This is a genomic window from Aliiroseovarius sediminis, from assembly GCF_022678485.1.
Lineage (GTDB): Bacteria > Pseudomonadota > Alphaproteobacteria > Rhodobacterales > Rhodobacteraceae > Aliiroseovarius > Aliiroseovarius sediminis.
Window position 1 is genome coordinate 56470 of record NZ_JALBYP010000023.1, and the last position, 54070, is coordinate 110539.

52 protein-coding genes (1 of these 52 cut by a window edge) are annotated in these 54070 nt (G+C 59.1%); 32 read left to right on the forward strand and 20 right to left on the reverse strand.

Annotated features, from left to right (window positions below; genetic code table 11):
• The 3 genes in view from MN186_RS05205 to MN186_RS05215 are tightly spaced (each overlapping or abutting the next) and all read right to left on the reverse strand, a layout consistent with a single transcriptional unit that may run on beyond the window.
• On the reverse strand, window positions 1-200 hold the 5' portion of the coding sequence (locus tag MN186_RS05205) for a ketopantoate reductase family protein (RefSeq protein ID WP_242113239.1). It extends 820 nt beyond the left edge of the window; 200 of the gene's 1020 nt are visible here — the first part of the coding sequence; its start codon is at window positions 198-200; the stop codon falls past the left edge of the window.
• A complete protein-coding gene (locus MN186_RS05210; RefSeq protein WP_242113240.1) occupies window positions 197-898 on the reverse strand; it encodes a creatininase family protein in 702 nt (233 codons plus the stop codon). The genes MN186_RS05205 and MN186_RS05210 overlap by 4 nt, the downstream gene beginning before the upstream one ends.
• Window positions 885-1901, reverse strand: coding sequence for a GntR family transcriptional regulator (locus MN186_RS05215; RefSeq protein ID WP_242113242.1), 1017 nt, complete (start codon window positions 1899-1901; stop codon window positions 885-887). Before MN186_RS05215 ends, MN186_RS05210 begins: the two co-directional genes overlap by 14 nt.
• Before the next feature lie 180 nt (window positions 1902-2081).
• Here MN186_RS05215 and MN186_RS05220 point away from each other — a divergent pair, with 180 nt between their 5' ends.
• The 9 genes from MN186_RS05220 to dctP all read left to right on the forward strand — a co-directional run bounded on the left by MN186_RS05220 (window position 2082) and on the right by dctP (window position 12256).
• Window positions 2082-3650, forward strand: coding sequence for an ABC transporter substrate-binding protein (locus MN186_RS05220; protein ID WP_242113243.1), 1569 nt, complete (start codon window positions 2082-2084; stop codon window positions 3648-3650).
• Window positions 3651-3740: 90 nt separating this feature from the next.
• Window positions 3741-4715: an ABC transporter permease gene (locus tag MN186_RS05225; RefSeq protein WP_242113244.1), complete on the forward strand. Its 975-nt coding sequence runs from the start codon at window positions 3741-3743 to the stop codon at window positions 4713-4715.
• The gene (locus MN186_RS05230; RefSeq protein WP_242113246.1) at window positions 4715-5653 is read left to right on the forward strand and encodes an ABC transporter permease; all 939 of its coding nucleotides are present in this window, start codon (window positions 4715-4717) and stop codon (window positions 5651-5653) included. Before MN186_RS05225 ends, MN186_RS05230 begins: the two co-directional genes overlap by 1 nt.
• On the forward strand, window positions 5650-6609 hold the full coding sequence (locus MN186_RS05235) for an ABC transporter ATP-binding protein (protein ID WP_242113248.1): 960 nt from the start codon (window positions 5650-5652) through the stop codon (window positions 6607-6609). The genes MN186_RS05230 and MN186_RS05235 overlap by 4 nt, the downstream gene beginning before the upstream one ends.
• 2 nt (window positions 6610-6611) lie before the next feature.
• Complete coding sequence (locus MN186_RS05240) at window positions 6612-7637, forward strand: ABC transporter ATP-binding protein (protein WP_242113249.1); 1026 nt, start codon at window positions 6612-6614, stop codon at window positions 7635-7637.
• A complete protein-coding gene (locus MN186_RS05245) occupies window positions 7634-9109 on the forward strand; it encodes a carboxypeptidase M32 (protein WP_242113250.1) in 1476 nt (491 codons plus the stop codon). Before MN186_RS05240 ends, MN186_RS05245 begins: the two co-directional genes overlap by 4 nt.
• 221 nt (window positions 9110-9330) lie before the next feature.
• Window positions 9331-9834: a TRAP transporter small permease subunit gene (locus tag MN186_RS05250; RefSeq protein WP_242113253.1), complete on the forward strand. Its 504-nt coding sequence runs from the start codon at window positions 9331-9333 to the stop codon at window positions 9832-9834.
• Between the two features lie 16 nt (window positions 9835-9850).
• Complete coding sequence (locus MN186_RS05255) at window positions 9851-11146, forward strand: TRAP transporter large permease (RefSeq protein WP_255743835.1); 1296 nt, start codon at window positions 9851-9853, stop codon at window positions 11144-11146.
• A gap of 18 nt (window positions 11147-11164) precedes the next feature.
• On the forward strand, window positions 11165-12256 hold the full coding sequence (gene dctP, locus MN186_RS05260) for a TRAP transporter substrate-binding protein DctP (protein WP_242113255.1): 1092 nt from the start codon (window positions 11165-11167) through the stop codon (window positions 12254-12256).
• Window positions 12257-12354: 98 nt separating this feature from the next.
• Here dctP and MN186_RS05265 read toward each other — a convergent pair whose 3' ends face one another.
• The 6 genes from MN186_RS05265 to MN186_RS05290 form a co-directional block, all read right to left on the reverse strand.
• Window positions 12355-13434, reverse strand: coding sequence for a quaternary amine ABC transporter ATP-binding protein (locus tag MN186_RS05265; RefSeq protein ID WP_242113256.1), 1080 nt, complete (start codon window positions 13432-13434; stop codon window positions 12355-12357).
• Between the two features lie 12 nt (window positions 13435-13446).
• A complete protein-coding gene (locus tag MN186_RS05270; RefSeq protein WP_242113257.1) occupies window positions 13447-14478 on the reverse strand; it encodes an ABC transporter permease in 1032 nt (343 codons plus the stop codon).
• Between the two features lie 100 nt (window positions 14479-14578).
• Entirely contained in the window at window positions 14579-15550 is a 972-nt protein-coding gene (locus MN186_RS05275) for a glycine betaine ABC transporter substrate-binding protein (RefSeq protein ID WP_242113259.1), read from the reverse strand.
• Window positions 15551-15637: 87 nt separating this feature from the next.
• The gene (locus MN186_RS05280) at window positions 15638-16609 is read right to left on the reverse strand and encodes an ABC transporter substrate-binding protein (RefSeq protein ID WP_242113260.1); all 972 of its coding nucleotides are present in this window, start codon (window positions 16607-16609) and stop codon (window positions 15638-15640) included.
• A gap of 398 nt (window positions 16610-17007) precedes the next feature.
• Window positions 17008-18618, reverse strand: coding sequence for an ArnT family glycosyltransferase (locus tag MN186_RS05285; protein ID WP_242113262.1), 1611 nt, complete (start codon window positions 18616-18618; stop codon window positions 17008-17010).
• A gap of 112 nt (window positions 18619-18730) precedes the next feature.
• On the reverse strand, window positions 18731-19051 hold the full coding sequence (locus MN186_RS05290; RefSeq protein ID WP_242113265.1) for an ArsR/SmtB family transcription factor: 321 nt from the start codon (window positions 19049-19051) through the stop codon (window positions 18731-18733).
• Window positions 19052-19207: 156 nt separating this feature from the next.
• Here MN186_RS05290 and MN186_RS05295 point away from each other — a divergent pair, with 156 nt between their 5' ends.
• From MN186_RS05295 to MN186_RS05315, 5 genes are all read left to right on the forward strand, one after another.
• Entirely contained in the window at window positions 19208-20167 is a 960-nt protein-coding gene (locus tag MN186_RS05295; protein WP_242113266.1) for an efflux RND transporter periplasmic adaptor subunit, read from the forward strand.
• Window positions 20164-23400 carry an efflux RND transporter permease subunit gene (locus MN186_RS05300; RefSeq protein ID WP_242113267.1) on the forward strand — a complete coding sequence of 1079 codons (3237 nt, stop codon included), beginning with the start codon at window positions 20164-20166 and terminating at the stop codon, window positions 23398-23400. Before MN186_RS05295 ends, MN186_RS05300 begins: the two co-directional genes overlap by 4 nt.
• Before the next feature lie 107 nt (window positions 23401-23507).
• Window positions 23508-25355 carry an ATP-dependent zinc metalloprotease FtsH gene (gene ftsH / locus MN186_RS05305; protein ID WP_242113268.1) on the forward strand — a complete coding sequence of 616 codons (1848 nt, stop codon included), beginning with the start codon at window positions 23508-23510 and terminating at the stop codon, window positions 25353-25355.
• Window positions 25348-26280, forward strand: a complete 933-nt coding sequence (locus MN186_RS05310) for a DnaJ C-terminal domain-containing protein (RefSeq protein ID WP_242113269.1) — start codon at window positions 25348-25350, stop codon at window positions 26278-26280. The genes ftsH and MN186_RS05310 overlap by 8 nt, the downstream gene beginning before the upstream one ends.
• Complete coding sequence (locus tag MN186_RS05315; RefSeq protein WP_242113272.1) at window positions 26280-26615, forward strand: chaperone modulator CbpM; 336 nt, start codon at window positions 26280-26282, stop codon at window positions 26613-26615. The genes MN186_RS05310 and MN186_RS05315 overlap by 1 nt, the downstream gene beginning before the upstream one ends.
• Window positions 26616-26632: 17 nt before the next feature.
• Here MN186_RS05315 and MN186_RS05320 read toward each other — a convergent pair whose 3' ends face one another.
• The gene (locus MN186_RS05320) at window positions 26633-27370 is read right to left on the reverse strand and encodes an SDR family NAD(P)-dependent oxidoreductase (protein ID WP_242113274.1); all 738 of its coding nucleotides are present in this window, start codon (window positions 27368-27370) and stop codon (window positions 26633-26635) included.
• Between the two features lie 242 nt (window positions 27371-27612).
• On the opposite strand from MN186_RS05320, the gene MN186_RS05325 reads away from it, so the two are divergent.
• The 4 genes from MN186_RS05325 to MN186_RS05340 all read left to right on the forward strand — a co-directional run bounded on the left by MN186_RS05325 (window position 27613) and on the right by MN186_RS05340 (window position 32029).
• Window positions 27613-29487 (forward strand): PHA/PHB synthase family protein, encoded by a 1875-nt coding sequence (locus tag MN186_RS05325; RefSeq protein ID WP_242113276.1) that lies wholly within the window; start codon window positions 27613-27615, stop codon window positions 29485-29487.
• Between the two features lie 29 nt (window positions 29488-29516).
• Window positions 29517-30521, forward strand: coding sequence for a bifunctional enoyl-CoA hydratase/phosphate acetyltransferase (locus MN186_RS05330; RefSeq protein WP_242113277.1), 1005 nt, complete (start codon window positions 29517-29519; stop codon window positions 30519-30521).
• Window positions 30518-31714: an acetate/propionate family kinase gene (locus MN186_RS05335; RefSeq protein WP_242113278.1), complete on the forward strand. Its 1197-nt coding sequence runs from the start codon at window positions 30518-30520 to the stop codon at window positions 31712-31714. The genes MN186_RS05330 and MN186_RS05335 overlap by 4 nt, the downstream gene beginning before the upstream one ends.
• Window positions 31715-31822: 108 nt before the next feature.
• On the forward strand, window positions 31823-32029 hold the full coding sequence (locus tag MN186_RS05340; RefSeq protein WP_242113280.1) for an ABC-2 transporter permease: 207 nt from the start codon (window positions 31823-31825) through the stop codon (window positions 32027-32029).
• Between the two features lie 131 nt (window positions 32030-32160).
• Here the strand turns inward: MN186_RS05340 and MN186_RS05345 are convergent, their stop codons facing one another.
• The 3 genes from MN186_RS05345 to MN186_RS05355 form a co-directional block, all read right to left on the reverse strand.
• Window positions 32161-33246 carry a hypothetical protein gene (locus MN186_RS05345; RefSeq protein WP_242113281.1) on the reverse strand — a complete coding sequence of 362 codons (1086 nt, stop codon included), beginning with the start codon at window positions 33244-33246 and terminating at the stop codon, window positions 32161-32163.
• Window positions 33247-33380: 134 nt separating this feature from the next.
• The gene (locus MN186_RS05350; protein ID WP_242113282.1) at window positions 33381-33668 is read right to left on the reverse strand and encodes a sll1863 family stress response protein; all 288 of its coding nucleotides are present in this window, start codon (window positions 33666-33668) and stop codon (window positions 33381-33383) included.
• Window positions 33669-33701: 33 nt separating this feature from the next.
• A complete protein-coding gene (locus MN186_RS05355; protein WP_242113283.1) occupies window positions 33702-34121 on the reverse strand; it encodes a hypothetical protein in 420 nt (139 codons plus the stop codon).
• 207 nt (window positions 34122-34328) lie between these two features.
• Between MN186_RS05355 and MN186_RS05360 the strand changes: the two genes are divergently transcribed.
• From MN186_RS05360 to MN186_RS05415, 12 genes are all read left to right on the forward strand, one after another.
• Window positions 34329-34892 carry an HdeD family acid-resistance protein gene (locus MN186_RS05360; RefSeq protein ID WP_242113284.1) on the forward strand — a complete coding sequence of 188 codons (564 nt, stop codon included), beginning with the start codon at window positions 34329-34331 and terminating at the stop codon, window positions 34890-34892.
• A 21-nt stretch (window positions 34893-34913) separates the two neighbouring features.
• Entirely contained in the window at window positions 34914-35684 is a 771-nt protein-coding gene (locus tag MN186_RS05365; protein WP_242113285.1) for an SDR family NAD(P)-dependent oxidoreductase, read from the forward strand.
• Window positions 35685-35693: 9 nt separating this feature from the next.
• Window positions 35694-37067 carry a F0F1 ATP synthase subunit beta gene (atpD, locus tag MN186_RS05370; protein WP_242113286.1) on the forward strand — a complete coding sequence of 458 codons (1374 nt, stop codon included), beginning with the start codon at window positions 35694-35696 and terminating at the stop codon, window positions 37065-37067.
• On the forward strand, window positions 37064-37474 hold the full coding sequence (locus MN186_RS05375; protein WP_242113289.1) for an ATPase: 411 nt from the start codon (window positions 37064-37066) through the stop codon (window positions 37472-37474). Before atpD ends, MN186_RS05375 begins: the two co-directional genes overlap by 4 nt.
• The gene (locus MN186_RS05380; RefSeq protein ID WP_242113292.1) at window positions 37471-37758 is read left to right on the forward strand and encodes an AtpZ/AtpI family protein; all 288 of its coding nucleotides are present in this window, start codon (window positions 37471-37473) and stop codon (window positions 37756-37758) included. The genes MN186_RS05375 and MN186_RS05380 overlap by 4 nt, the downstream gene beginning before the upstream one ends.
• Window positions 37755-38057 carry an ATP synthase subunit I gene (locus MN186_RS05385; protein ID WP_242113293.1) on the forward strand — a complete coding sequence of 101 codons (303 nt, stop codon included), beginning with the start codon at window positions 37755-37757 and terminating at the stop codon, window positions 38055-38057. Before MN186_RS05380 ends, MN186_RS05385 begins: the two co-directional genes overlap by 4 nt.
• On the forward strand, window positions 38048-38752 hold the full coding sequence (locus tag MN186_RS05390; protein ID WP_242113294.1) for a F0F1 ATP synthase subunit A: 705 nt from the start codon (window positions 38048-38050) through the stop codon (window positions 38750-38752). Before MN186_RS05385 ends, MN186_RS05390 begins: the two co-directional genes overlap by 10 nt.
• On the forward strand, window positions 38749-39039 hold the full coding sequence (locus MN186_RS05395) for a F0F1 ATP synthase subunit C (protein ID WP_242113295.1): 291 nt from the start codon (window positions 38749-38751) through the stop codon (window positions 39037-39039). Before MN186_RS05390 ends, MN186_RS05395 begins: the two co-directional genes overlap by 4 nt.
• 4 nt (window positions 39040-39043) lie before the next feature.
• A complete protein-coding gene (locus tag MN186_RS05400) occupies window positions 39044-39811 on the forward strand; it encodes a F0F1 ATP synthase subunit B family protein (RefSeq protein WP_242113296.1) in 768 nt (255 codons plus the stop codon).
• A complete protein-coding gene (locus MN186_RS05405; RefSeq protein ID WP_242113297.1) occupies window positions 39801-41330 on the forward strand; it encodes a F0F1 ATP synthase subunit alpha in 1530 nt (509 codons plus the stop codon). The genes MN186_RS05400 and MN186_RS05405 overlap by 11 nt, the downstream gene beginning before the upstream one ends.
• The gene (locus MN186_RS05410; protein WP_242113300.1) at window positions 41314-42252 is read left to right on the forward strand and encodes a F0F1 ATP synthase subunit gamma; all 939 of its coding nucleotides are present in this window, start codon (window positions 41314-41316) and stop codon (window positions 42250-42252) included. Before MN186_RS05405 ends, MN186_RS05410 begins: the two co-directional genes overlap by 17 nt.
• Window positions 42253-42387: 135 nt before the next feature.
• Window positions 42388-42798 carry a CBS domain-containing protein gene (locus tag MN186_RS05415; RefSeq protein WP_242113303.1) on the forward strand — a complete coding sequence of 137 codons (411 nt, stop codon included), beginning with the start codon at window positions 42388-42390 and terminating at the stop codon, window positions 42796-42798.
• A gap of 2 nt (window positions 42799-42800) precedes the next feature.
• On the opposite strand, the gene MN186_RS05420 is transcribed toward MN186_RS05415, so the two are convergent.
• The 7 genes from MN186_RS05420 to xdhA form a co-directional block, all read right to left on the reverse strand.
• Window positions 42801-43538: a Crp/Fnr family transcriptional regulator gene (locus tag MN186_RS05420; protein ID WP_242113304.1), complete on the reverse strand. Its 738-nt coding sequence runs from the start codon at window positions 43536-43538 to the stop codon at window positions 42801-42803.
• A 125-nt stretch (window positions 43539-43663) separates the two neighbouring features.
• Entirely contained in the window at window positions 43664-44050 is a 387-nt protein-coding gene (locus MN186_RS05425) for a phasin family protein (RefSeq protein WP_242113306.1), read from the reverse strand.
• 112 nt (window positions 44051-44162) lie between these two features.
• Window positions 44163-45464 (reverse strand): guanine deaminase, encoded by a 1302-nt coding sequence (gene guaD, locus MN186_RS05430; protein WP_242113307.1) that lies wholly within the window; start codon window positions 45462-45464, stop codon window positions 44163-44165.
• A 72-nt stretch (window positions 45465-45536) separates the two neighbouring features.
• On the reverse strand, window positions 45537-47120 hold the full coding sequence (locus tag MN186_RS05435; RefSeq protein WP_242113309.1) for a permease family protein: 1584 nt from the start codon (window positions 47118-47120) through the stop codon (window positions 45537-45539).
• Between the two features lie 27 nt (window positions 47121-47147).
• Window positions 47148-48044: a xanthine dehydrogenase accessory protein XdhC gene (gene xdhC, locus MN186_RS05440; RefSeq protein ID WP_242113310.1), complete on the reverse strand. Its 897-nt coding sequence runs from the start codon at window positions 48042-48044 to the stop codon at window positions 47148-47150.
• A 3-nt stretch (window positions 48045-48047) separates the two neighbouring features.
• The gene (xdhB, locus tag MN186_RS05445; protein WP_242113311.1) at window positions 48048-50366 is read right to left on the reverse strand and encodes a xanthine dehydrogenase molybdopterin binding subunit; all 2319 of its coding nucleotides are present in this window, start codon (window positions 50364-50366) and stop codon (window positions 48048-48050) included.
• 12 nt (window positions 50367-50378) lie between these two features.
• Complete coding sequence (gene xdhA, locus MN186_RS05450; protein ID WP_242113312.1) at window positions 50379-51842, reverse strand: xanthine dehydrogenase small subunit; 1464 nt, start codon at window positions 51840-51842, stop codon at window positions 50379-50381.
• A 169-nt stretch (window positions 51843-52011) separates the two neighbouring features.
• Here xdhA and MN186_RS05455 point away from each other — a divergent pair, with 169 nt between their 5' ends.
• Together MN186_RS05455 and MN186_RS05460 are read left to right on the forward strand one after the other, a co-directional pair.
• Complete coding sequence (locus MN186_RS05455) at window positions 52012-52914, forward strand: LysR family transcriptional regulator (protein WP_242113314.1); 903 nt, start codon at window positions 52012-52014, stop codon at window positions 52912-52914.
• 106 nt (window positions 52915-53020) lie between these two features.
• Window positions 53021-54031 carry an IS30 family transposase gene (locus MN186_RS05460; protein ID WP_242111182.1) on the forward strand — a complete coding sequence of 337 codons (1011 nt, stop codon included), beginning with the start codon at window positions 53021-53023 and terminating at the stop codon, window positions 54029-54031.
• Window positions 54032-54070 lie beyond the last annotated feature (39 nt).

Sequence of the window (54070 nt, forward strand, 5' to 3'; positions counted from 1 at the left end):
GTAGTGGGCGTGTCGGCGCGAAGGGCTTGGGTGAAGGTTTCGACCGGGCCTTCGATATGCAAGCCGGGCGCGCGTATTGCGGTCACGTGATCTTCAACAATATCGACCATATGAACCGCGTGACCGGCACGTGCCAGATAAGCACCAAGGATTCCGCCGATGGCACCGGCGCCCCAGATCAGGATCGGGTCGTCGCTCACGCCCAATCCCCTTCAAGCAGCGCGCGGGTTTCGGTCACAGCGACCTCCCATATGTGGTGCATGTCGGTGTCTGGCTTTTGGTAATGGCCGCCGTAATTGCCGTCGCCAATCAACTGGCGCACACCCGCAGCGTTACGGTCGCGCAGGCGGTCGAAATCGACGTAAGGTTTCTGTTCGGGTGGAACAGGGCGGCCATCAAGCCGAGTCCAGGGAAAATTCTCCATCCATGAGGCGTGCGACGCGATAGGGTCAACCTTCTGAACCGCCGCCCATGTCTGCGGTGCGCGCCACCAGTCGTGAAACCGGCATCGCGCGCCGTCGCGGTCCTGCATCCATTCGGCGCATACCGGCTGCACCGGGCTGTTGCCACCGTGGCCGTTGACGATCAGCACACGTCGGAAGCCCGTGTCATACAAGCTGTCCAGAATATCGCGCACCAGCGCGGCATAGGTGCGCAACCGCAGCGTCACCGTGCCCGGAAACCCCATGAAATAGGGGGTCAAACCGTATGGCACGGCAGGAAATACGGGGATACCCAGCGGTTCGGCGGCGTCGGCTGCTATTTTGCCCGACAAGATGCTGTCAACCGACAAGCTAAGATGGGCGTGTTGTTCGGTGCTGCCCAAAGGCAAGACGCAGCGGTCATCGGTCCTCAGGTATTCCTCGATTTCGAACCAATTGCTGTCACATATTTTCATCTCGGACTTCCTTTTTCCCTTTCTTGGCCCGGACGGTTTCGATAACGGGTCGCAGGTCGGATTCGACCGAAAGACCGTCTGGCGTATGGCGATATTCGATGGCAGTCTGATCGGTGCGTAAGGTTTGCGTCAGATACCCCGCACCTGTGGCATAGATCAGCACATCAATGCGGGTCAGTAGATCATCAAGGCCATCATGGTCCCGTGGCACTGCCGTTACGCGGCGCAGGTGTGGTGCAAACCGGTTGATCCCACTTTTCAGCGTCGGCAGAAAATCGTCGAAATAGGACACGGCGACCGCTGTCGCCTCGGGCGAGATACCGGCAAGGGCGATGCGTGTTCGTTCGTTTGGAATCAGGGTCAGGCCAACCACCGGCTGCTCCGGAAACAGCCGTTGCGCATCGGAGGTCAGTGTGTGTGGGCAAATGACCAGATCGCAGGCCGGATGCGGGGTATCCTGCGCCTGCTCCAAGCTGATCGCAGTGACGGTGTCAGTCTTGCTCAGATAGGGGCGAAGGTCGTCGGCATAGGCCTTTGTTGCGTCTAGAAATGTGCCAAGCAGAAGGATGTGGATCGGTTGCGCGGTCTTATGTGGCGCGACCGAGACACGAAAGGCGATGTCTTGTCGTGACAACCCCAGTTCGCGGCCTGTCTTTACCAGATCAGCGATCTGCCGTTCGAAAGCGGCCAGTCGCCGCGTGTCCGACTCGGATGGTGGTGCGCGGTCGGTTACAAATGTCCCCGATCCTTTACGTCCTGTGACATGCCCGCGATCCTGTAGTGTAGCGTAAACATTGCTGACGGTGACGGGCGACAGTTTCAGCGTAGCGGCAAGTTTGCGGACGGACGGCAAACGCGTGTTTGCCGCAATCTCGCCGGTGGCAATGCCGTATTCCAGCGCCCCGCGCAGTTGCACGGACACGGGAATCGACGATTGTGGGTCAATCGCCGCCGCGACACGATCCAATGCCACCGAAATGTCGTCTTCGTCATCATCCAACATAGTGTATCATTGTGACATAACGATCTGGTTTGCAAGTCTGAATAAAGGTCATTGGCGCAGTAATATTACAGTTAAGGCATGTGTGGCGGAATTTAATTGCACCAAATCTGCCATATTTCCTTGACGCGAAAATTGTTCGGGGCCTAGTGTTACAGAACAGCATAACAGATGGAGGGTGATATGTTGAAATCGACACTGAGGTCCGGCATCGCCGCGATAGCGTTATTCGCGGCTGCGCCTACGGCAATGGCGCAGGAACTGATGATTGGTTTGCGCGCCGGACCGGATAGCATTGACCCGCACTGGTCCACGCTTGGCAGTCAGGCCGAGGCACTGCGACACGTATTCGACACGCTGGTCGATGTTGACGAAAAGCTACAACTCAAGCCGGGTTTGGCCGTCAGCTGGGAGCCTATCGACGACACCACGTGGGAATTCAAGATGCGCGAAGGCGTGAAGTTCCACGACGGCACCGACTTCACCGCTGAGGACGTGAAATTCTCGATCGAGCGCATCCCCCAGGTGACCGGCCCAATGCCCATGACGCTTTACACCAAGTACGTCGATTCAGTCGAAGTGGTCGATGATCTGACCTTGCGCGTGTCGACCAAGGGTATGGCGCCGTCGCTGCCCAACGACTTTACCCGCTTGTTCGTCGTACCCAGTGAAACCGGCATGGAGGCCGGCAACGAAGAGTTCAACTCGGGTGAGAAGGCCATCGGCACTGGCCCGTTTACCTTTGTCAGCTGGGAGCCCAAGGGCGACCTGGTGGTCGAGAAGTTCGATGGATACTGGGGCGAAGAAGTTGCCTGGGACAAGGTTACGCGCCGTGAAATTCCCGACGATGCCGCCCGTGTGGCCGCATTGAAATCCGGCCAGGTGGATCTGATCAACTATGTGCCCGCCACCGACTATCTGTCGATGCAGAACGATGACAGCGTCGAAACCTTCGTTTCGGATTCGGTCTATATTCTGAATATCGCGCCGGTGGTGAAGGACGAGGAACCACAGCCGATCAAGGTTGACGGCAAAGAGGTCGAGGGAAATCCGCTTCAGGATCTGCGTGTGCGCAAGGCGCTGGACCTGGCGATCAACCGCGACGTGCTTGTAAATGTCGTTCTTGAGGGACTGGGCACGCCCGCCAACCAGTTAATGCCCGAAGGCTTCTTCGGCTATTCTGACAAGCTGCCGAAACGCGAATACAACGTGGAAAAAGCCAAGGAACTGCTGGCCGAGGCGGGGTATCCCGACGGGTTCGAGATGGATTTCACCTGCACCAACAACCGCGTTCCCGGCGATGCCGTGGTGTGCGAAGCGCTGGCGCAGATGTGGTCGCGCGCGGGCCTGAAGGTCAACGCCCAAGCCCTGAATGGCACCGTGTTCTTCCCCGCCGCCCAGCGTGAGGAATACACCATGACCATGTCGGCATGGGGCACCCTGACGGGTGAGGCCGCCTATACCTATGGCGCGCTGGTTCACACCAAGGACCCCGAAAAGGGTTTCGGAAACTTCAACCGTGCCGGGTATTCCAACCCCGAGTTTGACAAGGTATTCCAGGAAGGCGCGCAGACACTGGATGCCGAGGCACGCCGGGAGCTTTATGAAGAAGCGTCCTATATCGCGATGGAAGACCGCGCGCTGATTCCGACAGTGATCTTGCAAAGTGTGTGGGCCGCCCAGGCCGACAAGTTAGACTTCACGCCGCGGATCGATCAGGAAACCCGCGCCTATGCGATAACGCCGGAATAATCCGGCCACTCCGGGCGGCGCATCCAACCGGATGCGCCGCCTGCCCCATTTCAGCCAAGCCCCTGACGGGGGCAAAACACGAGGTTGCGGATGTTCGGTTATCTGGTCGGAAGACTCTCACAGGCGGTCGTCGTCGTTTTCGTGATGTCGGTGATCGTGTTTGTCGGAGTTTATGCCATCGGCAACCCGATTGACGTGATGATCGACCCCGGCGCCACCGCCGAGATCCGCGAGAACCTGATCCGCAAGTACGGGTTGGACCAACCGCTCTGGCGGCAATACTTTACTTTTGTCGGCAATGTGTTTCAGGGCGACCTGGGCAATTCGATGGTCTACAACATCCCGGTAACATCTCTCGTGTTTTCGCGCCTGCCCGCGACAATCGAGCTGGTCATGGTGTCGGTCACCATCGCGGCCGTGATCGGAATTCCTGCCGGGCTTTACGCGGGTTATCGTCCGAACAGCTTGGGGGCCAAGCTGATTATGGCCTTGTCGGTGTTGGGCTTTTCGGTCCCAACCTTCTGGATCGGAATGCTCTTGATCATGGCCTTTGCGGTCGAGCTGGGCTGGCTGCCGTCCGGTGGACGCGGCGAGGTGGCCGAGTTTTTGTGGTTCAAAACCTCGCTGGCCACCACGAATGGCTGGTCGCATGTCATTATGCCCGCGATTAACCTTTCGCTGTTCAAAATGGGGTTGCTGATCCGGCTGACCCGCGCGGGCATGGTCGAGGCGATGGGCGCGGAGTACGTTCGTTTTGCCCGTGCGCAGGGTTTGGCCGACCGTCAGATCGTATTCAGCCACATCCTGCGTAACATTTCCATCCCCGTCATAACTGTGTTCGGGCTTGAGCTGGGGTCGACCCTTGCCTTCGCGGTGGTGACCGAGACCGTGTTCAACTGGCCGGGTGTCGGCAAGCTGATTATCGACAGCATTCTGCAACTGGATCGGCCGGTTATGGTGTCATATCTTGTGATGGTGGTGATCCTGTTCGTCGCAATTAACCTGATCGTCGATTTAATCTATGCCCGGCTGGACCCACGGGTTCGCCTGAAAGGGGGCTCGTGATGCCTGACACTTTGACGCCGGACAGCGAGGTTATCGCCACCCCATCCGCCCCGCCCGCCGAAACCCGCGCCATGCGCCTTCGCAACTTCTGGTTCGACTATCGCCAGTCCTGGGTTGCGATGGTTGCGTTGACTGTGATTGGTGTCTTGTTGGTCGGGTCATTTGGCGCACCTTATCTGGTGCCGCAAGATCCGTATGACCTTGCCAATCTGGATTGGATGGATGCGTTCCTGCCGCCCGGATCGGTCGGGTCTGGCGAATATACGCATCTGCTGGGCACAGATAATGCGGGCCGCGATATGCTGTCGGCAATCCTCTACGGGCTGCGCACGAGTTTCATGATCGGTATCTCGGCCGGCGTGTTGGCCTTGGCGGTCGGCATCACGGTTGGGCTGACGGCGGCCTATTTTGGTGGACGCATCGAAGCCCTTCTGATGCGCATCGTCGATTTGCAGCTGTCCATGCCTGCAATCCTTTTGGCGCTGGTGATGGTGGCCATGCTGGGGCAGGGCGTGCCGCAGATTGTTTTTGCATTGGTGGTGGCGCAGTATGCTTATTTCGCGCGCACCACTCACGGGGCTGCATCGGTCGAGCGGCGCAAGGACTATATCGAAGCCGCGCGATCAACCCCGCTGCCCACTTGGCGCATTATGTTCAGACACCTGTTGCCCAACGTGTTGCCACCGCTGATTGTCGTGGCGACCGTGCAGGTGGCCAGTGCCATATCGTTAGAGGCAACCCTGTCCTTCCTTGGCGTGGGCCTGCCGCTGACCGAGCCGTCACTTGGGTCGTTGATCTCGAACGGGTTCAAATACATTCACGCGGGGCGCTACTGGTTGTCCATCTATCCGGGAGTTTTTCTGATGATTACCGTTGTTGCAATCAATCTTGTGGGCGATCAGGTGCGCACGGTTATTGATCCAAGGAACAGCCGATGAATGCCGCTCTGGATGTTCAAGGCCTGACCACCCGGTTTGCAACGCGCGGTGATGCCGTTACGGCGGTGAACGATGTCAGCTTCACGGTGCAGAAGGGCCGCATTCTTGGCCTTGTTGGTGAAAGCGGATCGGGCAAAAGCGTAACAGGCTTTTCAATCATGGGATTGATAGACGCGCCGGGTGAGGTCGCCGCCGGGAAAGTCATGGTAGATGGTCAAGATCTGCGCGCACTGTCGGACGAGGATATGCGCAAGATGCGCGGTAACAGGGTCGCGATGGTGTTCCAGGATCCGATGATGACCCTGAACCCAGTATTGCGGGTTGGTGACCAAATGGCGATGGCCGTGCGTGTGCATCGCAAGATGTCGAAGGCTGCGGCGTTGAAGGAAGCGCAGCGCGCGCTTGAAACCGTTGGCATTCCGTCGCCCGAGGAACGGTTGCGTGCCTATCCACATCAGTTGTCGGGGGGGATGCGTCAGCGGGTTGCCATAGCGATGGCACTGCTGCATCGCCCCTCGGTCATCATTGCCGACGAGGCGACGACGGCGCTGGATGTTTCGATCCAAGGGCAAATCCTGGCCGAGGTCCGCGATCTGGCGGATCAGACCGGCGCAGCGATCGTCTGGATCACTCACGATCTTGGTGTTGTGTCCAGTTTGGCTGACGATATCTGTGTGATGTATGCAGGGCGGATTGTCGAACGCGGTACGGCGCAGCAAGTGATTGACCATCCGCGCCACCCTTACACCCAGGGGCTTTTGGATTCGATCCCCGCGCTGCACGAACCGGGCAAGCATTTGCCGCAAATTCCCGGTTCGACCCCGCAATTGTCTCGTTTGCCGCAGGGCTGCCCGTTTCGCCCGCGCTGTCCGCGCGCCACTGAGATTTGCGCGACCGTCCCGCCAGCCGACACCAAGGACGGCCAGACCGTCTTGTGCCATCATCCGTTGGAGTGACCATGACCGACCCTATTTTGAAGATCGAAAATGTCTCGAAACGATTCACACGGTGGCCGGGAATGGCCGAACGGCTGGTGGGCAAAATCACTGGTGGCGGCAAGCCGGTGACTGTTCACGCACTGTCTGATGTTACGTTGCACGTGTCGCAGGGCGAGGTGCTGGGTATCGTGGGGGAATCTGGCTGCGGCAAGTCCACATTGGGCCGTGTTGTGGCCGGCATCTATGCCCCAAGTGATGGCAGTGTGACGCTGAAGGGTGACCCTATCGTGCGCGAACATGGCAATAGGATTGATAAGTTGACGACGCAGGTTCAGATGATCCATCAGGATCCTTTCGCGTCGCTAAACCCGCGTATGAAGGTGGGTGAGACATTGGCCGAAGGGCCGCGCTATCACCGGATTATCCCGTCCGGCAAGGTGCGCGAAGGAATGCGCGAGCTGCTTGAGAAGGTCGGGCTTGAAGGCGCCTATGCCGACCGGCTTCCGCACCAGTTTTCCGGGGGGCAACGTCAGCGTGTCGCGATTGCCCGCGCGCTAGCGATGAAGCCCGAGGTTTTGGTGTTGGACGAGGCGGTTGCGTCGCTTGACGTGTCAATACAGGCACAGGTGTTGAACCTGTTTATGGACCTGCGCCGCGATCTTGGCCTGACCGCGCTGTTTATCAGCCATGATTTGTCAGTCGTGCGTCACGTTTGTGATCGTGTGGCAATCATGTATCTGGGCCGCCTTGTCGAACTTGCCCCCGCGGATGAATTGTATGCTGACCCGAAACACCCTTACACGGCGGCGCTTTTTGCCTCTGTTCCGACGGTGGGCACCGGAAAACGGAAGTTCGAAGCGATCAAAGGTGAAATTCCGTCCCCGATCAACCCGCCCCCGGGTTGCGCGTTTCATCCCCGCTGTCCACTGGCTGGCCCCCGTTGCCGGGTCGAGGCACCGCGTTTGACAGGCGCGGGCCCCGCGCGCACGGTCGCCTGTCATTTGAATGATGGCGGCGTGGACACCAAAGCAGAGACTGCCGCATGAAAAATGATTTGAGTATCCGCGTTGGGCGGTTGAATGATGTGCTGTGCACGGTGAATCTTTTGAACTGGGATGCGCGCACGCAAATGCCGTCGGACGGAGCCGAAACGCGAGGGCATCAGGTTGCAACCCTGATGGGTGTCGCGCGCGAGATGCTGTTGGACCCTGCGATGCAGGACGCGGTCGCGGGTGCCGGAGATGACCCAGCTGCCTGCGCCGTGCAGAACGCGATTGACCACCACGCGCGTCTGCCTGCCGAATTGCTACAGGCGCAGGCCGAACACGCAACCATTGCTGGCGCGGCGTGGGCAAAGGCGCGTGAGGCGTCGGATTTTTCCGTGTTTCAGCCCCATCTTGAAAAGATCGTATCCCTCGCCCGCGACAGCGCACAGGCGTTGGGTTATGATGACCATCCCTACGATCCGATGGTCCAGATATTTGAACCGGGCGAGACGGCACAAAGCCTTGCCACCTTCTTCGACGCCCTGCGCGCTGGCTTGCTGCCGGTGCTTAACGCCGCCCGCAATCGGCCCGCTCCGCGTACCGACTTTCTATATCGCGACTATCCACCCGAATTGCAGCACCGCTTCGCCGCCGACACGGCGCGGGCGCTTGGCTATGATTTCGACCGGGGGCGACTGGACACCGCGGTTCATCCGTTCGAGGTGAGTTGCACCCGCAACGACGTGCGTATTACCGCGCGCTGGCCACGAAATTATCTGCCCATGTCGATTTTCGGCAGCATTCACGAAGTCGGCCATGCATTGTACGAACAAGGTATTGATCCGGCGCATACGCGCAGTGCATTTGCAACCGATATGATTGGGCTTTATGCAGTCGGCGGCACCAGTTTTGGGATGCATGAAAGTCAATCGCGCCTGTTGGAAAATCACGTGGGCCGTAGTCCAGCATTCTGGGCCGCGCACTACGCCCGCCTGCGCGACACCTTTCCCGAGCAGCTGGCCGACGTCACCGAGGCTGAATTCGTTGCTGCCATCAACCGGGTCGAGCCGGGCCCGATCCGCGTCGAGGCCGATGAACTAAGCTATGATCTGCATATCATGTTGCGCGTTCGGATCGAGATGGCGCTGATGGATGGATCACTGGCGGTGCGCGACATTCCCGATGTCTGGAACGCCGCGATGCGCGATGATCTGGGGTTGGACGTTGCGGACGACGCTTTGGGTTGTCTTCAGGATGTGCACTGGTCGTCTGGCTACATCGGATCGTTTCCGACTTATACGATTGGCAATGCGACCGCTGCCGCGCTTATGGCGCATTTCGATGCAACCCAACCCGGTATCCGCCGCGCGCTGGACCACGCCGATACCGGACCGTTGCGCGCGGCGCTGTCGGATGTGGTATGGCGGCATGGCCGGTCGCGCAGTCGTGCGCAGTTAATGTCTGCATTGGGAATAAAGGCAAATGATCCGCAGCCATATCTGACCTATCTCGCCAACAAATTCTCTGGTTGATCGGCGCACGTGAAGTCGCTTGACGCTTCGTCATGGTAGCCTTGGTGCATATACTTCGGGTGCCGCGCTGCGGCTTGCTGTATGCTTCGGCGCAGAAAGAAGGGCCTAAGCATTTGGAATGTGGCGCTTAACTGGTCTGCAATCCTTAGGGTAGTAATACCTAAACCCCTTGTATCAGATCAAATCACCGATAGGATGCTCCAGCGGAGGAGGAAACCAGCATGATATTTCGTTTCATCGACGGCCTGAACGAGGCTGTCGGACGGGTCGTTTCCGTCGTTGCAGTCATATTCGCGGCGATCATTATTTTTGATGTGTTTATGCGATATGCGATGAATGCACCCACCCGATGGGCGTTTGATGTCACCAAGATGCTCTATGGCTTCTATTTCGTTCTGCTGGGCGGGTACGCGCTGCGTCACCAAGCCCATGTCCGTGTCGATCTGGTCACGGAAAAGCTGTCTCGCACCGCGCGCCGGTTTGTCGAGGTGTTGGGCTACCTGATCTTTTTCTTCCCCTTCGCATGGGTTTTCATGACGCGGTCTTATGAGTTTGCAATGCGATCTTATGTGCAGGGCGAGACCACATATGGATCGGTGCAGCTGCCTGTTTATCCGTTAAAAATGGCGATGGCGATCGCGGCCGCGCTGTTGATGATGCAAGGGATTTCCGAAGTCCTGAAACTTGTTTTTGACCACCGAGAGGACACGCCCAGTGACGCCTGAATTAATCGCAATTGCCATGTTCGGCCTGCTTTTGCTGGGCCTTTTCATGGGGCATCCGCTGGCTTTCGTGCTTGGGGGCACAGCTGTTCTGGGCACCTTGATCGCGGGTAAGCCGATGGTGCTGGGGATCGTGATCAACCGGATTTTTGGCGATGTGCTGGATAATTTCACGTTGATCGCCATTCCGCTGTTCATTCTGATGGCACGATTCCTGTCTGACAGTGGCGTGACCGACAAGATGTTCGAATCCCTGCGCTTGATGATGTCGAACGTACGGGGCGGGCTGGCTTTGGCGGTTGTTTTCATCTCGATCCTCTTGGCGGCGACGACGGGGATCATCGGGGCCTCGATCACCGTTATGGGCGTGATGGCGCTGCGCCCGATGCTGCAATATGGCTATAGCCCCACACTGACTACGGGGGTGATCGCGTCCTCGGGCTGTCTGGGCATCCTTATTCCGCCGTCGATCATGTTGATCCTGATGGCAAGCTATTCACCCCTGTCGGTGGGTGAGCTGTTCGCGGGGGCGATGATACCGGGCGTGCTGCTTGGGCTGCTTTATGCGGTTTGGGTGGTGATCGTCGCCATTGTGCGGCCCGATATGGCCCCCGCCGTCGAGCCGGACGAGCAGATCAGCAAACCCGCGCTGGCCCGTATGTTGGCGATCGAGGCTGTGCCTCCGTTGGTGCTGATCCTTGGCATTCTTGGGTCATTGCTGGCGGGCATCGCAACCGCGACCGAAGCATCGGCCATCGGCGCCGCGTTGGCTCTGGGCATTGTGATCCTGCGCGGCAAGTTCACCTGGCGCAGCTTTTATGGCGCGATGTTGGAAACGGGCCGGACCTCGGCGATGATCCTGTTCATCGTGGTTGGGGCGACCGCGTTTACCGGCGTGTTCAATATTACGGGCGGCTTGCGCGCGACGCAGGAAATCATCCGCGGTCTGGATATGGAGCCGTGGATGCTGATCACCATGATGCTGTTCATCGTGTTCATTCTTGGCGCATTTCTTGACTGGACCGGCATCGTTTTGCTGTCCTTCCCGATCTTTCTGCCGATCGTACAGGAAATGGACGTAAACCTGCTGTGGTTCGTGGTGCTGATGTCTGTGGTTCTGCAGACCTCGTTCCTGACGCCGCCCTTTGGATACGCGCTGTTTTACTTACGCGCGATTGCGCCATCATCCGTCAAAACGATTCACATCATCCTCGGGGTGCTGCCGTTCATCGGTCTGATCCTGATGATGTGTCTGGCCGTGGCACTGGTTCCGCAACTGGTGACGTGGCTTCCTGAAACCCTTTACAACAACTAAAACTGAGGAGGTATTCCGTTGACTGTAAAAACATCCATTCTCGCAGGTGCCGCACTGGCGGCCGGGGTGGCGACGCAAGCCGCTGCCCAAGAAAGCTGGACCATGACAACGACTTGGCCCACATCGCTTGAGCTGATCGAGATCGACAAGCATTTCGTGGATCTGGCCAACAAGCTGACCGGCGACGCCCTGACCATCGAATTCTTCGAAGGCGGCGCACTTGTGCCGGCGGGCGAAGTGTTCGGCGCTGTGGAATCCGGCACCATTCAGGCTGGCGCTGACTGGCCGGGGTACTGGGCTGGCCGTAACTCTGCCTTTTCGCCGCTGGCGACTACGGCAAGCCTGTTCAACGCAGTTGATTACGTCAACTGGATCGAACAATGGGGCGGCGCCGAGATCTATAACGAGATCTACGGAAAATTCGGTATGGTCTATCTGCCTTATGGCGTAACCAACAACGAATCCGGTTTCCGCACCAACGAAAAAATCGCCTCACTGGATGATCTTCAGGGCAAGCGCCTGCGCCTGTCCGGGCTAGAGCAAGGGCGCCTGCTTGAAAAGCTGGGTGGCAGCCAAGTCTCGATGGCCGGTGGCGAAATCTATCAGTCGCTGGAACGCGGCGTGATTGATGGCGCGGAATTCTCGACCCCGAACGTTGATTTCTCGGGTGGGTTCCATCAGGTGACGAAATACTGGGCCACCCCCGGTTGGCACCAATCGGCGTCGATCTTTGGCGTGATGATCAACAAGGCATCATGGGATGCGTTGTCGGATGAGACACGCGAAAGCCTGAAAGTTGCGGCGCAAGCCAACCTGGTTTGGTCGCTGTCGTTCACTGAAAAACGGGCCACCGAAGCCTATCAGCAATTCCAGGACGCGGGCATTGAAATCACTCGCTATGACGACGAAACGCTGGCAAAGGTTCAGGAAATGGCCAACGAGGTGATCGAACAGACCGCCTGCGAGAACCCCGATTCTGCCAAGGTGTATCTGAGCCAGCTTGAATATCTGGCAGATTACGCCAAATGGCGTGATGCGTCGGCGCCGTTCAATCTGGGACGCACGCCGAACGGGCCGGACATCGAAAAAATCCGCGCCTGCGCGAACTGATCGGTCCACAAACATGAAGATAGAAAGGCCCGCAGCGATGCGGGCCTTTTTCGTTGGTGGATATCCGTGGCGCAACAGCCGGCGGCTGCGATGCGAGGTCAACCGCTGCGACGTGCGCTGTCAGGGTCGTCGGATTGTTCGGACGGCACCAAGGCGCGAACAAGCTTGCGCATGTTCAGGAGCCCCACGGGTGCGCCGTCTTTTATCACACGATAGCTAAGCGTGGTGTCGCCTTCGGACAGGGCGATGACGGATTCGAGAGTGTCGTCATGGTCAATATCGCCTGCCGTTTCGGCAAGCGGCTTGGTTGTGCGTTCCATGACCGAGCGTACACGAAGCACGCGGGCGCGGTTGATGTCGCTGACGAAGTCTTCGATATATGGGTCGGCAGGGTTCAGCAGGATATGCTGCGGTTCGCCCTGTTGTACGACAAACCCGTCCTTCAGAATGACAAGGTGATCGGCAAGCTTTAGCGCCTCGTCCAAGTCGTGGGTAATAAAGACGACAGTTTTCTGAAGTTCGTTTTGCAGTTCAATCAGCAGGTTTTGCATATCGGTCCGGATCAGCGGATCAAGCGCCGAGAATGCCTCGTCCATCAGCATGATGTCGGAATTGCTGGTCAGGGCGCGGGCAATGCCCACCCGTTGCTGCATGCCGCCGGACAGTTGGTGCGGATACTGATCGCCCTGTCCTTCCAGGCCAACGCGGTCCAGCCATTTGCGCGCCTCGTCGGCATATTTGCGTTCCCGTTCGCCTTCGACCGATGGCGCAAGTCCTGCATTCTGCAACACGGTGCGATGCGGGAACAGCGCGAATTTCTGAAACACCATCGACATCTGGACCTTGCGCAGCTTGCGCAGCTGTTTGTCGTTGTATTCAAGGATGTTCTCGCCATCAACCCAGACTTCGCCCGCGGTGGGTTCGATCAGGCGGTTCAGGTGGCGGATCAGGGTCGATTTCCCCGAACCCGACAGCCCCATAATCACTGTCGTCTTGCCTGAGGGCACATCAACGTTGATGTCATTGAGACCCAGCACGTGCCCGTGCTTTTCTTGCAGCTCGGTCTTGCCCATGCCGTTCTTGACCTGTTCCAGCGCCTCTTGCGGACGGGCGCCGAAAATCTTGTAAAGATGGCGGATCGAGATTTTGATGTCGTTTTCGCTTTGCACGTCTTTCATTGGTCAATCCCCCTAGCGCGGCTGGCTGGCGTTGATGCGGGCAAGAGCCGCTTTGGTGACACGATCTAGGATGATTGCCAAAAGGACGATCCCCAGACCGGACAACAGGCCGACGCCCAGCTCAAGGTTGCGAATACCCCGCAGGACCAGAACGCCAAGACCGGGTGCTGACACCAGCGATGCGATCACGACCATGGCGAGGCTCATCATGATGGTCTGGTTGACGCCTGCCATGATGTTGGGCAGCGCCAGCGGGATTTGCACGCCATAGAGTTTCTGCCTCTTCGTCATGCCAAACGCATCCGCCGCTTCGATCACGTCCTTGTCCACAAGGCGGATTCCCAGATCCGTCAGCCGGATCACCGGCACCATCGCATAAAGGATGATCGCAATGCCATAGAGCTTGGGTTCTGTCACCGAGAACAGGAAGATCAGCGGGATCAGATAAACAAAAGGTGGTAGCGTTTGCAGCATGTCAAGGATCGGGATCATCACACGCTGCACCTTGTCGCTGCGGGACATGGCGATGCCCACGGGCACGCCGATGATGACACATATGACAGCACAGACAAAAATGATCGCCAGCGTTTGCATCGTGTAATCGTAATAATCAACGAACGCGAGGAACCCGAACGCTGCCGCAACCAGGCCGACCAGCTTGAACGAGCGTCCGACGAGATAGACGATCAGCATCAGCGCAGGGATCATGATCCACCACGGCGTCGCCTGCATCAGCCAAAGTGTGTTTTCCAGCGCCCAGCTGAGCGGCTGTGTGATCGGATCAACGACAATCTTGAGTGTGTCCTTGATGTCAAGGAACCCGCGTTCCAGCCCGAGGGTCAACTCACGTGACTGGGGGATCTTGTCGCAAGCCTCGTGCAGGGCGTCGAGCGACGGGAAGGGTGTGTCCCACGCCGAAACGGTTGCTTCCTCCCCCGAGGTTTCACTCAGAAGGTCGGCCATGGAGGAAAGTCCCCCGCCGCCCGCATCCCCGCACCAGTCGCGCAGGCCCAACCCGTCGAATACGAAGTCGTAAGTTGCCATCTATCCCTTATCCCTCATGTCGGCCGCGCATCGGCCTTGTTGTTTGCAATTTAGGTTTCGCGGCCGGCACATCACGTGATGCCGGCCACCGGTCGAAAGATCAGTTATCCAGCAGTGTCGACAGACGCGTGCGCGCCTCGTCGCTTAGCCATTCAGACCATTTTTCCTTGTTTTCAAGCATCCAGTGCACGGCGGTTTCTTCGGGCGAGGCGTTGTTTTCGCCTTTCCACGCCAAAAGCGTGCTCATCTCGTCGGTATCAAAGCTGATATGACTCATCAGGTCCGCAATCTCGGGCTTTTCGTCGACCAGACGCGTTGTCGCCACAGTATAAACAAGGCTTGGCGGGTATGCGCTGGGTTTGGGATCTTTCACATCCGGATCAAGGTTGGCTTCATGCACATCCTGAATTGCCGGACCGATATCAACCATGGTCATGTCATACCGACCCATGATCGCAGTTGGTTCCCAGTAATAGCCGAACCACGGCTCTTTCTGCTCGTATGCAGCGGCCAGCGATGCGGCTAGCGTCTCACCACCGCCATGATCGAAGATTTCGATCCCGGCTTCTTCAAGCCCGTAGGCGCGGGCGATGTTGTGGTTGATGATATTGCAGACCCATCCGCCATCGGGGCAGTTGTTAAAGCGGTTTCCAACCAATTCGGGATTGTCGAGAATACCTTGAATTGTCTTAAGCTCCGGGTGCTCTTCGGCAAGATAGGTGGGAATCCACCACGCTTCGACACCGCCGGGATCAAGCACTTTGGTCAAATCCTTGATCACGCCATCCGCCTTGAGCTTATCATAAGCGGCACCGGCAGAGTTGACCCATAGTTCGGTGACAATATCGGGTTCATTGTTTTCGGCCAGCGACGTCAGCGCCGGAATGGTATCCGATGGTACGCGCGTCACGGTGCAGCCATATCCCTGTTCCATCAGGAAAGAGGCAATTTCAGTGGTGATAATCGCCGAGGAGAAGGTCATCTCGGTAATGCTTACTTCGCCGCAATCCGCAGAGGCGATAGCTGGTGCCGCAACAGAAATGGCGGCGGCAGACAAAATTCGTTTTATCATGATCGCGTTACCTTTTATTGTTGGTCTATCGAAATAAAGCCAAGGGACGGCACTAGTGCGCCGTCCCTTTTATCTTTTCACATCAACTTACTTAAGCAACGCCGAAAGCTTCTCTTTCGCGTCGTCATTCAGCCAGCTGCTCCACTCGTCCTTGTTGTTTTGCAGGTAGTAAACGGCGGCCTCTTCGGCGGTCGCGTTGTTTTCATCCTGCCAGGCGAGAAGACTGCTCATTGTGTCGGTCTTGAACGTGATGTTGGTCAGCAGCTGCGTCTCTTCGGGATGCTTTTCGCTGAATTCTTTGGTCACGATGGTCAGGACCGGCGCGGTCGGGAAGGCCGACGGCTTGGGGTCGGGATTGTCGGCGTTCTGGTTGGCCGCGTGCGATTCTTCATCATAATCGCCCAGATCGACGCTGACCATGTCATACTTACCTAGGGGTGTGGTGGGCGCCCAGTAGTAACCGAACCAAGGTTCTTTGCTTTCAAAGGCCGATGCCATCGAGGTTGCCAGCGTCTCGCCCGAGCCGTGGTTGAACACTTCGATGCCATGCCCTTCCAGATCGAAGGCGCGCGACAGGTTGTCGCTGGCGATGCGACAGCCCCAGCCGTCGGGGCAGTTGTTGAACATGCCGCCGACCAGATCGGGGTTTTCCAAAATGCCCTCGATGGTTTTCAGCTCGGGATGCTCTTCGGCCAGATAGGATGGAATCCACCAGCCTTCGACCCCGCCGGGGTCCAGCACGCTGGTCAGTTCAACGATCTTGCCGTTCTGCTTCAGCTTGTCATAAACCACGCCAGCCGAATTGGGCCACAGTTCAGGAACGATATCCGGCTCGTTGTTTTCGGACAGTGAGGTCACAGCGGGCGTCGTATCGGATGGCACAACCGCAACGTCGCAGCCATACCCCTGCTCAAGCAGGAATTTCGAGGCGGCGACAACGATCTTGGCCGAGGCCCAGTTCATTTCCGCCATCGACACTTCGCCGCATTGGTCTTGGGCCAGCAGCGCCGAAGGTGCTGCGATGGTCGCGAAGACTGCGCCATAGAATGTGCGTTTCATCTTGTCTTTCTCCTTCATCTTCCTTGATGGACGGCGACTTTATGCCACCAACCATATGAAGCCCCTCAACGTCGGGCGGCTTCTGCACTTCGTTCAGATAACGTCATGCGCAAGCGAGCCACCCCAAGACTTGAAGTCGCGTTCAGGGATAAACCTATCGCTCTGACCGCAGAGTTCAACCAACTAATAGCCTGTTTGCGACATTGTACATGTCGCATTTATGTGGTTAGGGCGGCAATTTACGAGAGGTTTCAGGACGGTTTCCCCTAGCGAAACAGCGTATCGTTTCCCGGCCCCGATCCGTTTGGATTGCGGCGAAAAAATGATTGCTGAAGACAGGTGCTGCGAGGGATTAGAACCTTAAAAAGATATTAATATCAATGGGATATATATGTGAGTTAGTTGTCCGTTCGCCGATAAACCACATAAGCCCCGTGCGATGTCCAGAGCGCGTATTTACTAGCCAAGACATCCCGAACCGGCTGCCCGGCTGGACCATCTAGTGCCTTGTTTTGTTCAGGCTGCCAAAGAATGTACTTTGGTTGTTTTTTCATGGTTTCTTCGAAGATATCGCCATCAAACTTCCCGTTATCGCGCAGCAAATCCACGAATAAGGGTTTGAAAATGTTGGAGGGATGCGTGGCGTATTTGTTCAGCGGGGGCTGTTTCAAATACCAATATACAAGCTGCCCACCCAGCGCGAAAACCCTGTCATCAGCGGCTTGATCCTGCGCAATTTCGCGCGCCAAAGTGGCGATGGTCTGGTCCTGTTTTATCCCTTCGTAACCTGTGGACAGGACATGGACCGTGCCGGGTAGGGTGCGCAGCATTGTCGTGACGACCATCACCAGCACCAGCAGTTTGAACCGGGGGCGGTCGTCGTGTTCAATCGCCTGTGCCGCAGCGATGGCAAGAAACGGGACCAGCTGGATCAGGTGGTGCCACGTGGCGGCCCCGTTCATACTCATGCCCAGCACAACCGACGCGCCCGTGAGCGCGATCAGGAATGCTTCGCGATCTGCGGTGATGTGGGCGAAGGTCTGACGTGGCTGTTTCAATCGCTGCCATGGCCTCGTCCTCACGAATGCCCACACAGCAAGGAATAGAAAAATGCCCCAGATGTCAGGGTAGAAAATACCGACAACCGGCGTGACCAACACAATCGCCAAGAAGATGAGGAATGGCGACAGCTGGCCCGAGGCATATTCAAGCGGTGCCGTCACGTTGGCGAAGATGAATAGGTCCAACTGACCCGATAGCACATAGGGCGCAATAACAAGGCCCAACATGGTAAACCCGCCCACCGTGAACAGGGCAAGCGCAGTAGCGTCAGTTTTTGTGCGTGTCCGCACCGCCACGACGATCAGATAAATTCCCAGCGTCAGCGCAACAAACGCCATGTTCGTCCGCGTGACCGTTGCGGCCCCGATCAACAGCCCGGCCAGCGCGAACATCCAGACGCGATCACCCGCGCGCATCAGGGTATAAAGCCCAGCCAGCACCAGCGTGATGGCCAGCGTTTCGGTATAGACGCCCTGCGCCTCGGACACACTTTGCGCGCAGATGGTCATGACGGCGGCGGACAGGGCGGTGGCGTAGCTGCCGTGGCGTTTGCAAATCAGAAAGACCAGCACCGCCATTGCAAACACGCAGGCCGCACCGAACATGCGCACTGTCACCATCGTGTCGCCAAAGATCGCCAGCGCCGCGCCCAAAGCATAGGTCAGGCCGGGGGGTTTGATGTCCCAAGTCTCGGTATAGGGCAGGTGGCCGTGGGCGAAGCTGGAGCCGACAAGGATGAAGGTGCTTTCGTCCCAGTTGAACACCTCGGTTTGCAGGCTTCCGATGCGCGAGATCAGCGTCAGTGCCAGCAGGGTCAGGATGGTGACACTTGTGTGGGTCAGAGTCGGGGGCTGCTTTGTCTGAACGCGGTCGAACACAGCTTCGGCAGCATGAACCTTGGTTTCCAAGGCCATTTTGACGTTCTTCAGCTTGTCGATATGCCGCACGGAGCCAGACCTGATCTGATGGGGAGCCTTGGCGGGTGTTTTACGGCAGGCCAGACGGAATGTCCAAGTAATCGCCGCGCTTGGGGCGGGATCGTGCTGGATAAGCCACGGTTCAGGACGGCAGGTCGCAGAAGCTTGTTTTTAGATGGCCCAGCAGGTCCAGACAACGCGGGTCCGAGATGGTATAGAAGGTTTGAAGACCCTCTTTTTCGCCTTTCACCAAGCCTTCCATTCGCATTTTTGCCAAGTGTTGCGAAATTGCGGATTGTGACAGGTCGGCGACTTTGCACAGTTCGGACACCGTGGCGCGACCAGCCGCAAGGCGGCACAGGATGAGCAGTCGCCGCGTGTTGGCAAGCTGCTTGAGCAAGGTGGCGACTTCGTCGGCCTGAGCCTTGAGGTCGGCCATCGGATCGGTGTTGGTTGACGTCATCGCATCACTTCGCTTTGGTGGACGGAACTGGACTTGACACTATTTTAGTGTTTACTAAATTAGAAGTTGCTAATATATAAGTCAAGAGTACCCGGTGCCAACTTGCCGGGCGCACACACGGATACGCACAAACCCGCCCAAACCAAAGGCGCTGCCATGTTTAGAACACTTCTTCTCTCTCTTCTTCTTGCCGGGCCGGTGATGGCCCAGACCCATGACGTGACGCCCAGTGATCTGGCGGACCGAAAGGCTGTCTTCGCCACGGTTGAAAGTGTCGATACCCTGACTGCGCGCACGCGGATTGGCGGCACTATCGTCGATTTGATGGTAGACGAAGGTGATATGGTCGCGGCCGGTGATGTTGTGGCGCGGGTGGTCAACGAACAGATGGCCCCGCAGATTGCGGCCGCTACGTCGCAGGCCGCATCGCTGGACGCCGAACTGGCACAGGCACGCGACGATCTGAAACGGGCCGAGGATTTGCTGACCCGTGGTATTATCGCACAAACCCGCGTGGATCAGGCGCAAACCGCCGTAGCGGTGCTGGAAGGGCGTCTGGCGTCGGCCCGCCAATCGCGCGACGTGTTGGTGCAGCAAGAACGCGAGGGCGAAGTGCTGGCCCCCGCCGCAGGTCGTGTGCTGGATGTCAAAAGCCCGATGGGCAGCGTGATGATGCCCGGCGAGCCGGTGGCGATCATCGCGTCTGATCACTATCTTTTGCGGCTAAACCTGCCCGAACGCCATGCCCGGTCCATTGCTGAAGGTGACGAGATCGAAGTCGCAGGTGCCGCCTTGGGCGGAGAAGTGGGCCAGACTGGTGTGATCAGGCAGGTTTATCCCTTGATCCAGAACGGCCGCATCACGGCAGATGCAGAAGTGGGCGGGCTGGGCAGCTATTTCGTGGGCGAACGCGTGCGGGTCTATATCACCGTGGACACGCGGCAGGTGATCATTATCCCGCGCGATTTTATCACCACGCGGTTCGGCAATGATTTCGTAACATTGCAAACGGCGGATGGCACGCGCGAGGTGGTGGTTCTGCTGGGCGAAGAAACTGCGGACGGTGTTGAAATTCTTGCAGGGTTGTCGACTGGCGACAAGCTGGTGCAACCATGAAATTGGGTATTTCAGGGCATCTGACCAAGGCATTCATCCGCTCGCCCCTGACGCCGCTTCTGCTGCTTGCCTCGCTTGCGATGGGGCTGATCGCGCTGGCGGTGATTCCGCGCGAGGAAGAGCCGCAAATCTCGGTCCCGATGGTTGATGTGATGGTGCGTACCGACGGCCTGCGTGCGCCCGATGCGGTCGAGCTGGTGACAGAACCGCTTGAGGCGATCCTGGGGTCGATCAATGCGGTCGAGCATATCTATTCGCAAACCGAAGATGATCAGGTGATGGTCACGGCGCGGTTTGACGTGGGCACCGACCCTGACGCTGCGATTCTGCGTGTGAATGAACGCATCATGGCGAACATGGACCGTATCCCGCAGGGCATTCCGCAGCCCTTGATCATCGGGCGCGGCATCAATGACGTGGCCATCGTCGCGCTGACCCTGTCGCCCACGCCCGAAGTCGCCAAGCATTGGGACGACCGCGCACTGTATTCACTGGTCGAGGAATTGCGCGCCTCGCTTATGTCGGTCGAGGATGTGGGGCTGACCTATATTGTGGGTGGGCGCACCGATCAGATCCGCATCGAGCCTGATCCCGAACGGTTGGCCCTTTATGGTGTGACCCTGCAACAACTGGCCGCCCGTGTGGGCGAGGCCAACCAGACCTTCCCGGCCGGGTCCGTCACCGCACTGGATCAGAGTTTGACGGTGACGGCGGGGCAGACCCTGCGCGGCCCCTCAGACATTGGTCTGTTGCAACTGACCACCCGCGACGGGCGCCCGGTTTATGTGCGCGACGTGGCTGACATCCTCGTTGGTGGCGCGCCGGTGGATGCGCGCACCTGGACCATGACCCGCGACGATCACCACGCGGACTGGACGCGCTTGCCAGCCGTGACTTTGGCGATTGCCAAGCGCGAAGGTGCCAATGCGGTTCTGGTTTCTGAGCATGTGTTGGAGCGACTGGAGCTTCTGCGCGGCGGCCTGATCCCCGAAGGTATCATGGTCGAGGTCACCCGGAACTATGGTGAATCCGCCGATGAAAAAGCCGATGAACTGCTGTTTCACTTGGGTTTGGCCACCATTTCTATCGTGTTGCTGGTGACGTTTGTCATTGGCTGGCGCGAGGGCATCGTGGTTGCCATTGTCATTCCGACCACCATTCTGCTGACGCTGTTTGCCTCGAACATGATGGGCTACACGATCAACCGGGTGTCGCTGTTCGCGCTGATCTTCTCGATCGGTATTCTGGTGGATGATGCCATTGTGGTGATCGAAAATATTGCCCGCCATTGGGCCATGCGCGATGGGCGAAGCCGCGTCACCGCCGCGATTGAAGCGGTGGCCGAGGTGGGCAACCCCACCATCGTTGCCACCCTGACCGTGGTGGCCGCCCTTCTGCCGATGCTGTTCGTGTCGGGCCTGATGGGTCCATATATGGGGCCGATCCCGGTGAATGCGTCCGCTGCGATGATCTTTTCCTTCTTTGTTGCCGTCATGCTGACCCCGTGGCTGATGCTGAAGATCGCCGGACGCGGCGGGGCCGAAGCTGGCGGACACGATCATGAAAGCGAAGGCGTACTGGGCCGTCTGTTCCGCCGGGTCGCCGCGCCTGTGATCGCCAACCGTTGGCGGGCCGGTGTGTTTCTGGTTGTGGTGCTGGTTCTGACCGGCGGCTCGATGACCTTCTTCTTTGACCGCACCGTGGTCGTGAAGCTTTTGCCCTTTGACAATAAATCCGAGTTTCAGGTTATTCTGGACATGCCCGAAGGCACCAGTCTTGAGCGCACGGAACGCGTGCTGACCGAAGCCGCTGAACGGCTGGCGGCGCTGCCCGAGGCAACCTCGATCCAGCTTCATGCGGGCACAGCGGCACCCTTCAACTTCAACGGGCTTGTGCGGCACTATTACCTGCGCGCGCGGCCAGAGCTGGGCGATTTGCAGGTCAATCTTGAGGCCAAGCATCACCGCGACCGCTCGTCCCACGACATCGCGCTGGCGGCGCGTGAGATGCTGGCAGATATGGATATACCCGAAGGGGGGTCAATTCAGGTCGCGGAAATCCCACCGGGGCCGCCGGTGCTGGCGACCTTGCTGGCCGAGATCTATGGCCCTGATGCTGATACCCGGCGGGCCGTGGCGCGCGAGGTGCGCGAAGCCTTTGCCGCGGTGCCGTATGTGGTGGATATCGAGGACAGCTTCGGCCAACCCCGCCCACGTCTGCGGTTGGCAATTGATCAGGACAGTCTGGAGTTCTTCCGCGTCCGTCAAAGCGATGTTTATGACACCATTCGCGTCTTGTTTGACGGGATGCCCGTGGGCTATTCCCATCGCGGTGAGGGGCGCGATCCGATCGAAATCCGCGTGGCGCTGCCGCGCGGCGAGTTGAACTGGTCCGAACGTCTGGCCTCGACCCCCGTGCCCGCAAACCTGTTGCCAGGCGACCGGGGTGTGGTTGAATTGGGCGATGTGCTGACCGTCACGGAAGAGGCCGGAAGCTATCCCATCTTCCGCCGCAATGGTCGTTTTGCCGAAATGGTGATGGCCGAGATGGCGGGCGACTTTGAAGCGCCGATCTATGGGATGATCGCCGTGCAAGACGCGCTGGACGACCGGCCCTGGACCGCCGACGTGCCGCAACCGGAAATCAGCCTGCACGGCCAACCCGCCAGCGATGCAACCCCTACCCTGTTGTGGGATGGGGAATGGGAGGTGACATATGTCACCTTCCGCGACATGGGCGCGGCCTTCGGGGTGGCGATCCTGGCGATCTATGTGCTGGTGGTGGCGCAATTCGGGTCGTTCCGGGTGCCCTTGATCATCCTGACGCCCATTCCCCTGACCTTCATCGGGATCGTGTTCGGACATTGGGTGTTCGATGCGGCGTTCACCGCAACCTCGATGATCGGGTTCATTGCGCTTGCGGGGATTATCGTGCGCAACTCGATCCTGCTGGTGGATTTCATCCGGCACGGGGCCGAGGGGGATGAACCCCTGCGCGACACGCTGCTGCGCGCGGGTGCGATCCGGTTCAAGCCGATCCTGTTGACCGCAATCGCCGCGATGATCGGGGCCGGCGTGATCCTGACCGACCCGATTTTTCAGGGGCTTGCGATCTCGCTTCTGTTCGGGCTGGCGTCGTCCACGTTGCTGACGGTGCTGGTAATCCCGGCGATCTATGTGCTGTTCAAGAACGCGGATGCGCCCTATCGGCCCGTTTCGCTTGACGCAGAGTAACCGTAAGGGAAAACTGACGGAAATTAACGGCGATCAATTTGGCGGCCTGTGAAGGCGCTAGGATGCGCGGCGGACGCGACCCCCCGCGACAAAACCGGAGACACCACATGGACCGCAAGCAACAATTCAACATCTGGTATGTCCTGATCGCGTTCATGGGCATAGTGCTGCTGCGCGACCTGTGGGTGCAAAGCCAGACCATCGAGGCGATCCCTTACAGCCAGTTTGAAACCTATCTGGCCGAGGGCGCGATTGACGAGGTGGTTATTGGCAGCAACAAGATCAGTGGCACATTCGACATGCCCCAGGACGGTAAAACCGGATTCGTGACGACCCCTGTGCCGCCCGATCTGGCTGACCGGTTGAACGAAACGGATGTGACCTATTCGGGCGCGGTTGAAAACACGTGGTTCACCACGCTTTTGTCGTGGCTTCTGCCTGCGTTGTTTTTCGTCGGGATCTGGATGTTCGCGATCCGTCGTATGGGCGGCGGGCAGGGCATGGGTGGTCTTATGTCCGTCGGCAAAAGCAAGGCCAAGGTCTATGTCGAAAGCGACACGAAGGTTACTTTTGATGACGTGGCAGGCGTGGATGAAGCAAAGACAGAACTGCAAGAAGTTATCGATTTTCTGAAAAACCCCAAGGAATACGGCAGTCTTGGCGCACGGATGCCCAAGGGAATTTTGCTGGTCGGCCCGCCGGGTACGGGGAAAACCTTGCTGGCACGTGCCGTGGCCGGTGAGGCCGGGGTGCCGTTCTATTCCATTTCCGGCTCGGAATTTGTCGAGATGTTCGTGGGCGTGGGCGCGGCCCGTGTGCGCGACCTGTTTGAGCAGGCGCGCGAAGCGGCGCCTGCCATCATCTTCATCGACGAGCTGGACGCATTAGGCCGTGCGCGCGGAGCGGGGAATATTCAGGGCGGCAATGACGAACGTGAACAGACGCTGAACCAGCTTTTGTCGGAACTGGACGGGTTCGATCCGGCGGAAGGGCTGGTACTTTTGTCAGCCACCAACCGGCCCGAAATCCTTGACCCCGCGCTTCTGCGCGCCGGGCGGTTTGACCGTCAGGTGCTTGTGGATCGGCCCGACCGGGCGGGGCGGGTGCAGATCCTCAAGGTCCATATGAAGAAGATCGTCCTTGCCGCAGATATGGAACTGGACGACATCGCCGCGCTGACCACCGGCTTTTCGGGTGCGGATTTGGCCAATCTGGTGAACGAAGCCGCGTTGCTGGCGACACGGCGGCGCGGTGAAAAAGTGACCATGGCCGATTTCACCCACGCCATTGAACGCATCGTGGCGGGTCTTGAGAAACGCAACCGTCTGATCAACCCGCGCGAACGCAAGATCGTAGCCTATCACGAGATGGGGCATGCGCTGGTCAGCATGGCGCTGCCCGGGGTGGACGAGGTTCACAAGGTCTCGATCATTCCGCGTGGGATCGGGGCGTTGGGCTATACGATCCAGCGCCCGACCGAGGACCGGTTCCTGATGACCGAGGCCGAGCTGCGCGACAAGATCGCCGTGCTGATGGGCGGCCGGGCCGCTGAAACTCTGGTGTTTGGGCATCTGTCCACCGGGGCTGCCGACGATCTGGCCCGTGCCACGGATATCGCGCGGTCGATGGTGGCGCGCTATGGGATGGACGAGGGCCTTGGCTCGGTCAGTTATGAGGCCGAAAGGAGCAGCTTTCTGGGCGACCGCACGCCGGGGTATTACGAACGCACCTACAGCGAGGCGACAGCCGAGGCGATGGATCAGGCCGTGCGCGAAGTGTTGCGCGAAGTCTCGGAGCAGGCATTGGACATTCTGACCAACAACCGCGATATTCTTGAGCGTTCCGCCACACGTCTGCTAGACGTAGAGACACTGGACGAAGCCACATTGCGCGATCTGGCGAAAGGTCTGCGCGGGTCGGCACAGGGCAAGCCAAAGGTTGCAGCGAATGAGTGACGATCCCTACAAGGTTCTTGGTGTCGGCAAGGACGCCACACAAGCCGAAATCAAGAAGGCTTACCGCAAGCTGGCCAAAACCCTGCACCCTGATCTTCATCCCGGAGACAAGGCGAAGGCCGCCGAATTTCAGGCCGTGACCGCTGCGTATGACATTGTCGGTGATGCGGATAAGCGAAAACGCTTTGATGCGGGTGAGATTGACGCAAGCGGGCAAGAACGGCCTCAGCGGCAATATTACCGCGAATACGCAGACACCGACCCGCAGGGGCGATACGCGTCCGGCGCGGGCTATGGCGATTTTGATGATCTGTCCGGCGTGTTTTCCGACCTGTTCGGCGCGCGCGCTCAGGCACGGACAGGGCGCGCGCAGGGGTTCGCCGCGCGCGGTGCGGATGTGCGTTATCACCTTGAGGTCGATTTCATGGATGCCGTGCGTGGCGCGAAACGTCCTGTGCCCCTGCCTGATGGTAGCGCGATTGACCTGACCATTCCGGCGGGCGTGCGCGACGGGCAGACGCTGAGGCTGCGTGGCAAGGGGCAGCCGGGGTTCGGGGACGGGCCTGCGGGGGATGCCTATGTCTCGATCACGGTACGGCCGCACGAGGCGTTTACGCGGGATGGCAGCGACATTGAGATCGAGGTTCCGATCACCTTTGACGAAGCGGTTCTGGGCGCGAAGATTGAGGTGCCGACCCTGACGGGCAAGGTCGCGATGAGCGTGCCCAAGGGCGCGTCATCGGGGCAGCGGCTGCGGCTGAAGGGGCGGGGCGTGAAGCCCGCCAAGGGGGCGGCAGGCGATCAGTATGTGCGCCTGAAGATCGTGACCCCAACCAAACCTAACGCCGAGATGGAAGCGATTGCGCGACAGTGGCGGGACACCGTCGACGAAGACCCCCGCGCCAAGCTCTGGAGGGATGTGTGATGCTGAATGAACAGGATGTTGTCGCCACCGTGCGCCGGGTCGAACTGCGCGAGCTTCGGTTGTGGGTAAACGAAGGCTGGGTCAAGCCCGCACAGGGTGAAAGCGGCCCGGTGTTCGACGATCTGGATGTGGCGCGTATCCGGTTGGTGTGCGACTTGCGCACCGATATGTCGCTGCCGGATGACGCGGTGCCGGTGGTCTTGTCGCTGCTGGATCAGGTCCACGGGTTGCGGCGCGAGTTGCGCGGGCTGGTCGAGGCCGTCGAGGCCCAGCCTTCGGTGACAAAGAAGGCCGTGATCGAAGCGTATCGCGCACGGCTGCCTGACGACGACTGACGCACCCGCGCAGGGTCCTAGTGCAACATGACGCTGCCGCCATCGGCCATCACGGTTTGGCCGGTCATGTATTGGCTTGCGTCACTCAGCAAGAACATCACGATGGGCGCGATGTCTTTGTGGGGGTCACCGAAGCGGCCAAGGGGCACTTTGGCGGCGACTTCGTCATATTGGGCGCGGTGGGACTCTTTCCATTGGATGACCCCTTCGGTCAGGGCCAGTGGGGATACGATGTTGACCCTTATTCCGTCCTTGGCCCATTCGTTGGCGGCAACGCGGCTAAGGCCGCGGATCGCCTCTTTCGCGGCGGCATAGCTGGCTTGGTTCGGTTGCCCATACAAGGCAGCACCCGACCCGAAGTTCACGATGGCACCGCCGTTCTTGGCCAGCTCGGGATGAGCCGCCTGCATGAAATTATGCGTGCCCCAGAACCCGGTGTCGAAGGACAAGGCCCAATCCTCGGGCGTCTGGTCAAGCAAGGGCTTCTGCCGCGAGGCATGTGCGTTGTTGACCAGCCCTGTCAGCTTGCCGAATTTCGACACGGCAAGGGCGACGGCGTCGCGTGCTACCTGCTTGTCCGAGATATCGCCCTTCAGAAACGCGATGTGGTCGGGGTGGGCTTTGGTAATGGCCAGCCCGGCCTCGTCATTCAGATCGACGGCCACGACCCGCGCGCCGTTTTTCGCAAGCTCTGCGGTGATCGCACCACCAATACCAGCCGCGCCGCCTGTCACGATAATAACCTGATTTTTCATCCTACTATGCCTTTCGGTTACTGCAAATCTTGTCTGAACGGTGCGCTGCACCGAAAGGGGCAACATAGGGCAATCGGGCTGGTATGAATTAACCCTGATCAACATTGGCAGGTTGTTGCGCAAACCGGCGCGCTTAACGGACGTTAATGAAGCGATGAGCGGCGGTTCCTATTGTAGTGTGGTATGCGGCTCTCACCGCGCCCGGTGGTGTGGCCACGCATTGAACACGGAAGGGAAAGCAGATGGCACGACCCAAGACGAAAGACGCGACCGAGACAGACAAGGTTCTGCCCTTTCAACCCCAACGCAATACCGCTGGTGACGCGGCAAAACACAGTGACCCTGCCCGTCAGTCATTGCCGCCCGAGTTGTCGCTGCGATGCGACCATGTGCGGCCGGACAATTACAGCACCGAAAGTATGGATCACGCCTTCAAGGCGTATCTGGCGCGGTTTACCCAAGGCGTGACCCCCTTTGGCCTGTCGTCTTTGTTCTTCAACTGGTGGGTGCATCTGGCCGGTTCGCCCGCCAAGCATGTGCAATTGATGGAAAAGGCGCAGCGCAAAGCCGCCCAACTGGCGATCACAACCAGTCAGCAGATTCTGAAAGGCGATGCCGACCCGTGCATCCTGCCGCTGGGACATGACAAACGCTTTGATGCGCCGGAATGGCAGAATTGGCCTTTTAGCCTGATCTATCAGAACTTTCTGTTGACACAGCAGTGGTGGTATAGCGCCACCAACGATATCGACGGCATGTCGCGTCGCGATGAACAGGCGGTGTCCTTCGTGACGCGTCAGATTCTGGACATGATGTCGCCTGCCAACAGCATCTGGACCAACCCCGAGGTGATCGCCAAGACAATACATGAAGGCGGGGCCAACCTGATCCGTGGTGCGCAGAACATGATCGAGGATTGGGAGCACGCGGTGTCTGGCAAACCTCCGGTCGGGGCCGAAGATTACCTGCCAGGCCGCGATGTGGCCGTGACGCCGGGCAAGGTCGTCTATCGCTCGCACCTGTTCGAGCTGATCCAATATACACCGCAGACCGATACCGTCGCCGCCGAGCCGATCCTGATCGTGCCAGCGTGGATCATGAAATACTATATTCTCGATTTGTCGTCTCATAATTCGTTCGTGCGCTATCTGGTCGAACAGGGACACACGGTGTTCATGATCTCGTGGCGAAACCCGGATGCGGATGACCGTGATCTGGGGATGGCCGATTATCTGGAGGCAGTGGGCCAGGCGCTGGACGCGGTCGGCGAGGTCGTTCCCGACGCGCCAATCAACGCCGTCGGCTATTGTCTGGGCGGCACGCTTCTGGCGGCCAAGGCCGCACAGATGGCGCGCGATCATGATGACCGTTTGAAAACCATGTCGCTTCTGGCCACGCAGGTCGATTTCAAGGATCCCGGCGAATTACAGCTGTTCATCAGCGAAAGCGAGGTATCGTTTCTGGAGCACACGATGTGGGATCAGGGCTATCTGGACACCAAACAGATGGCGGGTGCGTTCCAGCTTCTGCGCTCGACCGACCTGATCTGGTCGCGTTATGTGCATGAATACCTGATGGGCGGCCGACAGGGGATGTTCGACCTGATGGCATGGAACGCGGATGCAACCCGGATGCCATACAAGATGCACAGCGAGTATCTGCGCAGCTTTTATCTGGACAACGCGCTATCGCAGGGCCAGTACGAGGTCGGCGGCAAGCCGGTCGCGATTACGGACATTTCGGCGCCGGTGTTCTGCGTGTCGACGACCGGGGACCATGTGGCGCCATGGCAATCCGTCTATAAACTGCATCTGTTGTCGGACACGGACATCACGTTTGTCTTGACCTCGGGTGGGCATAATGCGGGGATCGTCAGTGAGCCGGGGCATAAGGGGCGCAGCTATCAGTTGACGACGACGCCCCACGGCATGAACTATGTCGCGCCCGAAGACTGGCGCGCGCAGGCGCCGCTGAAAGATGGATCGTGGTGGCCAGAATTTGTAACATGGCTTGGCGCCCAATCCAGTGGCAAGGTCAAGCCGCCAGCGATGGGGCGCGCGGGTGTTGACACCACGGCGCTGGTGGATGCACCGGGGACATATGTATTTCAACGCTGACCTACTGGGCAGGAACAAGGACAGATCATATGAAAGTGATGGAAGATGGGGCAGGGCAGGTCACGGACCGGCCCACAGAAAAACCCACGGAGCAATCTCACGAAAGTTGGCGCCCTGATCGGTTGGAGCGGTTGGAGCAACTCGCTCGCGACCTGGGACCGGTCAAGGTCGCGGTGGTGTGTCCCGAAGATGGGCCAAGCCTGACCGGCGCGCTGGAAAGCCAGGCGCGCGGGCTGATCAAAGCCATTCTGGTGGGTGATGAGGCCAAGATCAGGCACGCGGCGGACGAGGCGGGGCTTGATCTGGGCGACACGCCCATCATTGCCGCCGCCACACCCAAAAAGGCGGCCAAGCGGGCCGTTGAAATGGCTGTTGCGGGCAAGGTCGATGGATTGAAGAAAGGGGCGCTGAAGACCAATATTCTGATGGGTGCCGTGATCTCGGAAAAGGCGATGCGGACCGAGCGGCGGATGAGCCACGTTTTTGCCATTGACGTGGAAAGCTATGCCCGGCTGCTATTCGTGTCGGATGCTGCGATCAACATTCGGCCTGACCTGACGACGCTGCGCGACATCACCAGCAACGCGATTGATCTGACCCATGCGTTGGGGATCGCGCGGCCCAAGGTCGCCCTGCTGTCCGCATCCGAGAATATCAACGAGGACATCGAGTCCACGATCTTTGCCGCTGCAATCTGCAAGATGGCAGACCGGGGAACGATCGTGGGCGCGGATGTGGATGGGCCTTTGGCGATGGATCTGGCGATCTCGCCCAAGGCGGCGGCGATCAAGGGAATTGTGTCGAATGTGGCCGGGCAAGCCGATATCCTGATCGTGCCTGATCTGGTGTCGGGTAACATTCTGGTCAAGGATCTGGACCATCTGGCCTATGCTGAAACTGCGGGCATCGTGATGGGGGCGAAAGTGCCGATCGCGCTGACCAGCCGGGCGGATACTGTCGCGCAGCGATGTGCCTCGGCGGCGTTGGTGCGGCTTGTGGCGGCGGCGCAGCGGCCTGCGGAGTCTGAGGCATGAGCGAACAACTGGTCGTGACGTTCAACGCGGGCTCGTCCAGCCTGCGGTGTGGTGTGTTCAAGCTGACGCCCGACGGGCCGTTGCAAATCCGAAACTTCCACATTCGTGGGCTGCCTTGGCACATGGTGCTGACGGAAAAAGACCCAAAGACGGGGCGCACGCAGGAAACCGATCTGGGCAACCCGTCCAGCGTTGAAAGCGCCCACCCCGAGGCACTGACCCATACGATGGCACGGCTGGACGGGCTATCTGATCTGGGCAAGATCGCCGCGTTTTCGCACCGCGTTGTGCATGGCGGGGCCGACTTCGCCGAACCTGTTCTGATCACCGACGACGTGATGACCCGGCTTGAAACATTGGTTCGTCTGGCCCCCAGCCATCAGCCGCACAACCTGCGTCCAATCCGGCAGTTGCGCACGCATTTCCCGGCCACCCCGCAAATCGCGTGTTTCGACACCGCCTTTCACCGCACTCAGCCGCGTGTTGCACAATTGTTTGGCCTGCCGCGCGAATTGGCGGATGACGGCGTGCTGCGTTATGGCTTTCACGGGCTTTCCTATGACTATATCGCGCACACGCTGGCGCGGCGCTTTCCCGATCTGGCGGACAAGCGGATCATCATGGCGCAGCTTGGCAACGGGGTCAGCATGTGTGCGATGACGGGTGGGCAAAGTGTCGCCACGACGATGGGCCTGACCGCGCTGGATGGCTTGCCGATGGGCCGGCGCTGCGGTGCGCTGGACCCCGGCGCCGTGCTTCACTTGATCATCGACCGTGGCTACAGCGCGGAAGAGGTGCACGCGATGCTCTATGAACGTTCGGGTCTTTTGGGGGTGTCGGGCATCTCCGGAGAGATGAACGACCTGCTGGCCAGCGACCGGGCCGAAGCCGCCGAAGCTGTGGACTTTTTCTGTTATCAATGCGGTCGCACCTTCGGGTCACTGGCCGCTGCAATGGGGGGCGTGGACGGTGTGGTTCTGACCGGCGGGATGGGAGAGTACATTCCGGCCCTTCGCGCCCGACTGGTACGTGAACTGGCATGGCTAGGCGCCGAACTGGACGAGGGCGCGAATGCCGAAGGCGGCCCGGTCCTGACCACGGGTGATAGCCGCCTGCCGGTGCTGATGCTGCCCACCGACGAAGAACGCGTGCTGGCGCGCCAAGCCTACGAGGTGTTGGGGGGCGACGGGTAACATAAGGCGCGGTCAAGCCGACATTAGGCAAAAGCAAACAATCCGGGAACCATCCGCGCCTGGCTGCGTTGACTTAGCCAACACAATCAAAAAGACAGGAGGCCCGCCATGTCATCGCCCGATGTCAATCCTGAGAAACAGAAACGCCGACACCGCCCCGTTCTGTGGCTTATTCTGGCCGGAGCGATCGTCGTGATCGTAGCTGGTATGATCTATAGCAACTATCTTGACGACTCATCCATCGGACAGCCGACAGAGGACAGCATTACAACCGATCAAGCTGACAGTGTGGATGATACGCAGACCGATAACTAGGCCGGATCATACCTGCGCGGTGTGTAATGGCAAAAACAAAAGCCATGCCCGACGGGTGCGCTAAAAAAGAGCGAGCGGTTGCAGGATGGCAGGTTTCTGTATTAGCCCAGAGCCCTTGTGTTGCAGGGATATCACCAGATATAGGTGTTCAAATCGAATTCGTAGTCGAACGGGAAAACGGGTGCATATTTGGGCTTTTGATCTCGAGTATCGCGGGTTTTCCCAGTTTCCGGGTCAATACACGAATCCTCCTGTTCTGGTGCGATCAGATTGTTGGGCGGACGGGGTGGACTGTTGCCGAAACGATCCGTGGTAACAACATGATGCCGGTGGCCAATCGTATAACCGACCGTCCCAATGTCCGGCCAGACCTTGTGATAGGCCGGGCCCAGACAAAAAGTATGAGCCTGATGATCTGGCAATCCGTACCAGAACCAACTGCCGAACTCATCGGATCTCACGATCTCGGCATAAACGACTTCCAGAGTGACGCAGAGCTTTTCGAAAAGAACTGTCAGTTTAGCTGTGTCTGAGGGACTGTCGAAAAGTTTGGGACGAATCTGGAAGCTGACACGCCCTAACAGGAACTTGCGCCTGATGAAGTGGTGCGGATGATACCGCTCGAATGTTTTGCGGCATGGAATCGTCAGAAGGATGTCGCCGAAAGGCGATCTGGATTTCATGCAAACATCCGTTTCTTTTTTGAACGATGAAATCAGTCCCGAGAAATCACCGCCTTCGATCCGGCACTGAAGCGGCTCGTAATAGCCGTATCTGTTGGGCATTGCCTCGGGTAGTGTGCTTGAAATATCCTGCAGCATATTCTCGAAACCATGTTCATAGAACGCTTCGCCATCCTGAAAGTAGAAGGTCATCCAGCCACTGTCACGGACCGGTTCGACCGACGCGTTCAGCTGCCCCGACTTTTTGGGCGTTTCAAACTGATTTGTTTGCAAATTGATCAAGACACCTTTTGTCCTGAGCACAACCTGCCCAAGCCATGCATCCACATGTGCCATTTCCTGCGTCGCCAGAACGCCCTCCAGGTGAATTCTGAACAGAAACCGTTTCTTTTCCACCAAGGGCGCATGGTTGTCAGGGATGTCGGCGGGTTCGAACAGGTAAGGGCCATCCACGTGGACAGCACCTTGGGCAAGAGTGGGTAATGGTTCAAGTTCAAGCGCCCGGCTTGTGTAGAGATCGAAGTCATAGCTCATATGCCCCACCTGCCCATACTGAAACTGCGTGACGGCGTCTGCGTCGGCGATTGGGGTCCCACATGCCTAGAACATCAAAAACGAGGCCACTGGTGTCGTGGCCCCGTGTTGGTCAATCTTGACGTTCGGCAGGCTCAGGAAAAGCGGGTCCAAGCACGTTTCATAGCGGCGTTCATTTCGTCCCACGCGGCTTCGGCCCCCGATTTCATATCTTCCCAAGCCTCGCCCTGCGCTTTTTGAAGGTCTTTCAGGCGCTCTTCGGCCTCTTTCTGGTGGCCGCGCAGTTCTTCGACTTGTTCCATATACTTCACGCGCGCGGAAGCTTGTGCTTCTTCAGCCTTGGCACGCATTTTTTCGATTTCTGCATTCCATTGGTCAATCTGGGCTTGCAGCTTTTCCTGATAGGCTTCTTTTTTATCCATCTTGATCTCTCCTTCCGTATGGGTGGAACAGGGCTATTTGCCCTTCTTCTTCGCCGTGTTGGTGTTTTCGACCTTAGCCACAGTCGGTGCATTTTCGAAAGTAAAAAGGGCACCGGCGCAATGGGCCATCAATTCAGAATAGTCTTTGGCATCCTGTGCGAGGCGCGCCATTGAATGCGCTTGCCAGTCGGCAATTTCCTTGATGGCGTTAGATGGGTCGGCGGCGCCCTCGGTCGTCATGCGCTGCCCAGCTTCGATCATCGTTTTTACGGCAATCTGGCGGCGGTCAAGCCATGCCGCAGAAAACTTTTCAACCTCGTCAAGAATATCGTCTGGCACCTCTAAGACGTGTTTCGTCATTGGGGCTATGAAGTTCGGGTTCAACGAGAATTCAACTTGCGCAGCGTTCATCTCGTCATCTTGGCCAGATGTCATATCACGGGCGTTTGCCATCGAAATGTCCTTTCAACTTGCCGTAGCGATTCGCGCAAATATTGCCTTGCACCACGCTGTTCTGCATTAACCGGCGTCAACAACGACCGCTTTGGGCGATGCTTTCCGTCCTATTGATGGCGGTTAATGCCCGGTTGTCACTGTGCGCTTAGGAAAGGATACTATTGGTTAGCCATTCCGATAAGGCGACAAAAAAGGATGACAAAAATGAACGAAATGATTGATTATCTGCAAAGCAGTTGGTGGATTTTCCTGCTGCGTGGCATTGCCGCCATCGTATTTGGCATCATGGCCTTTGTCTGGCCCGCGTTGACGCTGTCGGTCCTGTTGGTTTTGTTTGGCTTTTACGTGCTGATCGACGGTATATTTGGCCTGATTGACGCGGTCCGGTATCGTGATCGTCTGCCACGCGTATGGCCTTTGGTGCTGGAGTCTGTGCTGGGCCTTGTGGTCGGTCTGATGGTCCTTTTGTGGCCCGGCGTCACGTCGCTTGTGCTGCTGATGTTCATCGCCGCTTGGGCGGTGGTCGGAGGGCTGATCAGGATCGTTCTGGCTTTCCAGATCCGCAAGGAAATTACCGGCGAATGGGTTCTGATCTTGGGCGGTATTCTGTCGATCCTGTTCGGCGGTCTGCTGGTCGCATTGCCCCAAGTGGGGCTGGTCACGCTGGTCTGGCTGGTTGGCTTTTATGCGATCGCGTTCGGTGTGCTGTTTGTCATGCTGGCGTTCCGGCTTCGCAAGCTGGGCACTGCAGCAGACACGTTTGCCTGATAGATTGAAAGGAGACATGCCATGAAACGCTTGCAAGAAAAGATTGCCCTGATCACGGGTGGCGCGGCTGGCATCGGCCTGGAAACTGCCCGTCTGTTTTTGAACGAAGGTGCCAAGGTCGCGCTGGTCGATCTGGACGAGGATGATCTGGCCAAGGCCGCCGAGGCACTGAACGGGCAGGGCGAGGTTCTGACCATCGCTGCCGATGTGTCCAAATCCGAGGACGCGGCGCGCTATGTCCGCGAAACCGTGGACGCGTATGGCCGCATCGACGTGTTTTTCAACAACGCGGGGATCGAAGGCAAAGTCGCCCCGCTTGTCGACCAGAAGATCGAGGATTTCGATCGCGTGATGGCCGTAAACGTGCGTGGCGCGTTCTTGGGGCTTCAGCACGTTCTGCCGGTCATGATCGATCAGAAGTCAGGCAGCGTGATCAATATGTCGTCGATTGCAGGTCTTAAGGGCAGCCCCAATGTCGCGCCCTATATCACGTCTAAACATGCGGTTGTCGGGCTGACGCGGGCGGCGGCGATTGAAGTCGGCGCGACTGGCGTGCGGGTCAATTCTGTCCATCCCTCGCCGGTCAACACCCGTATGATGCGGTCGTTGGAAGATGGGTTCAACCCCGGCCATGGCGACGCCGTAAAGGATCAGCTGACCGCCGGAATTCCGCTGGGCCGTTATGGCGAATCCGCCGATATTGCCGCTTTGGTCCTGTTTCTTGCCTCGGACGAGGCGGCGTTCATCACGGGTGCGCAATATCCCGTCGATGGCGGTATGGCGGCAGGCTAGGTGGATCAGATGACCCAAACCCAGACCGGCACTGTGATCGCCATTCGCGGTGGCGTAGTGGATGTGGCGTTCGAAGGCAACGCGCCGGGCATTCACACGCTGCTGGATGCAGACGGTATACCGCTTGAGGTGGCGTCGCTGGTGGGTGGCGGCATGGTGCGCGCTATCGCGCTTGGCCCGGTGCGCGGGCTGGGGCTTGGGGCGCCCGTCACCTCGACCGGGGGGCCGATTACCGTTCCGGTGGGCGAAGGCGTGTTGGGTCGGATGCTGAACGTGTTTGGCGAACCACTTGACGGGTTGCCGCCGCCCTCTGCCGCCGTGCATCGGGGCATTCACCAGCCGCCGCCGCGCCTGTCCGACCGCGTGTTGCGCGCCGAGGTGCTTGAGACCGGCATCAAGGCCATCGACCTTCTGTCGCCCATCGAACGCGGCGGCAAGACCGGGCTTTTCGGTGGCGCGGGCGTGGGCAAGACCGTGCTGCTGAGCGAGTTGATCCACAACACAGTTGAACATCACCACGGCGTCAGCCTGTTTTGCGGCATCGGCGAACGCTCGCGCGAGGCCGAGGAGCTTTGGCGCGAAATGGGCGAGGCCGGCGTGCGCGACAAGATGGTGATGCTGTTCGGTCAAATGAACGAAGCCCCCGGCGTGCGGTTTTTGGTCGGCAATTCAGCCCTGACGATGGCCGAATATTTCCGCGACGACCGCGCGCAAGACGTTTTGCTTCTGATCGACAATATTTTCCGGTTTGTGCAGGCCGGGTCCGAAGTGTCGGGTCTGCTTGGCCGGATGCCGTCGCGCGTGGGATACCAGCCAACCTTGGCGACCGAACTGGCGGCTCTGGAAGAACGGATTGCGTCGACCCGCAAAGGGTCGATCACGTCAATTCAGGCGGTCTATGTGCCTGCGGACGACTTCACTGACCCTGCCGCGGCGCATATTTTCTCGCACCTGTCGGCCTCGGTCGTATTGTCGCGAAAACGGGCAAGCGAGGGGTTGTATCCTGCGGTCGACCCGCTGGCCTCGACATCCGTGATGCTGACGCCGGGGGTGGTCGGGCAGCGGCACTACGACATCGCCCGCGCTGTGCGCCGCACTTTGGCGGAATACGAAGATTTGCGCGACATCATCGCCATGCTGGGGATCGAGGAATTGTCAGCCCATGACCGCGCCGTTGTCGCCCGTGCCCGCCGGTTAGAGAGGTTCCTGACCCAGCCCTTCTTCACTGTCGATGCTTCAGCCGGCACGTCGGGCAAGATGGTGCCCATCGCCGATACGCTGGACGGGTGCGAGGTGATCCTGAACCAGACCACGTTCGATCAGCCCGAAAGCGCCTATTACATGATTGGTGCGCTGTCTGATCTGAAGGAGGAGGCTGCATGAACATGGCGCCCGACATGCACGTCTATCTACGATTGCCGTCGACGGTCCTGTTCGACGGGGTGGCCACACGCTTGCGGGGCGAAGCCGCCGATGGAGGTTTTGGCATCCTTCCCAACCATGTGGATTTTGTCACCGCCCTTGTGCCATCAGTCCTGTTGATCACGCAGACCGAAGGGGTTGAGCGGTTTTTCGGCATCGACGAAGGGTTGTTGGTCAAGAAAGGTCGTGTGGTCGAGGTCGCGGTGCGCCGTGGCGTAGAAAGTGCCGACCTTGACGAATTGCAAGACACGATCGGTAGTCAGTTTGCCAGCCTTGAGGATGAAGAACGCATCGCGCGCGCGGCCCTGTCGCGGCTTGAGGCCGACATGGTGCGCCGTTTTGCCAGCCTGCGGGAGCCGCACCCATGACCAACAACAAGGATAAATCCGCCGACGATATAGGCGGCCGTGCCCGCCGCATGAAAGCTGCCCGCGACAACCCCGGCCCCAGCCCTTTGCGCGGGATCGGGACCTTTGGGATGATCGGCTGGTCGATTGCCGTGCCAACTGTTGCGGGGGTTTTTCTGGGGCTGTGGCTGGACCGGATCGCGCCACAGGCGTTTTCCTGGACCATCGCGCTGCTTCTGGGCGGTGTGGTGATCGGGGCAATTATCGCCTGGGGCTGGATCAGCAAAGAAGGAAAAGGACAATGACGGCAATTGACTGGACATGGGTCGGATGGGGCGCCTTGGCGGGTGGTTTTGCAAGTGCCCTGTTCTTTGCTGGTCTGGCCTGGGGCATGACCCGCGCCTTGGCGTCGACCCGCCCGACCATGATCCTGATGATCAGCGGCGCGGTCCGGATCGCGGCCCTTCTGGCCGTCGGCTGGCTGGTGGCGGGGCAGGGGGCCTCGGCGCTTGGGGGGTTTGTGCTGGGCTTTGTGCTGGTGCGGTTCGCCATCCTTATCGTCGCCCGCCGCCCGGCCCCTGACAGGGGGGCGTCATGCAACTGACACCTGACGACAGCATCCTTTTTACGCTTCTGGGCCTGCCCGTGAACGCCACGATTTTCAACACGTGGATCATCATGGCGGTGCTGGCCGGCGTTGCCGCGCTGATCACCCGCAACCTGCGGCCTGACGTGCCGCCGAACCGCTGGCGCACGGCGCTTGAGGTGACGGTGAACGGCATCGTCAGCCAGATCGCCGAGATCACGGGTCGCCACGACCCGCGCGTGCTGTATTTCTCGGGCACGCTGTTTCTGTTCATCGTTACCGCCAACCTTTTGACGGCGGTGCCGGGCTTTGACACGCCCACCGCGTCCCTGTCCACAACCGTGGCGCTGGCGCTGTCCGTCGTGATCGCCGTGCCCATGTTCGGCATCGGCAGTCGGGGCATCATGGGGTATCTAAGAACCTATATCGAACCCTCGATCATCATGCTGCCTTTTAACATCATCAGCGAGTTTTCCCGCGGCATATCGCTGGCGATCCGCCTGTACGGCAACATCATGTCGGGTGCGGTGATTGCCGCAATCCTGCTGGGTGTGGCCCCCTTCTTCTTTCCCGTGGTGATGAACATGCTGGGGCTGCTGACGGGCGTCATCCAAGCCTATATCTTCGCCATTCTGGCAACTGTCTATATCTCGTCCGCGACGGCTGTTCCGTCGGCGTCCGACACGTCTGAAACAACAAAGGAAACACCATGAGCGATCTTTCCATCATTGCCGCCATTTCGATCTTCACGGCGGGGCTGACCGTTGCGATCGGCGCCCTTGGCCCTGCTTTGGGCGAAGGGCGCGCGGCGTCCACCGCGCTCAGCGCGATTGCGCAGCAGCCCGATGCCTCGTCCGACCTTTCGCGCACCTTGTTTGTCAGCCTTGCGATGATCGAATCCACAGCGATTTACTGCTTCGTCGTCGCGATGATCCTGCTGTTTGCCAACCCGTTCTGGGATGCAGCGCTGAGCGCGGCAAGCCAAGGGGCCGGAGGCTGACATCATGTCGATAGACTGGATCACGATCGGGGCGCAGATCGTCAACTTTCTGGTGCTGATCTGGCTTCTGAAAAAGTTCCTGTATCGTCCCATCCTTGATGGCATCGACGCCCGTGAGGCTGAAATCTCGGAACGGATGGGTGAAGCCGCAGCCGTTCGGACCAGCGCCGAGGTGAAAGAGGCCGAATACAAGGCGCAGATCGCCGAGCTGTCCGCCAGCCGGGCCGAGATGCTGGAAAATGCTCGTCGCAAAGCCGAGGACGAGCGCGACGCTCTGCTGGCCGAAACCCGTGCCCGGTTGGAAAAGGAACAGGCCGAGCGCGAGGCGCGGCGCGGCGAAGAAGCCCGTGCGTTCACCGAAGATCTGCACCAGAACGGCGCGCAGGCCCTGCTGGACCTTACGCGTAAGGCCTTGGCGGATCTGGCGGACGAAACGCTGGAACAGCGGATCGCCCTGCATGCAGCTGGACAGTTGAAAAACATGGCAGACAACCTGCGCGATGCGGCGGGCGATCGCCACGACGCAACCGTTCTGACCCGCGACCCTTTGCCCACTGACGTGCAGGACCGGCTGCGCGATGAATTGGCCGCGATCCTGCCCGATTTCACCTTGCGGTTCGACACCGATCCCGGTCTGTCGCCGGGGTTGAACCTGCGGCTTGGTGGGGCGCAAGTCGGTTGGACAACCGACAGTTATCTGAGCGGTCTGGACGCCGTGCTTGAAGACCGGGTGGGCCGGCCCATTCGAAAGGGGCTGACCGATGCGGCCTGATCTGAAGCCCAGCCAAACGGTGCGCGATCTGGTGCAATCGCTGCTGGACAGCCCACCCCCCGCGCCCGAGGTTAGTGAAGTCGGGCGCGTGGCCGAAGTGGGCGACGGCATCGCCATCGTGACGGGTCTGGCGCGCGCGCTGGCCGATGAACTGTTGGATTTCGCCTCGGGCGTGCGGGGGATCGTCTTTGATGTCGAGCCGGGGCGGCTTGGAGTCGTGCTGCTTGGCCCCTCGCACAAGGTCAGGTTGGGCGAAGACGTGCGCCGCACCAAACGGGTGGTCGGTGTGCCAGTCGGCCCGGCCTTGCTGGGCCGTGTCGTCGATGCGCTGGGGCGCCCGCGCGACGGGGGTGATCCTATCGACACCGCCACCCACGCCCCGGTCGAAGCCGAAGCCCCCGATATCCTGCACCGGCGCGCTGTTGCCCGCCCGCTTGCCACCGGGTTGAAGGCTGTCGATGCCGCCGTGCCGGTCGGGTTGGGTCAACGCGAATTGATTATCGGCGACCGGCAGACTGGCAAGACCTCAATCGCGGTGGACACCATTCTGAACCAGAAGAACACCGGCGTGATCTGCATCTATTGCGCCATCGGTCAGCGGGGCGATGCGGTGGCCAAGGTCATCGGCGCAATCCGCGACGGCGGCATGATGGGCCAGTCGGTGATCATTACCGCAGGGGACGAGGATGCGCCGGGGCTGTCATACATTGCGCCCTATGCCGCAATGTCGGTCGCGGAAAGTTTCGCCGAGGAAGGTCGCGATGTGCTGGTTGTGCTGGATGATCTGACCCACCACGCTCATTCCTATCGTGAATTATCACTGCTTCTGCGCCGCCCGCCCGGGCGCGAGGCGTTCCCGGGCGACATCTTCTATGTCCACGCGCGGCTTCTGGAACGGGCGGGCCAGTTTCGCGAAGGCGCCGGGTCGATCACCGCGCTGCCGGTCGTGGAAACGCAGGCGGAAAACCTGTCGGCCTATATTCCGACCAACCTGATCTCGATCACCGACGGACAGATATACCTGTCGCCACGGCTGGTCAGGACGAACCAGTTTCCGGCAGTCGATCTGGGTGTCTCGGTCAGCCGCGTGGGCGGCAAGGCACAGGCCCGCGCCTTTCGCGAGGTTGCGGGCAACCTGCGCGTGACCCTGTCGCAGTTCGAAGAACTGGAGGAGTTCGCCCGCTTCGGCACAAGGCTGGATGACGACACCCGCGCCCGCTTGGCCCGTGGCAGTGCCGTGCGCGCCGCCCTGCGCCAGCCCGAACGCGACCCGATGGCCGCGAATGAACAGCTCGCCGTCCTGATCGCCGCGATGGAAGGGCTGTTTGACGGCATGGATGAAGCCGGGACAAAAGCCGCGATCCAAGCCATTCGCGACAGGGTTCGCGTGGACGACGCGGGCCTTGCGCAGACGATTGCCGACAATGACAAGCTGACGGACGAGGTGCGCGCGCAGATCGTGGATATCGCGCAGGACGCCGTGTCGCGACAGGCAGGTGCGCATGGCCCAGACGCTTGAACGCCTGACCCACCGCACTCAGACAATGACCAGCATTCGCGGCATCGTGCGGACGATGAAAACCATGTCGGCAATCAACGCGCTGCCCTATGAGCAAGCCGCGCAGGCAATCGAGGCGTATCAAGACACCGTTCTGAAAGGGTTTCACGCCTTTGTGCGGTGTCACGGCCCGCTGCTGGACGATGATGCCCCCGATGCCGCGCGGATCATCATCGTGTTCGGTTCCGACCACGGCCTGTGTGGCAACTATAACGAGATTATCGCGGCCGAGGCTCAAGGCCTTTCCTGCCCAGACGCGCAGGTGATTTGCATTGGGGCACAGATGGAGGATGCGTTGTTCGGACAGGACATTCGCCCCGTCACCACCTTGCTACCGCCTGCGACAGCTGATGGGCTGGCGCGGCTGGCCGGGCGGCTGATTACGCTGTTGGACCAGATGCGTCCGTCGGGCCGATCAACCGCGATCAAGGTGTCGTTGGTGCATATGGAACGCGCTGCGCATGGATTGCAAAGCCCCGTGACGCAACAGCTCTTGCCGCTTGAACGCAACATGACCGAGGGCTTGGCACGTCAACCCTGGACCTCGCGCAGTCTACCGCAGTTTCGTATGCCGCCTGACCACCTGCTGGCTTCGCTGATCCGCAGCTACCTGTTTGCCCGGCTCTATCGATCTGCCGCCGAGGCGATGGTGACGGAAAACGCGGCCCGGCTGGCCCGGATGCAGCAGGCCGAACAGTCGATTGACGACCAGTTGGAGGTGCTGAACGCCGAGCTGCGGACCGTGCGTCAAAGTGAAATCACGACCGAGCTTCTGGACGTGATCATCGGGTTCGAAGCCTTGAAAAAGCGCGACAAACGCAATTCAGGGCGAAACGAAGAGGAGGAGTGCGAACATACCCCCAATCCCATTAACCGCGATTAACCCACGCCTTGGGATTGTGCATTAGACTGGAACCCGTGCAACACGAAATGGTCATATTAACCAGTGTTAATTCTAAATGGACTGAATGGGTTAGCTTGATTGGATAAGACCTTTTTATGCGTCGGAGAACAAAAAATGCTGGTCAGCCGCATTATGCGCACACCTGTCACGATCGTCTGTCCCGGGACCTCGGTGCGGGCTGCGGCGGCGTTGATGGCTGAACTTGATCTGGGCGCGTTACCGGTGTGTGATAATGGTCGCCTTGTGGGCATTTTGACCGATCGCGATATCGTAACCCGATGGGTGCCCAAAGCCATTGCCAGTCGTCACATCGAGCCAATCATGACGCCCGAGGCCGTGACCTGTTACGCCGATCAAGAAATTATAGAAGCGGCGCACCTGATGTCTGCATGCCAGATCAGGCGACTTGTGGTGCTGGATAGCGCAGATAACATCGTGGGGATCGTCACCGTGGAAGACATCGCCAATGATGCAAGCGAGGAACTGGCGGGCCAGACCTTGGGCGAGATCGTCGAGCAGCGGTGAGGTCAGGGCGCGCGTTTTGCCAGAATTTCGTTTTGAAAGATGGCCAGGTCAATACCTGCGATGTTGCAAAGGGCTTCAAGGTCATTCAGCACGATGTCGGTATGGGTGGGATGCGATATGATGCCGTCACGTTCAAATTGGCGCATGGTGCGGCAGACATGAACATTACTTAGCCCCGCAAACTCGCCGATTTTGTGCTGGGTGATCGGGAAGTTAAAGCGGTTATCCTTGACGAGCCCCGCTGCATCCAACCGCACATAGAATTCCAAAAGCGCATAAGCCAGACGATTGGCCGCCGCCCCCTTGCCCATCCGCAGCAAGATTTCTGCAACACGGGCCTGCGTGCGCACGACCTCGGCCGCGATCAGTTCGCGCAGCTTGGCCATTTCTGGTTCAGCCCCGTTTGCATCCGCGGGCCGGATGATGATGAAACGCGCATCACTCAGCGCTTCGACCGAGCAGGCAGCGACAGGCGCATTGGTCGCACCAATAAGCGCGAAATCCCCCGGCAACATCACGTCTATAATCTGGGTTTCGCCATCGGGCAGCATCTTGGACAGCGCCAACCAGCCATCCAATAGCAGGATTGAGTGATCGGCAAAGTCATCTTCGTGCACGATAGTCTTGCCTTTGGGGGCGGTCTCGATGGTCTGTTGCGGATGCAGGCGTAAAAAGGTCTGGACCAGTGCCTGCGGATCTCTGCTGACAGAAAGTTCTTTGACTCTGTTCTGAAATTCCATCTGAAACGCCTTGCCCATTTGATTGTATCAGGTACTTGGCGACCGCTTACAATCACAAGTGGTTTAACATGACAGGGCAAGGCAATTTTGTCCAGTTGCGGGCATAGGCGATTTGTCGCGCGACGCTATTTCTTCTTGGCCGATTTGCTGTCGTTCACTTGGCCTGCGCAACGCGAACACAAATCCACCCATTCCTGAAAATCGGCGGCCATGCGTTCCATCGAGTGTTGTTGCCACTCCGACATCACATTCAACACTACCGATGGTTCGGCTGATCCAGCATCAACTATATCACGCGCTGCTTGCATGGCTGTTTCCGCCGCCTGCTTTCGACGGTCGAACCAATGTTCCGAGAAGGTTTGCGCCTCTTGCAGAAATTTTTGCTGTGTCTCAAACACGTTGGTCATCTGGGCTCCCATCATCGGGTTGGCCGTCATCATGTCCTGCGTCTGCTTCATCATATCGGTGAACGCCGAAATATCCGGCGCGGGGTTGTTCTTTGTCTGTGCCATGTGTCAACTCCGTCTGTTAAGGTAACATCAGAAGTAATTATGACACGCTCAAAGGCTCTGCGCCTTAACGTTTGTTAAAGCAGCGTTGGGGTATTTGGGCGATCGTGCGCTGTCAGCCGCGTTTCGAAGGCTGTCCTGCGATGTAGACCTGATCAACTGCGCGGTCGTCGCCCATGATCATCAGCACGAACAGTTCCTCTGCCAGCGACATGACGCTGTCCATGCGCAGGGCCATCGCCTCGGTTGCGTGCGCGTCCAGGACCACTACATCTGCCTCGGACCCGGCTGCAAGCGTGCCGATCTTATCCTCAAGCCCCAAGGCCAGCGCGTTGCCACGGGTGATCCAGTGGAAGGCGCGCAACGGGTGCAGGGATTGGCCCTGCAATTGCAGCACTTTGTAGCCTTCGTTCAGCGTTTGCAGCATCGAATAGCTGGTGCCACCGCCCACATCTGTAGCAATTGCGTTTGTGATACCCCTTGCCCGCAAGCCCGCATCGTCAAACAGCCCGCTACCAAGAAACAGGTTCGATGTCGGGCAGAAGACTGGATGCGCACCAGTTTCAACCAACGCGTCGATCTCGCGCGGTTTCAGGTGAATCGAATGACCCAGCAACATCTTGGGGCCAAGCAGACCATAGGATTGATACACGTCCAGATAGTCACGGGCGGCTGGGTAAAGCTCGGTAGTATAGGCGATCTCGTCGTGATTTTCAGATAGGTGGGTTTGGGCATAGCAATCTGGGTGTTCTTGTACCAGCACCTGCGCCATTTCCATCTGTGCGGGCGTTGAGGTGATCGCAAAACGCGGCGTGATCGCATATTCGGCGCGGCCTTTGCCGTGCCATGCGTCAATCAACGCCTTTGTGTCGTCATAGCTGGATTGCGGCGTGTCGCGCAGCCCGTCCGGCGCGTTGCGGTCCATCATTACCTTGCCGCCAATCATCCGCATGTTGCGCTGCGCGGCCTCGGTGAAGAATGCGTCAGTAGATGTTTTATGAACCGAGCAATAGGCCACCGCCGTCGTTGTGCCATGTGCGGTGATCTGATCATAGAACCTACCCGCCATATTCGCGCTGTGGTCGGGGTCGGCAAATTGGGTTTCGGCCGGGAAGGTATAGGTGTTCAGCCAATCCAGAAGCTGTGCGCCCCAGGACGCGATCACCTGCACTTGCGGAAAGTGAATATGGGTGTCGATGAAACCCGCCATCAGAAGATGGGGGCGATGGTCGATCACGCGCGCATTTTTGGCCTGCGCGTTGACCGTGGCATGGTCACCTGACGCTACGATCAGACCGTCCTCGATCAGGATCGCGCCATCCTCGCAATAGTCATAGGCATGAGTGTCGTCCGGACTGTATGGTTCGGCAGTGAAGGTCAGCGTGCGGCCACGCAGAAGGGTTTGCAGCGATGTCATCGTGTCATCCGGTTCAGAAAAGGCACAGGACGCGGTGTGCGCCCTGTGCTGAGATGGGCGAAAAGGGAGGAGCTATTCGCCCGGAGTGGCTTGCGGCTCATCTGCTGGCAAGTTCTGGTTCACCAGCTCATCATCCTTGTGAAAAAGCGGATAGATGAACAGAAACGCTGCCGCGATCAGATAACCCATGCTGACGCCGCTGAAGCTGGGCCAATGCAGGCTGGCCGAATGGACGATGCCGATCAGCGACATGCAACAGGCCGCCAAGGCGAACCCACCAGCGTTGCGGAACCGTCCGTCGATCACACTTGCCACAATGGCGCCCCAGATCAGGCCGGTCAGGATGGCCCCTTGGCTGAGTGCAAGGTGGCCTTCGAAATGCGCGCCTTGTTGCAGCAGGGCAGCGGTCAGGGCTTCGTCACCAAGACGCGGCAGGCCCTCAACTCCCGTGCTACCAAGCGCACCCATCAGCGACCCCCATTTGGTCACAAGGAAGGATGATACATGCGGCATCATCGCGATGGTCACGGCGGCCATATGTTCGGTTTTGACGGAATGGGCGGTGTTGGTGATCAGGCTCAGCGCGACGAACACCAGAACCGGCGCAGCAGCAGCCACGGGGATCAGGTTGTTCAGAAACGCCAGAAGCCCAAAGAACGCGGCAAAAGGAATGACCAGACCAACCGCGATGATATAGCCCGAATGCGCGCCCATCCGCTTGTAAGCCGGGTGGCCAATATAAGCGGTGGTCGGGAATGGCGAGCCAAAGACCGCGCCGATCATCGTGCCTACGCCGTCCGTCACCTGACACGTGGCAACCGGGTAATGGTCGCCCGCAGCTTCCGCGCTTTCGACGTTGTTCATGGTTTCGATGAAGTTATAGATCTGCACCGGCACCAGAACCAGGAACAGTTCGGGGTTGGCGATCAGGTGTTGAATACCCGCGATCAGGTCTCCGAAATAGGGCAAGGGAGGATAGAAGCCGACGCCTTCAAAACTGATCGAGGCTTTACCCATACCCAACGCGACCACGGTGCCGACGATCAGGGCCAGCAGACCAGCGGGGATGTTAAAGGGCAGGCGGAAACGTCCGACCAGACCCCAAAGGATGATGATCATCGAGGCAAAGCCGATGAACGGGTCTTCGAACACGGTGGCCAGCGGCACGGTGCCGATGAAGACCAGCGCGATACCGCACAGCGTGCCAAGCATCCCGGCGCGGGGCGTCACCCGTTTCAGCCACGGGCCGACGATGGCCCCAAAGGCTGCGACAATGCCGCCCATGAAGCCCGCACCGATGCCAACTTGCCACGCGAGTATTGCGTCATTGGTGGACCAGTAAATCGGGCCGATCACGCCAAACAGATAAACGAACATGACGGGCGTCGAGATGCCATAGGGCAGGGCGGTTACGTCCCGCCCATGCCGCGCCGCGGCGCGTTTGGCAAGCCATGTATAGACCGCGACACCAGCCATGATCGCCACGGCCGCACCGGGCAGAATACGGCCAAAAACAATCTCGGCCGGCATGTTGAATACAAACTGGCAGACGCCTGCCAGCACGATCAGGTTGATCAGGTTGTCTGTAAACAGCGCCCAGAAGGCGCTGAAATCACTGCGGGCGAATAGCTTGTAGTTATATGTTGTGCCGTCCATGACGGTTTCCTCCTCTGTGACCTGTGGTCAATCCCGCCTTTGCAAGGCGGTGCTGTCCTTTTGGTCTGCTTGACTGCCCGTGACGGGCGCTCCCATGTCCCATTTCTGGGCGTTTTCGGCAGTTTCAGAGGTCAAATCAGCGATCACTTCCGCCGCCACGAAGGCCGCGATCACGCTGGGCCGCTTATCGCGGCTGCCGCTTGCCCCGATGGGGCAAATCAATTGTTCGGTACTATGGTCGTCGCCATGCAGGCGCACCCAATTGCGAAACTTGGCCCGCTTGGTGGCGGACCCGATCATGCCGACATAAGCTGCGTTGCCTTTTTCAAGGGCCGCCAATGACAGCAGAAAATCAAGTGCATGATCGTGGGTCAGCACGATGAAAGCGCTGCCTGCCGGGGCGTTGGCGATATCGACCTCGGGGATCACGCTCAGGCGGGTTTCGACATCTGCGCGGCACTGGGCCAGTTCAGCCTCGCGGGTGTCGATCAGGATGCAGCGCACGGGCATATGCTGAAACAGGTCCGCCAACGCGCGGCCCACATGGCCCGCGCCCATGACATAGACATGCGGCAGTTGGGCTGCCTGATCCTGTGCGTGGATGATGGCGTCGCGCTTGTCGGCTTGGCGCATCCGTGTCAGTGAAAGCTCGACCCGGCCACCGCAGCACTGGCCTATCTCCGGCCCAAGCGGCACGTCCAGGTCAAGGTGAAGAACGCCATCGCGCAGCATTTCGCGGGCGCGGTCGATGGCGATATATTCCAATTGCCCACCGCCGATGGTGCCCCACAGATGGTCGAGCGTGACGAACATCTCGGTCCCTTCGTTGCGCGGGGATGATCCGCGCACTCGTGTCAGGGCCACGCGAATAACCGGTCCGTTCAGGGACAAGAAATCGTCAAGATGGCGGACGATCTGACCCATCGTCTATCCCGCCGCTTTCAGGCGTTCGACCGCCATCAGCACACGCTCAGGCGTGGCAGGCGCATCCAGACACGGGCAGGTGCGATAATCCGCGACCGAGGCAACCGCCATCGACAATGCCTCGAGCACTGAAATGCCCAGCATGAAGGGCGGTTCACCCACGGCTTTGGATCGTTTGATCGTCAGCTCGCGGTTTTCCGACCAGTCGGCCAGCTTCACGTTGAACACGCGCGGCCGGTCAGACGCCAGCGGGATCTTATAGGTCGACGGCGCATGGGTGCGCAGACGGCCGGCATCGTCCCACCACAATTCCTCGGTGGTCAGCCAGCCCATACCCTGAATGAACGCGCCCTCAACCTGCCCCTTGTCCAACACAGGGTTCAGTGACCGACCCACATCATGCAGGATATCCGTCCGCTCGACCCGGTATTCGCCGGTCAGCGTGTCGATTGTGACCTCGGAACAGGCGGCACCGTAGGCGTAGTAATAGAACGGGCGCCCCTTGCCCGCCGCGCGGTCCCAGTGAATTTTCGGCGTCTTGTAAAATCCAGCAGCGGACAGTTGCACGCGGGCCATATAGGCCTCTTTGATGAAAGCGTCGAAGGACAGAACCTCGTCACCGATGCGCACTTGGTTGGGTTCAAACACAACGGCATCCGGGGCAACGTCCCATTTGGTGGTGGCAAATTCCACCAGTCGCGCCTTGATCTGCTCGACCGCATCCAGCGCGGCCATTCCGTTCAGGTCGGTGCCAGAGGATGCCGCGGTGGCCGATGTGTTTGGCACCTTCTCGGTCGTGGTCTTGGTGATCTTGATGCGGTCGAAATCCACTTGGAACGCCTCGGCCACCACTTGCGCGACCTTGGTGTTCAGACCCTGACCCATTTCGGTGCCGCCGTGGTTCAGGTGGATCGACCCGTCATTATAAACATGCACCAGCGCACCAGCTTGGTTATACCACGTCGCGGTGAACGAGATGCCGAACTTGACCGGCGTCAGCGCGATGCCTTTTTTCAGAACCTTCGAGTCCGCGTTGAAGTCAATGATGGCCTTGCGACGCGCGCGATATTCGGCGGTCTGTTCCAGCTCACCCACCAACCGATCAAAAATGTTGTCCTCGACTTCTTGGTGATAGGGCGTCAGATCGCGGCCCTTGCCGCCATAGAAATTCGCCTTACGCACATCCAGTGGGTCTTGCCCGGTGGCATAGGCGATCTCTTCCATGATGCGTTCGGCAGCGATCACCCCTTGCGGACCGCCAAAGCCCCTGAACGCGGTGTTCGAGACTGTGTTGGTCTTCATCGGATGGCTGACCAGCCGCACGTTCGGATAGAAATAGGCGTTGTCGGCGTGAAACAGCGCGCGGTCGGTGACGGGGCCGGACAGATCGGCGGAAAATCCGCAGCGGGCGGCAAAGACACCATCCACAGCCTCGATCCGGCCCGTATCATCGAAGGCCACGTCATAATCGATCACGAAATCATGTCGCTTGCCCGTAGCGGTCATATCCTGATCGCGGTCGGGGCGGATCTTCACCGCGCGACCCCATTTCTTGGCGGCCATCGCTGCAACAACGCAAAACAGGTTCATCTGGCTTTCCTTGCCCCCGAACCCGCCGCCCATACGACGAACGTTCACTGTGACCGCGTTGGAGGGCACACCGAGCACATGGGCGACCATATGCTGTGCCTCGCTGGGATGCTGGGTCGAGCAATGGACGATCACATCGTCATCCTCACCCGGAATGGCAAACGCGATCTGGCCTTCCAGATACATGTGGTCCTGACCGCCGACACTCATCCGGCCTTTGATGCGGTTGGTGGCCTGCTTAAAAGCCGGGGCAATTTCCCCGCGCTCCAGCTTCAAGGGTGCAGTGACATGGGGATAGCCCGCGTCTTGGGCGGCAATCGGGTCCAACGCGTGAGGCAAAACTTCGCAATCCACCTGCGCCAGTTCCGCAGCCCGACGCGCGGCGTCGCGGGTTTCGGCGATGACGGCAAAGAGCGGCTGGCCGTGAAACTGGATCTTGTCCGTCGGGAACACGGGTTCATCATTCAGGCCTGTAGGGCTGATGTCGTTATGGCCCGGAATATCGTTTGCCGTCAGCACACCTACCACACCGGGCGCGGCGCGCACAGCGCTCAGATCAAGGCTGCGGATATTGGCGTGGGTCACGTCCGACACGCCCAGATAAGCATGAAGCGTGCCTACGGGTTCGGCGATATCATCGGTATAGTCAGCCGCCCCGGTGACATGCTTGCCGGCGCTGTCGTGAATGCGGTCGGTATGGGCGGCACCACGGATCGAGACGTTGTCTTTCATATCATCAGCTCCTTACGCGGTGGCCAGTTGAACGGGGGCAGGGGTGGCATCGTCATGGTCCAGATAAAACCGGCGTAGCAGGTTTTGCGCCGACAGCATCCGGTAGTCAGATGACGCGCGCCAATCAGATAGCGGCTGGAAATCTTGGGGCAGGGCTTGGGCTGCGGCGTCGAATGCCGCTTCGCTCCAGGTTTGACCCAGCAGGGCGGCTTCGGCCGCGTCGGCGCGTTTCGGGGTCGCGGCCATGCCACCGAAGGCGATGCAGGCACCCGTGATGACATTGTCGGCCAGAGTGACGCTGATCCCGACGGCAACGGACGAAATATCCTCGTCTCGCCGTTTTGAGATTTTATAGGCCGCATCACGCTGACCCGGCGCAGGGCGCGGCACCCGGATGCTTTCGACAAACTCGCCGGGTTTGCGATCCTGCTTGCCATAGTCGATGAAGAAATCCTGCAACCGCATGGCGCGGCGCGTGGTGCCGTGGCGCAAAGTGACCTCGGCCCCCAGCGCGATCAGCACGGGCGGCGTGTCGCCAATGGGCGAGCCGTTGGCGATGTTGCCCCCCACGGTTCCCATGTTGCGCACCTGCCATCCGGCGATCCGGTCCCAATAGGGGGTCAGGTGGGGGAAGACCTTGGCAATTGCGTCCTGACAATCGGTATAGGTCGCTGTCGCCCCGATGACCAGGGCGTCAGCGTCATGATGCACCGACTTCATTTCGTTCAGATGACCGATAAACACGGCAGGGCCGATGGGGCGCAGGAACTTCGTGACCCACAGTCCGACATCGGTGGCCCCGGCGACGATGGTCGCCTTGGGGTGGTCCAGCAACACCTCGGCCAGATCGTCCACATCGGCGGGCAGAATGGCTTGGTTGTCGTCCGGACCAGTGATGACGCGTTGCCCGTCGCGCAGGGTGCGCAGCTGGGTGATTACCTGATCGCGTTCTATATTCAGATGATCGGCCGACGGGGTGCCATAACGACTGACGGCAACAGCGGCACGGATGATCGGCTCGTATCCCGTGCAGCGGCACAGGTTGCCTTGCAACGCTGTTTCAACCTGCGCCTCGGTAGGCTCTGGCGTTTCCATCCACAGCGCATAAAGCGACATGACAAAGCCCGGCGTGCAAAAGCCGCATTGGCTGCCGTGGTGGTCCACCATCGCCTGTTGCACCGGGTGCAAGCGACCTTGGGGGCCAGAGACATGTTCGATGGTGACCACATGACAACCATCCAGCGAGGCAAGAAACCGGATGCAGGCATTGACCGGTTCATAGGTCAAACCCTCACCCGTCAGACGCCCCACAAGCACCGTGCAAGCACCGCAATCGCCTTCGGCACAGCCTTCCTTGGTGCCCGTCAGACGCCGGTTCAGGCGCAGATAGTCCAGCAAGGTTTGATCTGCGGCCACATGGCTGATGGCCACAGGTTTGCCGTTCAACAGAAATCGAATTTCGGTGCGATATGTCATGTGGATTCCTGTAAGAAAGATGGGTTTTTAACTGGCACCAAATACCTTAGCGCCAGATATTAGGTGCAAAAAAGGGGTGCCGTTGGTAAAGACTTTCAACAGATCGTTGAAAAAGGGCTTGTTTTTTGTAAAGCTCTGCGCAGAGTTTCCCTCCAGCAATCGGGTGCCCATGTCTTACATCGAAAGCCTCCGCGTCTTTGTCCGCGTGGTCGAACTGGGCAGCATCACGTCGGGCGGTCGCGACCTGCGGTTGACACCCGCCGTCGCCAGTAAACGCATAAAAGAGTTGGAAAAACATCTTGGTGTGCGGTTGTTCAACCGTACCACGCGATCGTTGTCGCCGACCGAGGTGGGCAAGCTGTTTTACGATGAAGCCAGGGCGGTTTTGGAAACAGTCGATATCGCGGAAACCAAGGTCGCCAACTTTTCACACGCACCACGCGGGACAATCCGTGTGACCGCGCCGCTGGGGGCAGGACGTCGGATTATCGCGCCTTTGGTGCCCAAATTCGTTGAGGCCTTTCCCGACACACGCGTGCAAATGCGGCTATCAGACCGGAAAGTTGACATCCTTACGGATGGTTTGGATGTGGCCTTTTTCATCGGCACACCGCGCGATTCGAACCTGAAACTGCGAAAGATCAGGGATTGCGACCGCATTCTGTGCGCCGCACCCAAATATCTGGCCCAAAACGGAGCCCCCAAGACACCCGACGATCTGTTGCTGGATCAGTTCAACTGTCTGTTGCTCAGATACCCGCGTTCGCCCGAATATTTTTGGCAGCTGCAAACCCCCACAGGGGTGCGCAAACTGGAAGTTGCTGGGAAATTCGACGCAGACGATGGCGACGTGCTGACTGATTGGGCGCTGGACGGGCACGGTATCGTCAACAAACCCCGCTTTGATGTTGCCGAACACCTGCGCGATGGAACCCTGGTTGAGGTATTACCTGACACACCGCCCGTGCCAACAATCTTCGGGTGCCTTTATCCCCATAAGAAGCTGCAGGACCCGAAAGTCAGGCTTTTCGTTGATTTCGTGGTTCAGCAATGCGGGGCGCGATTGGATTAGCAGATTAACATAAGACGTATTATGCGAATTAGGGTTGCCCCAGGGTGGATTCACAAACGAAGTGCAAATTCTGTATTCAAACAGAGGTTTGCATGGAGATTGATGAATGGGAAGCCACTACTCTCACCTGACGTTCGAAGAGCGCCGCAAGATCGACAAATGGCATGACGCAAAAATGCCGGTTCCCGAAATTGCGGACCGGCTGGGCCGCGCACCGTCGTCGATCTACCGCGAACTGAAGCGCAATTACTATGACGACAAAGAAATCCCGGAGTTGAACGGCTACTACTCGGTGACCGCGCAACGCCTCTCCGAAGAGCGCCGTGCCGTCCACCGCAAGCTGATCGTGAACCCCGAGCTGAAAGCCGCCGTCGAAGACCGCCTCAAGGCCGGTTGGTCCCCCGAACAGATCGCCGGTCGCATGCGCCTGGAGCGCCATCCGGTCCGTGTCAGCCACGAGACGATCTACCGTTTCGCCTACTCGAAGGACGGCCGCGAAGAACAGTTCTATCGCCACCTCCCAGAGCATCGCAGACGCCGCCGACCGCGAGGGTATCGGCGACACAACCGAACCCACATCTTCGACAGCCAAAGCCTGTCACACAGGCCCGAACGTGTCTCCGAGCGCACCGAGTTCGGCCACTGGGAGTGCGATCTGATGATGTTCCGCAAGGAACACGGCAAGATCAACGTCACCTCCCTGGTCGAGCGCGTCAGCCGCTACACGGTGGTGATGCGAAACGAGGACCGCCAGTCCAAACCGATCATGGAAGCCCTGATCCAGGGCCTCGCGCCTCTGCCCGCGGATGCGCGCCAGTCGATTACCTTCGACCGAGGCACCGAGTTCTCGGCCTGGCGCAAGCTGAAAGACGGGATCGGCGCGGACAGCTGGTTCTGCGATCCGCAGGCGCCGTGGCAGAAAGGTACGGTCGAGAATACCAACAACAGGTTGCGAAAGTACCTGCCCCGCTCGACCGATCCGACGGCGTTGACAAATCGATATTTGAGGTCGATTTGCCACCGCCTCAATTCCACGCCGCGCAAATGCCTTGGCTATAGAACGCCTGCAGAGGTCTTTGAAAGCGAGCTGCTGGCAATTAGCAATGGGATAGAATAGAAACGATATCAGATAGTTGCACTTCGCCGTGAGTTCACA

Excerpts from the sequence above, each read along its gene's own strand:
- xdhB (WP_242113311.1), bottom strand. The coding sequence starts at position 50,366 with ATGAAAGACAACGTCTCGATCCGTGGTGCCGCCCATACCGACCGCATT.
- MN186_RS05275 (WP_242113259.1), bottom strand. The coding sequence starts at position 15,550 with ATGATAAAACGAATTTTGTCTGCCGCCGCCATTTCTGTTGCGGCACCA.
- MN186_RS05385 (WP_242113293.1), top strand. The coding sequence starts at position 37,755 with ATGACGGCAATTGACTGGACATGGGTCGGATGGGGCGCCTTGGCGGGT.
- MN186_RS05390 (WP_242113294.1), top strand. The coding sequence starts at position 38,048 with ATGCAACTGACACCTGACGACAGCATCCTTTTTACGCTTCTGGGCCTG.
- MN186_RS05265 (WP_242113256.1), bottom strand. The coding sequence starts at position 13,434 with ATGAAAGACGTGCAAAGCGAAAACGACATCAAAATCTCGATCCGCCAT.
- MN186_RS05460 (WP_242111182.1), top strand. The coding sequence starts at position 53,021 with ATGGGAAGCCACTACTCTCACCTGACGTTCGAAGAGCGCCGCAAGATC.
- MN186_RS05215 (WP_242113242.1), bottom strand. The coding sequence starts at position 1,901 with ATGTTGGATGATGACGAAGACGACATTTCGGTGGCATTGGATCGTGTC.
- MN186_RS05400 (WP_242113296.1), top strand. The coding sequence starts at position 39,044 with ATGTCGATAGACTGGATCACGATCGGGGCGCAGATCGTCAACTTTCTG.
- MN186_RS05225 (WP_242113244.1), top strand. The coding sequence starts at position 3,741 with ATGTTCGGTTATCTGGTCGGAAGACTCTCACAGGCGGTCGTCGTCGTT.
- MN186_RS05335 (WP_242113278.1), top strand. The coding sequence starts at position 30,518 with ATGAGCGAACAACTGGTCGTGACGTTCAACGCGGGCTCGTCCAGCCTG.
- MN186_RS05210 (WP_242113240.1), bottom strand. The coding sequence starts at position 898 with ATGAAAATATGTGACAGCAATTGGTTCGAAATCGAGGAATACCTGAGG.
- MN186_RS05290 (WP_242113265.1), bottom strand. The coding sequence starts at position 19,051 with ATGACGTCAACCAACACCGATCCGATGGCCGACCTCAAGGCTCAGGCC.
- MN186_RS05375 (WP_242113289.1), top strand. The coding sequence starts at position 37,064 with ATGAACATGGCGCCCGACATGCACGTCTATCTACGATTGCCGTCGACG.
- MN186_RS05425 (WP_242113306.1), bottom strand. The coding sequence starts at position 44,050 with ATGGCACAGACAAAGAACAACCCCGCGCCGGATATTTCGGCGTTCACC.
- MN186_RS05245 (WP_242113250.1), top strand. The coding sequence starts at position 7,634 with ATGAAAAATGATTTGAGTATCCGCGTTGGGCGGTTGAATGATGTGCTG.
- MN186_RS05295 (WP_242113266.1), top strand. The coding sequence starts at position 19,208 with ATGTTTAGAACACTTCTTCTCTCTCTTCTTCTTGCCGGGCCGGTGATG.
- MN186_RS05360 (WP_242113284.1), top strand. The coding sequence starts at position 34,329 with ATGAACGAAATGATTGATTATCTGCAAAGCAGTTGGTGGATTTTCCTG.
- MN186_RS05420 (WP_242113304.1), bottom strand. The coding sequence starts at position 43,538 with ATGGAATTTCAGAACAGAGTCAAAGAACTTTCTGTCAGCAGAGATCCG.
- atpD (WP_242113286.1), top strand. The coding sequence starts at position 35,694 with ATGACCCAAACCCAGACCGGCACTGTGATCGCCATTCGCGGTGGCGTA.
- MN186_RS05255 (WP_255743835.1), top strand. The coding sequence starts at position 9,851 with ATGTTCGGCCTGCTTTTGCTGGGCCTTTTCATGGGGCATCCGCTGGCT.
- MN186_RS05320 (WP_242113274.1), bottom strand. The coding sequence starts at position 27,370 with ATGAAAAATCAGGTTATTATCGTGACAGGCGGCGCGGCTGGTATTGGT.
- MN186_RS05310 (WP_242113269.1), top strand. The coding sequence starts at position 25,348 with ATGAGTGACGATCCCTACAAGGTTCTTGGTGTCGGCAAGGACGCCACA.
- MN186_RS05345 (WP_242113281.1), bottom strand. The coding sequence starts at position 33,246 with ATGAGCTATGACTTCGATCTCTACACAAGCCGGGCGCTTGAACTTGAA.
- MN186_RS05280 (WP_242113260.1), bottom strand. The coding sequence starts at position 16,609 with ATGAAACGCACATTCTATGGCGCAGTCTTCGCGACCATCGCAGCACCT.
- MN186_RS05315 (WP_242113272.1), top strand. The coding sequence starts at position 26,280 with ATGCTGAATGAACAGGATGTTGTCGCCACCGTGCGCCGGGTCGAACTG.
- ftsH (WP_242113268.1), top strand. The coding sequence starts at position 23,508 with ATGGACCGCAAGCAACAATTCAACATCTGGTATGTCCTGATCGCGTTC.
- MN186_RS05395 (WP_242113295.1), top strand. The coding sequence starts at position 38,749 with ATGAGCGATCTTTCCATCATTGCCGCCATTTCGATCTTCACGGCGGGG.
- MN186_RS05405 (WP_242113297.1), top strand. The coding sequence starts at position 39,801 with ATGCGGCCTGATCTGAAGCCCAGCCAAACGGTGCGCGATCTGGTGCAA.
- MN186_RS05235 (WP_242113248.1), top strand. The coding sequence starts at position 5,650 with ATGAATGCCGCTCTGGATGTTCAAGGCCTGACCACCCGGTTTGCAACG.
- MN186_RS05435 (WP_242113309.1), bottom strand. The coding sequence starts at position 47,120 with ATGGACGGCACAACATATAACTACAAGCTATTCGCCCGCAGTGATTTC.
- MN186_RS05340 (WP_242113280.1), top strand. The coding sequence starts at position 31,823 with ATGTCATCGCCCGATGTCAATCCTGAGAAACAGAAACGCCGACACCGC.
- MN186_RS05300 (WP_242113267.1), top strand. The coding sequence starts at position 20,164 with ATGAAATTGGGTATTTCAGGGCATCTGACCAAGGCATTCATCCGCTCG.
- MN186_RS05230 (WP_242113246.1), top strand. The coding sequence starts at position 4,715 with ATGCCTGACACTTTGACGCCGGACAGCGAGGTTATCGCCACCCCATCC.
- MN186_RS05380 (WP_242113292.1), top strand. The coding sequence starts at position 37,471 with ATGACCAACAACAAGGATAAATCCGCCGACGATATAGGCGGCCGTGCC.
- MN186_RS05325 (WP_242113276.1), top strand. The coding sequence starts at position 27,613 with ATGGCACGACCCAAGACGAAAGACGCGACCGAGACAGACAAGGTTCTG.
- MN186_RS05350 (WP_242113282.1), bottom strand. The coding sequence starts at position 33,668 with ATGGATAAAAAAGAAGCCTATCAGGAAAAGCTGCAAGCCCAGATTGAC.
- MN186_RS05270 (WP_242113257.1), bottom strand. The coding sequence starts at position 14,478 with ATGGCAACTTACGACTTCGTATTCGACGGGTTGGGCCTGCGCGACTGG.
- MN186_RS05330 (WP_242113277.1), top strand. The coding sequence starts at position 29,517 with ATGAAAGTGATGGAAGATGGGGCAGGGCAGGTCACGGACCGGCCCACA.
- xdhC (WP_242113310.1), bottom strand. The coding sequence starts at position 48,044 with ATGGGTCAGATCGTCCGCCATCTTGACGATTTCTTGTCCCTGAACGGA.
- MN186_RS05455 (WP_242113314.1), top strand. The coding sequence starts at position 52,012 with ATGTCTTACATCGAAAGCCTCCGCGTCTTTGTCCGCGTGGTCGAACTG.
- MN186_RS05365 (WP_242113285.1), top strand. The coding sequence starts at position 34,914 with ATGAAACGCTTGCAAGAAAAGATTGCCCTGATCACGGGTGGCGCGGCT.
- MN186_RS05240 (WP_242113249.1), top strand. The coding sequence starts at position 6,612 with ATGACCGACCCTATTTTGAAGATCGAAAATGTCTCGAAACGATTCACA.
- guaD (WP_242113307.1), bottom strand. The coding sequence starts at position 45,464 with ATGACATCGCTGCAAACCCTTCTGCGTGGCCGCACGCTGACCTTCACT.
- MN186_RS05220 (WP_242113243.1), top strand. The coding sequence starts at position 2,082 with ATGTTGAAATCGACACTGAGGTCCGGCATCGCCGCGATAGCGTTATTC.
- MN186_RS05415 (WP_242113303.1), top strand. The coding sequence starts at position 42,388 with ATGCTGGTCAGCCGCATTATGCGCACACCTGTCACGATCGTCTGTCCC.
- MN186_RS05355 (WP_242113283.1), bottom strand. The coding sequence starts at position 34,121 with ATGGCAAACGCCCGTGATATGACATCTGGCCAAGATGACGAGATGAAC.
- MN186_RS05410 (WP_242113300.1), top strand. The coding sequence starts at position 41,314 with ATGGCCCAGACGCTTGAACGCCTGACCCACCGCACTCAGACAATGACC.
- MN186_RS05250 (WP_242113253.1), top strand. The coding sequence starts at position 9,331 with ATGATATTTCGTTTCATCGACGGCCTGAACGAGGCTGTCGGACGGGTC.
- xdhA (WP_242113312.1), bottom strand. The coding sequence starts at position 51,842 with ATGACATATCGCACCGAAATTCGATTTCTGTTGAACGGCAAACCTGTG.